The sequence below is a fragment of the Streptomyces sp. NRRL F-2580 genome (assembly GCF_000720115.1).
In the GTDB taxonomy this organism is placed as follows: Bacteria; Actinomycetota; Actinomycetes; order Streptomycetales; family Streptomycetaceae; genus Streptomyces.
This window is the reverse complement of record NZ_JOIR01000018.1, coordinates 57,672-111,676: the sequence shown is the minus strand read 5'-3', so window position 1 is coordinate 111,676 and position 54,005 is coordinate 57,672. Positions and strand designations below refer to the sequence as shown.

The window sequence follows — 54,005 nt, the reverse complement described above, 5'->3', positions numbered from 1 at the left end:
CCACGGCAAGCCCTCGCTGGCCTACCGCTCCCGGCACGCACTCGACCACCGGCACCCGGTCCGTGCCGTCCGCCGCCCCGTCGAAGCGGCCGCGGCGCGTACGGCGAACCACGCCAAGTCGGTCGCGGCCTCGCTCACGGGCTCCCGCTGACGCGGCCACGACCCTCTTCCTTCGAGGTGTTCTGTCTTCGCCCGCTCTGGCCCCTCTACGCTGAGCGGCATGGCACATGACCGGGAAGAAGCCCGCGTACCGCTCGTACGGGTGGAACGCGGGGAACGGGGCGTCGTCGTACGCGTGAGCGGTGAGATCGACCTCGACCGGGCGCCCCAGCTGCGGGACGCTCTGCACACGGTGATCACCCGGCCGGACGGTCCGGACGGTCCGGACGGTCCGGACGAGATCGTCGTCGACCTGGCCGAGCTCACCTTCTGCGACTCCTCCGGCCTCAACGCCCTCCTCCAGGCCCGCCTCACCGCCCAGGAGCACGGCCGACGGATCCGCCTGCACGCCCCGGCCTCGCAGGTCATGCACCTGCTGGAACTGACCGGCGCGCAGCGTACGGATGTCGGTGATCAGGTCGCGCCAGGGTTCGAAGGCGGTGTCCACGTCCTGGCCCGAGGCCCGGATGTAGGCCACCGCCACGCCGTACCCGAAGTACTCGTTCCTGGCCGGCAGCGGGCGCACACCAGACCGGAGTAGTCCAGCACGCCCAGCTCGTTGCCGAGGAGCTCCTCCTGCCGGTCCAGGAGCCAGCGGATGTCGATGTGCAGCTGCAAGGTCAGCCCGCCCGGTGTCCGCTCGCGGCCGCCCGGCGCCTGACTACGGAGTCGATCTCCACATCACTGTCTGCCACACCTCCGAGTATGCAGCCATGAATACCTCGGTGAATACGTTTCGGGGGCGCGCACATCGGGGCGTATCGCGGGGGTAGGGGCTCGGTATGAAAAAAGACGAGTTCCAGCGGTCGGACGGTGAGGACCTGCTGACGGGGCTGAGCGTGGATGACCGCCGTCCGGAGCAGCCCGTGCTGCTGGACTCGACCGGCGCTCCGATTCGCACGTGGCAGGAGAACTACCCGTACGACCGCAAGATCAGGCGGGGGGAGTACGAGCGCACCAAGCGGATCCTGCAGATCGAGCTCCTGAAGCTGCAGCACTGGGTGAAGGACACCCGGGCCCGGCTGGTGGTGATCTGCGAGGGCAGGGACGCGGCCGGCAAGGGCGGCACGATCCAGCGGTTCACCGAGCGCCTCAACCCCCGTGGGGCACGGATCGTCGCCCTGGACAAGCCGACCGAGCGAGAGGAGGGGCAGTGGTACTTCCAGCGGTACGTCGCCCATCTGCCGGCGGCCGGTGAGATCGTCTTCTTCGACCGTTCCTGGTACAACCGTGCCGGCGTCGAGAAGGTCATGGGGTTCTGCACCCAGGAGCAGTACGAGCTGTTCCTGCGCCAGTGTCCGACCTTCGAGACCATGCTCGTGGAGGACGGGATCCTGCTGGTGAAGCTCTGGTTCTCGGTCTCCCGCGCCGAGCAGCGCACCCGCTTCGCGATCCGCCAGGTCGATCCGGTGCGGCAGTGGAAGCTGTCACCCACGGACCTGGCCTCCTTGGACCTGTGGGACGCGTACACCGCCGCGAAGGTCGCGATGCTCCGTGCGACCGACACCGAGCACGCCCCGTGGACAGTGGTCAAGAGCAACGACAAGCGGCGAGGCCGGCTGGAGGCGATCCGCAGCCTCTTGTCGCGCATCGACTACGACCGGAAGGACGAAGCGGCGGTGGGCCACCCCGACCCCCTCATCGTCGGCGCCGCCGACACCCTTTTGGAGGCGGGCGAGGAACCCACCGACCTCTCCCCCACCCCCCTGGCCGGCCCACCCCTCGGCCCCGGCCTCCATCCGCAACCGCAACCGCACCCGCCGCTCCCGGCCGACCCCGACCCCGGCCCCGGCTCCCCGGAGACGGGACCGGAACCGATCCGGCCCTGACTCACCGGTTCGAGGTGGTGCGAGGAGGCCGGACCGGTTGCTCCCAGAGGGCGGACAGGTGTGCGTGCAGGACGTCGTGTGCCTCCTGCGAGGTGAGGTGGCCGATGAGGACGTGCGTGGTGAGGCCGTCCGCGAGGGCCAGCAGGGTGCGGGCCTCGCGTTGCGCATCGAGTTGCGCATCGCGTTGCGCATCGAGGGGAACGGCGCGGCCGGCGCCCTCGCCGACTTCCTCGATGAGGCGGGTGAACGCCTCCTGCAGGGTGGCGTAGTTCGCCTGGAGCGTCCTTGCGAGGACCTCGCTGACGGCCGCCTGCGCCACGAAGGCGAGCCAGACCCTGGCCTCGGCGCGGTGCTCTTCCCTCAGCAGTGAGATCTCGGTGGCCGCGTGCCCCAGGGCGGTGCCGGCCGACTGGGCCGGGCTCCTGACGAGGCGGGCTCGTACGCGCTCCATGATCCGCTCACTGATGTAGCCGAGAGCGAACACGAGCATCTCTTCCTTGGTGCGGAAACACCGCTGAACGGCGCCCATCGACACCTGCGCGCGGGCGGCGACGTCGCGAAGGGTCACGCCCTCCAGCCCCCGTTCGTCGGCGAGGCGGCAGACGGCCTCGGCGATGAGGCGGCGTCGGCCCGCGTGGTCCACCTGCCTGGGCATGCCCGGTCCCCTCCTTGTTGCACGGCTCTCTGCGTTCTCCGTTCTCGGCACTTTATTCGATGCGATCGCATCGATTCCAGGGGTAGGGTTCGTTTCGGTTCCGATGCGAGCGCATCGGTACGGGAGAGGGAGGAAAGAGCCATGCAGGACGACGCCCTGTGGAAGATGCCGGCCGCCGCGCAGGCGGAGGCGGTGCGCGGCGCGGAAATCTCGGCTGTCGAACTGGTCGACAGCCACCTGGATCGGATCGCCGAGGTCAACCCGCAGGTGAACGCGGTCACGCAGCTCCTGGCGGAGCGCGCACGTGAGGCCGCGGCACAGGTGGACCGTCGGCGGGCCGCAGGTGAAGCGCTGGGACCACTCGCGGGCGTGCCCTTCACGGTGAAGGAGAGCACCCCGATCGAGGGCGTGCCGACCACGTTCGGCGCGGAGCGTTTCCGCGATCTGGTGGCGCCGGCCGACGCACCTCCGGTGGCGCGGCTGCGCGCGGCAGGCGCCATCCCCATCGGGCACAGCAACCTCCCCACCCTGATCCTGGCGGGGATGCACACGCGCAGCGAGCTGTTCGGCGACACGGTCAATCCGTGGGACCGCAGCCGGACCCCGGGCGGCACCAGCGGGGGCGACGCGGTGGCCGTGGCCACGGGCATGGCGGCCCTCGGGCTCGGCAACGACTCCGGCGGGTCGGTGCGCATCCCGGCCCAGTTCTGCGGAGTGGCCGGGTTGAAGCCGTCCACGGGCCGGTTCCCCGCCGACCACCGCGTTCTCGGCCCGGACGACCCCGGCCCGGCGTCCCAGATGCTGGTCACCGACGGCCCGCTGGCCCGGAGCGTCGGCGATCTCCGGCTCGCGTACGAAGTACTGGCCGGGACCGATCCGCGAGACCCACGCGCCGTGCCGGTGCCCGCCTACGGCGAACCGCTCCCCGGACGCGTCAAGGTCGCGGTCGTGGCGGATCCTGGCGGGCACGGAGTCCACCCCACGATTCGCGGAGCCGTCGCGACCGCGGCCGACGCGCTCCGCGACGCCGGGTACGACGTGCGGGAGGTGCGGGACGTACCGCGGATGGACGAGGCCCTCGAGGCGTACGGCCGGATCACGGTGACCGAGTTCGCGCCGAGCTGGCCGGTGGTGCGCACGCTGCTCGGCAAGGGCGGGGACCGCTATGTCGAGATGATGATGGAGCGGACCCCGCCCGTGAGTGCGGACGAGTTCATGAAGTTGATGGGCACCTGGCTGAACATCCGCCGCTCATGGGCCGAATTCCTGGACGAATACCCGCTGTTGCTCGGCCCGGTCTTCACCGAGCCGCCGGTGGAGCCGGGGCTGGAGTCGCGAGACAGGTCGGGCAGGGACCGGGTCGGGTCGGGCATGCGTCTGTGCACCGTGACCAGCTTCGTGGGCGTACCCGGCGTGGCCGTACCGACCGGGCTGGCCGACGGGCTCCCCTGCGGAGTGCAGATCGTCGGGCGCGCGTTCCGGGAAGACCTGTGCCTGGACGCGGCCCAGTCGATCGAGGACCGACTCGGAGTCCTCACACCGGTCGACCCACGCGTCGGAAGCAAGGCCGCCCGCCCGCCCTACAACGTGCCCGAGTCCGGCCAGTGCGACCAGTGGGTGTTCGGGGGACGCGTCGGGCGGTAGCGGGCCGGGTCGCCCGAGTCCAGGACCTCGGCGAGCAGCCGGAACGTTTCCTGCTGGCCTGGTGGTACCTCCCGGAGGTCCTCGGACTGGTACCACTCGTCGAGCCGCAGCACCGCGGCCGCCTCCCCGCACAGCTCAGGACGGAATGGGAGCAGGCGCACCCCGATGACTGAACCGCGCGTCGTGCACGCCGTGCAGGCCGTGCACGGCGTGCGAACCGACCCCGGCGCCCCGTGTGGCGGCGGTGCGCGGCAGCCCCCTTCTCATTCGACCCTTTCCAGAAACGGGACGATCGCGTCGAGGAAGTGGTCGTTCCGATCGCCGGCCACCATGTGCCCGGCACCGAGGACGTCGATGCGCCGCGCGTCGGGAACGCTGTCGCAGAACTGCTCGGCCACGTCCTCGCGCACCACGTCGCTGATCCCACCGCGGACGAGCAGGATCGGCACGTCGGCGTGGCGCGCGGCGTCGAGGAGGCGCTCGGCCATGCCCGGCGGGTCCATCCGGCCCTCGAAGCTGTCCAGCATCCGGGGGTCCCAGTGCCACACCCAGCGGTCGCCGTGGCGCCGCAGCTTGGTCCGTATCCCCTCGGGGTCGGACGGCCTCGGGCGGTGGGGCACGTGGGCGGACACCGCCGCGGCCGCCTCCCCCACGTCGGCGAATCCGTCCGGATGGCCGCGCATGAAGGCGACGATCCGGCGAAACCCGCGGGGATCGGGTCGATGGGCGACGTCGACGAGCACCAGGGCGCGGATCGCCGCCCTCGGTGCCTCTCCGGCGGCGAGCAGCGAGGCCAGGCCTCCGAGCGAGGCACCGATGAGCACCGGCCGGCCGCCGAGCCGGGCGACGATCGCCCGGACGTCCTCGGCGAACAGGTCGAGGGCGTAGTCTCCATCGGCCGACCATGCGCTGGTGCCGTGCCCACGCAGGTCCGGGGCGATGACCCGCCACCCCAGCGCGGCCAGCCGGGGACCGGTCCGGTCCCAGGCGTGCCGCGTCTGGCCGCCGCCGTGCAGGAGGACGAGAGGGGGAGAGGAGTCCGCGCCCCACACGTCCGCCGTGATCCGGATCCCGCCGTGTCCCACGAAGTCCCGGTGCCGTGGCGGCGCGCCGGCCGTCATACCGCGCCCCGTGTGCGCAGCGGCGCCAGCAGCTGGTCGCGGTAGGGATCCGCGGCCGCCGCGGCGAGCGCGACGTCCAGTGCGAACAGGGCGTTCGCGAGGAACTTGTCGTCGTCGATCAGGGCGGCGACCCACCGGTGCAGCGCACCCACACACGCGGTACTGACCACGGCGGCCAACGCGTCGGTGTCGACGTCGGCGCGCAGGAGACCCCGTGTCCGTGCGTCCGCCATCGCCCGGCGGAGCCGGACGAGCGGACTGCGGTCGAGTACGAGGCCGCTCTCCTCCCAGCCGCGCACCAGACGGCGGGACACGACCGGGTCGCCGACGAAGAGCTGGACGGTCGATCTGACGACGTCCTGGGGGTCACCGGATCCCAGCGCGACGAGCCGGTCCTCGAGTTCGTCCATGAGCCCGTCGGCGAGGGCCTCCCAGATCTTCTCCCGCGGTCCGATGAGGTTGTACACGGTGGCCGGTGAGACCTCCGCCCGCTCGGCGATCCGCTCGGTGCTGATCACCGATTCCGGGCCCTCCCGCAGCAGTGCGCGCGTCGCGTCGAGGATCCGGACCCGCCTCCGGGCCTTGTGCTGCTCGCGCAGCCCTCCCCCGGATGTCCGCACACGCTCTGTCCGCACGGGCGCTCCCCTCCCCCAAGAACTTAGAGACTCTTCTAAACTTAGAGATGCCTCCAGATTGAGTGGGGCAAACCACCGCGCACGCGTCGGGGCGCCTACGAGCCCGCGTCGACCGGCTCGGGGTGGTCCGACTTGACCTGCTCCACGGCGACCGGCAGGAACGCCGCGACGGCGTCGGCCTCTTCGCGCGTCAGGATGAGGACGCTGCTGATGACGACGAGCGAACCCCCCACGCGCACAACGGTCGCGTCGGCGCTTTGCGAGTCGCCCGTACCGCCCGTAACCATCGCTTGGATGACGAGGCTCTCGTCTCCGAGCCGCTCCAGCACCGGCCCACCAGGTCGCGCATGTCCTGCATCGCCTGGTGCGCGCCGTCACCCGGGAACGAGTAGAGCCCGGCGTGAGGGTGGCCGCAGGGCGCCGACTCACAGGCTAAGGATGGCCCCAGCCAGGTCGGGGCCGTACGAGGCCCAGCAGACCACTGAGCCGTCCGTGTCGAGTTGGCCCATGAACCACTCGCCGTCGTCGAGCACGAGGCACAAGTCGTGGAACCCGAGGATTACCTCAGGCTGGAGGGTCGCGTATTCGCTCCGGCCCGGCTCCTCGACCACCACCAGCCTGTCGCGGGAGAGCGCGGTGGCCCTTCGGTCTTGTGAGAGCGCGCGGATCTGCTCGATCGTCCATCCGGTGGGGAGGTGTGTGGTCACCGTCCCATGATCTCAACTGGTGGCATCCCCACGGCATCGGCGGGCGGGGCTCCCGCGCGTATGGACGCGCACGGTTCGGAAGAGCGGCACTGTCAGTCGTCGATCGCCTGGCAGAGCGGCACGGCGACCGCGTTCTACTGCCCGACCGGGCCTGCGCGGTCTTGGACCGGCTCGTCGATCTCGGCTTCGATCCCGACTACGTGACCGGTCAACGGGAGGCTCTGATACTGGCCCGCGCGCTGGTTCCGGAGATCTCCGACAGCTGCCTGACCCGGCTCGAACATTCCCTTGACGATCCCGAGCACGTCGAGCTGACCAAGCGCGGTGGGGAGGCGAGGTCCTGGGATCCGGACGAACCCCGGATCGAGGAGCTGGCGTGGGCGCTGACCGACAAGCCGCTGAGCAACCGTGCGCTGCTGGCGACGCCGACCGGATTTCGGAACCGGTCCGATGCCGCCTCCCGCTACGGGCTGGTCAACCACCCCCGGGAGGACCAGGCGTCGTCCATCGTCCGGTTGAACGCACTGGTCGAGGCGAACCTGCGCGCGGCCGGCATCGCCGTCCCCCACCAGTGACGGCCACCCTCAAGCCTTCGGCCTGAACGCCCCCCGGCGCGATCTGAGCCTGTCGCGGGAAACGCCGAACTCGTTCAGGTCGCGCAGAACCGCCACGGTGCCCGCCACCGCCGGCGCGGGAACCGGGCCGCCCGACATCGCGCGGGCCATCCACGCGGAGGAGCGCAGGGTCTGCGCGACGAAGGCACCGCGGCCCACCCCCAGAGTCCGCAAGGCCGGGCCGTGATCCACCGCGACCAGCACGGCGGCGCCGGCCAGCAGTCCGCGCCATCCGCACGTCACCGCCCGGCGCACAGGCCGGGGCAGCCCGGCGAGGCCCTCCCGCAGGCGTAGGCAGTGGAACGGAACGTGCCGCTCCTCGTCCGCCAGGATCCGGCCCGCGACCTCGGAGGCCAGCGGGTCGGCGACGCCGTCGCGCAGGGCCCGGTAGTACCCCAGCGCCACCACCTCGGCGATCATCAACACCAGTAGCTCCACCCGCAGTCCGAGCAGCCGCCGTACCCGCACGAAGGTCGCGTCGCTCCAGTGTCCGTCGAGGGTGCCCGCCCCGCCGGCTGCCAACAGGAGCTTCAGCATCCGCGCGTGGTTCTGCTCCTCGGCGATGAAGAGCCGGACCGCCTCGGAGTAGACCGGATCACCCGCGAGATCGGCCTTGCCGGAGAGTGCGGAGCCGTCGCCGTCCTCGCCGACCTGGAACTTCTGGATGCTGCGGACGATTTCGGCCGGCAGCCGCGCGCCCTTTCCCCAGTCGGGGTCGCCCAGAGCCGCCCGGCGCTCCCGCTCGGCCTGGAATCCGCTCACCCATGCTCCGTACTCAATTTTGATCATGTTCAAGAATTTAGCGGCTGTTGAGCGCGTTCAAAAGTACTGGAGTGTCATGGCCAGGTAACAGAAGGGCAGCGTGCGCTGTCGGGCCACGCAACCGGCATCGCGGCGCAGCGCGTCTCCGAGTGTGGTGACGTCAGAGGCCGTTGCCCGCCACGCCCGTGTCCATACGAGGTCGAACCGGGTGGTCGAGAGGATCAGGAGCCGTTCCATGCCGGACGAGATCACAGCGCACCCCGCCGCCTGGCCCCCTGCCCCGATCAGGACCGAGCGGCTCGTGCTCCGTGAGTCCGAGGCGCGGGACCGTGCGGCGTTCATCGAGCTGTTCGCCTCGCCGGAGGTGGGCACCCACATCGGCGGCTCCCGACCGCGTGACGAGCTCGAGCGCGCGATGCCCGAGGTGCCGGGGCGGCGTCCCGGCCTTTTCGTGATCGAGCTCGACGGAGCGATGATCGGCATGACGACACTCGATCCGCGCGACGCGGAGCGTCCAGGTCACCTCCGCCCGGAAGGCGGGGAGGCCGAACTCGGCTACATGTTCCTGCCGGACGCGTGGGGGCGCGGGTACGCCGCCGAGGCGTGCGCGGCGGCACTCGACTGGTTCGCCGGCGCGCGGCCCGGCGAGCCGGTGGTACTCACCACCCAGGCCGCCAACGACCGTGCGATGCGCGTCGCGCGGAAGCTGGGGTTCGCCGAGGTGGAGCGGTTCGAGGAGTACGGCGCCGAGCAGTGGTTCGGCGTATGGTCCTCGGCCACGCCGTCCGGCTGAGCTCGCACTCGACAGCGCGGCTCGGGTCCATCGGCACCACACGAGACCCGCGTCCCGTGACGCCGACAGGACCGCGCCGATCGTGCGCTCGGTAACGGTGGCGGAACCCGTCAGGCATCGCGCCTGTCGTCGATCTGAACCTCCAGATGCGGCCAGAGCGTGGCCAGGCGCGAAAGGTCGCCGGCCGCCGGCACGTTCACCCGGCCCAATGACGCGTCCGGCCTGAAGTGGACCAGCGTCCCGGTCGTGCCGTCGGCCTCGACGGGCTCAAGACCGGTGACGGGCACGCCCTGTTCGTAGCGCTGGGTCCAGGCCCCGTTGAGGCGGCGGTTGGTGTGGGCGAGCCACTCGCTGAGGGCCGCAACCACAGACATTCCGCGCCGAGGACGGCCGTCGGGCAGCGCCTCGGCCTGCGGGAAGTCGAAGAACCGGAGATCCTTCGTGGCCATGACCGGCTTCTTCACGACCTGGCCGTGCTCGTCCACGCGGGTGTCGGTGCCCCGCCCGTCGTCCCGTACGGACAGGGAACCGTCGGGATGGAGAACGACGACGCAGCTTCCGCCGCCCCTGCTTGACGCCTCGTCGGCGGCGTAGGCAAGCACCTCGAGGACGAGGTGCCAGGGTCCGTCCGGAGCGAACTCCGCGGGACTCCGTCGGATGTGCGCCAGATGACCGGCATCGACGAGGCCGGACCAATCGTGCGTGGTGTTCTCCCAGGAAGCCCTCGATACGTCCATCAGCCAAGTATCCCGCCTGCTGATGACGGTCTGGAGGCCACCCCCGTGACCGACGCAAACGGGATTCACACGGCAGGTGCGCCTGTTACAGGAGCCTGAACCCGTTCGGCGCACAGCGCACGGCATGGCGTGAATGAACTGCTTATGTGGCTGAAAGCCCCTTGCTCCGACAACGCGGCGGCCGCACCCGGCCCTGCCCCACTCACGTCAACCAGACCTTGACGCTTGCCCCTTACAGGCGAGAGTTACGGACATGTCCGCATTGAGAAACACACCTCACGAGTTGTGGCGGTTGGCGATGGTCCGGGCCAGAGTGTGGCTCCTCGGCAGGACGCCGAGAACCGCACGGAGCCCGCCCGCTCGCACGACGCCGGGCCGGGCTGACTGTTCAAGGAGCCATCTGCATGTCTGCTTCCCCCGCCACCCGCCGTCTCCTCGCCGCGGTCCTGGCCGCCGGTGCCCTGGTCGGCGCGGCCGCCGTCCCGGCCGCAGCCCACGACGACGACCGGCGCGGCCACCACGGCCGGCACTCCTCGATCGTCATCGGCGACGTCCAGCACGACAGCCGCGACCGCGACCGCGACCGCGCCCGCGACAACCGCGCGCTGAACCGCGAATGGGTCGAGGTGAAGAACACCGGCCGGGGCGCCGTCAACCTGCGCGGCTTCACCCTCACCGACGAGGACGGCAACCGCTACCGCTTCGACCACCTCCGCCTGGACGGCCACTCCAGCGTCAAGGTCCACACCGGCAACGGGCGCGACACCCACCGCGACGTCTACCAGGACCGCCGCCACCAGATCTGGGACGAGCGCGACACCGCCACCCTCCGCGACGACCGCGGCCGCGTCATCGACACCGAGAGCTGGGGCCGCCGCGGACACCACGACAACCACCGCCGCTGACCCGGACCGGCAGCCGCTCCATCGGGGAGAGTGACCTGCCGGCCCACCCCGCAGGAGCGTGCCGCGGCAACCAGCCGCGGCACGCTCTTCCCGGTGGTCGGCAGCTGGGCGAGGGACGAGTGTGAAATCGAGAGGCCGTTGTCAGTGCCACCTGAGAGCATCGCTCGTGGCCGGATGGCCGACCACGACGGGGGGAACAGGCATGGACGGCGAGAACACGTACACGTGGCCGCGCGGGGCGGCCGCTTCGGCCATGGCACAGCTTGAGGAGTGGCTGGCCGAGCGCGGCTGGGAGGTCGACCCCACGGTCTACATGGCCGGCGCGGGCGGCGCCGCCGTCCAAGTGCGCCGCGTCGGGGCGGCCTGGGGCGACAGCGAGGCCGGCCTGCTGATCCTGCCCGCGGAAACAGTGCTGTGGGACGGGACCCGCATACGGATCGCACCCCGAACCGCAGCGCCCGCACGGTGCCCCGCCTCGTAGATGCGGCAAGGGGCAAGGATCTCCTTGGCCCCTCGGCGTAGCCGCTGGGCGCGTCCGACGCCGCTACGCGGAGGCAACGACCTCGCCCGCCGTGACCTGCGGCGGGTTGGGGAGGAGCGAAGCGAGGTTCTCCCGCACGAAGTCCGCCGCCCTCTCGATCGACGCGTCGGCGCCCGCACGGTCCTGGAACACGCTGGTCGACACCATCACCCCGTGGCCGGCATCGACCCAGTAGTAGGCCACGAATCCGGGTACCTGGCGCATGATCGGCACGAACCCCTCGTCGACGAGGCGTCCGGCTTCGGCCGGGTCGGTCACGCCTTCGTACCTTCGGACTGCTGCGTACATGGCTGGTCTCCTCAAGGTGCTCGGCGTCGTCGCCGCGACAATGCCCTACCCCGCCCACCCCGTGCCCGCCTCGCTAAACCCCCGCCCATCACCGGAAGAGCCTCCCCCGGTCATACGAACGGTCGGCTGTACGGGCCCGAGCAGACGATCTGGGTTCGTCGCCAAGCCGCTGGTCCCCGCTCGTGCCGAGGGCCTGCCCATGACCTGACGTAGGGTGATCAGCGCGGCGGTACCGCACGACGAACAGCGCCAAGGGACGGACCACCACGATGAAGCTCGGCGAAGCACTGGCGAATCGCGCCGAGGCGGCTCGTCGCGTCGAACAGCTACGGGCCCGCATCGTGGCCAACGCCCGCCACCAAGAGGGCGAGACCCCCGCCGAAGACCCGGCCGCGCTGCTCGCCGAGGTCACCGAGACCCTCGACGACCTCCAGTCCCTGATCCGGCGCATCAACCGGACCAACGCCGCCGTCGACATGGGCGCCGACGGCACCCTCACCGACGCCCTCGCCCGCCGCGACACCCTGCGCCTGCACCACTCCGTGCTCACCTCGGCTGCCGACGCCGCCGCCGGCAGCGGGGAACGAGGCCACGGCCGTCAGCTGCGCTCCGAGCTGCTGGTGCTCCCCGCGCTGCCCGTCGCCGAGCTGCGCGCTCGCGCCGACGACGCCGCCCGCGAGATCCGTGAGATCGACGTACGCATCCAGCGCACCAACTGGGAGGCCGACCTCCTGGACTGAGACCCGCGATGTGGAGCAGGTAGTCACACCGGAGGCGTGCACAACCGAGGGCCGGCGGTTACCGGCCCGGCTGGCGCGCGGAGAGCAGCGCATCGGGTTCGACTCCCGAGATGACAGTGCAGCTCAGCAGCGTGACGAGTCACAGCGCATCGCGCACATTTCATCACCACGTGCAGATCCGATCGTGACGAGGGCGGGTTCGGGGCGTCCACATCGCAGGACGGCGCCCGGTCCGGGGGCTCGCGCTCCCGGACCGGGGCTGACAGTGGGCCCCGGGGTGACCGGCGATGCGGTAGCGCGTTGTCCCGGCATGGAGATGGACGAAGAAGACTTCCTTGGCGTGCTCCTGGACGCCGTCACCGACACCCGCCTGAAGCTGCTCACCGCGGACGAGGCGCGAGCGGTCATGATGCTCCTCGGCGCCCTCGAGGAAGAGACCCGCTCCGAAGAGGTACGCCAGGCCGCCGAAGAGATGCGCTGCCGTCTCGGGTCCCGCCTCGCTCTGCCCGCAGCCCCCAAGCAGCCTCATCGTGATGCGGAGACCATGCTCACGTGAACCGCAACGGATACCGGATGCCTCACCCTTTCCGTCTTCTGCTCCAGGGCTCGGGCGGCCAGGACGAGCAGCCGCTGGAAGTCACCTGGATGAGAGAAGGGGCCCGGCATGGCCGGGCCCCTTCTCTTTGGTAGCGGGGACAGGATTTGAACCTGCGACCTCTGGGTTATGAGCCCAGCGAGCTACCGAGCTGCTCCACCCCGCGTCGGTAGTGCCACTTTACACAGTGATCCTGGCGGGGCAGCACGCGTTTACATCCGTCAGCCGCGGATGATGTTCTCGGCCTGGGGGCCCTTCTGGCCCTGGGCGACCTCGAAGGTGACCGGCTCGCCTTCGGTCAGCTCGCGGTATCCGTTGCCGGAGATGTTGGAATAGTGGGCGAAGACGTCCGGGCCGCCGCCGTCCTGGGCGATGAATCCGAAGCCCTTCTCGGCGTTGAACCACTTCACGGTGCCGCTGGCCATGCTGCTTGTCCTTCGATAGCGCCGGGGGTCCCGGCTGGTCTGTGGTCGGGCCCCGTCCGTCACCGGAAGGCACCCGGCGTCCGTTCTACCCGTCGACGGGGCAACCATCCGACTTTTGCGCCCAGCGTGCCGTGACACTTTCTCCTTTTTTGCCCTTCCCGCAGCAGCCGTGGACAGCGCTGCGGGCGCACTCATTTGAAAGCAAAACGACATTTGCTGCATATTTTTGCAACCTGGGAGTCGCGAAGCGCATCCAAAGAGAAGGACCCACCCGTTCTGCCCGCCCGAGGGCAGCCGCCCCGTTCGGAGCAAAGTTCGTGCACGAATACCCGCAGCCGCATTCGCAGCCGCAGCGACCCAGGCGATCCCGCAAGAAGGTGTGGATCGGCTCCGGGGTGGCCGTGGCCCTGCTCGCCGGCGCCGGCGCCGGGTTGATCTGCTGGACGACGGACTGGTTCGACGGGAACGGAGAGTCCGTCAGCTACGGGAAGCCTCCTGCCGGACCGGACAAGAACGGGGACAAGGGCAAGGAGACCGGCGGCGGGAAGCCGGCCTCGGCCCCGAGCGTGGACCCGGACATATCCCTCCCCACCGGTCCGTTCACCGACTTCAAGCAGACGGTCAAGCTGGACGACGGCACCCGAATATCCAAGGCCCGGGTGAAGGGCGCCAAGTCCGGCTTCGACGGCAGCGTCTGGGTGTGGACGCCCAAGGAGTACGACCGCCCGGAGTACGCGAAGAGCGCCTTCCCCGTCATGATCGCGCTGCCCGGAGGCAACGGGAACGCCGACAACTACTGGGCGACCATGCCGAAGCTGGGCCTCCAGAAGGCCATCGCCGAGGGCGCCGCCACCGGCAAGAGCCTCCCGTACATCCTGGTCATGCCGATCCTCAACCCGGACAGCAAGTACTACTACGACGGCTCCGACATCCCCGGCCAGGCCAAGATGGGCACCTGGATCGGCGAGGACGTACCCGACCTCGCCCGCGCCAACTTCCGTACCTACAAGTCCCGCGACGGCTGGGCCTTCATGGGCAACTCCTCCGGCGCCTTCGTCGGCCTCAAGCAGCTCCTGCAGAGGCCGGACCGCTTCCGGGCCGTCATCGCCAACGGCGGCGAGATCGTCCCGGACTCCCCGCTCTGGAAGGGACACCAGGCGGAAATGGACGCGAACAACCCCGAGAAGCTCGCCCCCAAGCTGATCAACGGCAAGGGCCCCGAGGTGAACGTCCTCTTCCAGTACGGCACCAAGGAGGGCGGCCGCGACCGGATGGAGAAGTTCCAACAGCAGTTCGGGAAGGGCCCGATCAAGGTGACGATCCACGAGATCCAGGGCGGCGACCACAACGGCTGGGACTACGTCCGAGGCATGCAGGAAGGCCCCCTGGAAGAGCTCAGCAAGCTGATGAAGGGCCCGAAGCCGCAATAGGGGGCGCACCAGGCTTCGGCGGGCCCGTCCTCCGACGAGAGGACGGGCCCCGGGGCCACCCCCGGTGCCCACGAGACCTGCGGTCTCGACCGACAGCCGGGTCTTGCCGACGCCTCCGGGCCCGTCAGGGTGACCAGCCGCGCCACCCATAGCATCTCGGCGACCTCGACGACCTCGTCTGCGCGGCCCACGAAGCTCACCAGCCGGGCGGGCGGGGCCGGTCCGCAGCGGGTCCGACGTGACCCGACAGTCGCGGCGGGCGCTCACCGACGCTCACCACGGGCTCGCCGGGCACCTCGGCACCTCGGCACCGGTGAACAGCCTGACGGCCGCATGGCCGAGCGTGTGCCGTGCCCGGCTCGGGGTACCCGGAGCCCTCGACGCCGCCGTTCAACCGTGCCGGCGCGGGACCTGTGAGGGACTCCGCGGCGGGGGCCCCGGGTGCGGGCGGGCGGGTCGGCGACCGCTACCGTCGTGGTCCGAGGAGGGAGCCACATGCCCCGCACGTTCAGCGTTTGCGACACCATCATCGTCGCGGCCGACCCGTCGACGGTCTACCAGCACGTTTCCGACCCCGCTCTCATGGGCCGCTGGAGCCCGGAGAACCTGGGCGCGACCCCCGCCGAGGGACCCGGCACCGCGACGAGGGCCGGGATGGTCTTCGACGGTCACAACAAGCGCGGTCCGTTCCGTTGGACGACCCGCTGCACGGTGACGGCCGCCGACCCGGAAGAGGTCTTCCGGTTCAAGGTGCACGCCATCGGCCTGCGCCGCCCGTGGCTGCGCGGCCCGATCGCCACCTGGGAGTACCGTTTCACCGCCGTACCCGGGGGCACCGAGGTGACGGAGACATGGACCGACGACCGGCGCGGCTGGCCCGACCCGGCGGCCAACGCGTTCGACAGGATCGCGACGCGCGGACACACCTTCGCCGAGTTCCAGCGCAAGAACATCCGAGCCACCCTGCGCAACCTGAAGTCGGAGTTGGAGGCACACCCCGCCGCCCCCTAGGGCTCGGCTCCTTCGGGCAGCCTGTGGCCGCCGACCGCTAATTGGTTTGCTGCCGACCAGCCTGCTCGGATAGGAACCTTGCATGCTAAGGGGCACCAAGGTCGGGCTCAGAGCCCGGCACGACGACGACATCCCGATCCTGCAGACCGAGCTCCACGACGACGTGGTCAACTACTCGCGGTCCGAACTGCGGCCGTGGCGGCCGATCACGCCCGGCTCGAAGGACTCGCGGCTCGTGGTGGACGACAACGAGCAGGGGCACGTCTCGTTCTCCGTGGTGGAGCTGGACGGCGGCACGCTCGCCGGTACCGCGACGTTGTGGGGCATCGACAACCACAACAGGTCCGCGCACATCGGGCTCGGGCTGCGGCCGTCCTGCCGCGGCAAGGGCTACGGCACCGACGTGGTCGCGGTGATGTGCCACTACGGCTTCATCGTCCGTGGCCTGCAGCGGCTGCAGATCGAGACGCTGTCGGACAACGCCGCGATGCTGCGCTCCGCCGAGCGCAACGGCTTCGTCCGCGAGGGCGTGCTGCGCTCCTCGGCCTGGGTGATGGGCGAGTTCCTGGACGACGTGGTGCTCGGACTCCTCGTCCAGGACTGGAAGCCGGACCCGACGGGGGAAGGCTGACGTCTGGCCTCGCCGACCAGCGGGAACTTGACCAGGCTCCGTGCGTGGCGGAGGGTGGGCCGGTCCGCCCCGAGTGGGTCTCGCACCCCACCACCTCGAAAGTAGAGCCCTTCCATGCCTGCACACCGCGAGTCCGTGTGCGTCCGCCCTGACCCACGTCGCCTCCTGGTGTCTGCTGTCCCCGCCGTTCTCGTGGCGCTCACGCAAGGTCTCACCAGCGACGGCAGGGTGCTGCCGAGACCGGTCTGGCTTGTCCTCGGGGCCGCGTCCGTTGTCTTCTCCTTCGCCCTGCACTGGCTTCTCGCCGTCTCGGTGGCGGACGGATACGTCGCCGTGCGCCTGGGCCTCACGCCGCGACGGCTACCGCTGGCCGACCTCGACAGCGTCGAGGTGAAGGAGATGGGGCGCCTCGGGCATGTGATCCGCTGTCGTCAGGCCGGCGAACCGGAGCTCAAGGTCCCGCTGACCATGATGCGGCCGAGTGACCAACGGCTGGTGATCGAGGCCATCCGCGCTGCGGTCCGGCCGGGTGTTCTACGGGGCGGCGCTGCCCTGGGGGCCTTCGCCGAGACGCCTTAGACCACCTACGCAGCAGGCCGCTGCCGCTGCTCGTGCAGGCGGCCTCCAGAGCCGGCCGAGGCACGAGGCATCGGCCGGCCGGGGCTACGGGTGGGCCGGGGCTACGGGTGGGCCGGTTCTCCAGTGCTGACTACGCGAGCCAGAGCGAGCTGCGCCGATGACGTGCCGGCGGTATGTCCACGGTGTCCGCGGCATCGAGTGCGAGTTCATCGGCGGTGGAACGCACCAGCCTCAGGAGCGTCCCCACTTGGGCGCGCAGCCGCTGTCGCGCCCGGCGTTCCTCCTCCGCAGACCACCGGGCGACGGAGCGGTCCTGCTGGTGTCGGGGGAACGAGTAGACGTCCACCGTGCGGCGCACCACGTGAGGTTGAGGCCTTCTGGACTCTCGTGTCGCCTCGCGGAAGGTGTGGGCGCTGTACCTGAGGTCGTAGAGAACCACGGAACGCCAAGGATCTCCTGATGTGCGCTCGTGCGCACTCTGGCTGCGTGAAGGGGGGAGATGGTGAGCGGTGCGTGTCACGGGACGGACTCCGTTCGCAGCAACCGCCAGGTACTTCCTGGCGGGCTACCTGAAGCCCGTCGGCCCTGTCGAACGTTCGTTGTCCATGCGCGCAACCCTATCGATGAGTCCCCGTGTCAGGGTGAGTCTTCGTAGCGGGCGGCCATCGCTGCGGCGCGGTTGCGCAGGGAGGTGCGCAGCGACCGCGGGGCCAGGGCTTCCGCGTCCGTGCCGAGCTGCCACAGCGCCCAGTCCGCGTGCCGGAAGTCCTGGAAGGTCACCTCCAGCCGTAGCCAGCCGTCCGCGTCGGGTTCTTCCGCGCGGACGGCCAGCGCGGTGTCCAGCAGCTCCTCCCGCCGCGCCGGGTTCATCCGTACCAGCACGGTGATGTGGTCACCGCCGGAGAGGAACTGCGCGGAGCGTTCCTGCCAGATCCGGTCCAGATCGACCCGGTTCGGTCGCTGTGCCGGTTCGGGGAGTTCCTCGGCGGCCAGCACCCGCGACAGCCGGTAGGTACGGTCTTCGCCGGATCTCGTGGCCAGCAGGTATCCCCGGTCTCGTACGGTGACCAGGCCGATCGGGTCCACCGTGCGCCACTGCGGCGCCCGGCCCGTGGCCGCGTAGTGGATGCGCAGCTTGTGTCCGGCGAGCACCGCGCGCCTGACCTCGACCATGGTGGTGCCGGGCACCTCCTCGGCGACCGGCCGGCGGCGCGAGAGCAGATCGGCCTCCGGGTCGACGAGGAAGCGCTGGGCCGCGTCGTGCGCCGAGGTCCGGTGACCTTCGGGCAGTGCGTCGACCACCTTGCGCATGGCCGAGGCGAGTGCCGAGCCGAGCCCGAAGACCTGCTCGCCGCGGCCCGCTCCGGCGGTCAGCAAGGCGAGGGCCTCGTCGTGGTTCAGTCCGGCGAGCTTGGTCTGGAAACCGGGCAACAGCGCGAACCCGCCGTGCCTGCCGCGTTCGGCGTAGACCGGGACGCCGGCCGCGGACAGCGCCTCGATGTCGCGCAGCACGGTACGGGTGGACACGTCCAGCTCGCGGGCCAGTGTGTCCGCCGTCAGCCGACCGCGCTGGCGCAGGAGCAGCACCAGGGAGACCAGCCTGTCGGCACGCATACGAGAACGTTAGAGGAATACATGACGGAGGGTGTCGTGATTTGTTGCGAGGCTCGTTGACGCGACGTCAAAGCTGGTCGTCCGGCCGGCGGATGGACGTGCGTACCGCCGATGAATCGCATCGAATCGAATGGAATGGAGCTGATGTGGCAGTGGAGCGAACAGCGGTCAACCCGGTGACGTGGTCGCAGGAGCTGGGATTCAACCAGGGTGAGCTCCTCTCCGGGCACACCCGGACCTTGTACGTCTCGGGGCAGACGGCGATGAGCGCCGACGGCAAGCCCCAGCACGACGGCGACATGGCCGCGCAGTTGGCGCTGAGCGTCGACAACCTGGAGGCCGTGCTCGGCGCGGCCGGCATGTCCCTCGCGAACCTCGTACGGCTGAACGTCTACACGACCGACGTCGATGTGCTCTTCCAGCACTACGGCGTGCTCGCGGGGCGGCTGGGTGCCGCCGGGGTGGCGCCGACCTCCACGATGCTCGGGGTGACGCGATTGGCGATCCCCGGCCAGATGGTCGAGCTTGAAGGGACCGCCGTCGCGTAATGCGACCGCGCCGCCCCTGCTCCTCGTGCCGGTTCCCGACCGGCACGAGGAGCGGGGCGGCCAGGTGGGTGATCACCTGTGCGCAGTGGGACCCCTGCCGGGGCTGCGCCCGCGTCGTGGGTCGATGCGGGTCCGTGGGGTGGGTCAGGCGTGGGGGCCCACCGTGAGTTTGTCGAGGGTGAGGTCGGCGGTTGCCTCCAGGAGGACCGGGTCAAGTCCCCTTGTGTGCTGCGACGCCTGCTCGCGCAGGGCGTGGACGAGCGCCGTGACGTGGGGTCGGTCGCTGCGCCTGATCGCGGCGACGCCGATGTGCCGGATCGGCCCCGGCGACGTGATCGGGACGGTGCGCAGGCCCGGGATCTCGGGGGCGAGCGCGATGGAGGGGATCAGGGAGATCCCCAGGCCCGCGGCGACGAGCGAGCGGGCGAAGAAGTAGTCGGTGGTGGTGCCGCGGACGTCCGGGGCGAAGCCGGCGCGCTCGGCGTAGCGGCGCAGGTAGGCCTCGGTCTTCAGGCAGCCGAGCACCCAGGGTTCGGCCGCCAGCTCGGCGAGGTCGAGCGTGTCGCGGTGGGCGAGTTGATGCCCTTGGGGCAGGACGACGTGGAGGGGGTCTTCCAGGAGCGGCGTCCACTGGAGGCCGGCACTGGGGCCCGGACCGACGGGGAGCGGGCCGTCGAAGTGGTAGGCGAGGGCGAGGTCCACGGCGCCTTGGCGGACGAGCGGCAGGGTGTCCTCGGGTTCGCCCTCCCTGATGTGGAGGACCGTGTGGGGATGGCTTGCCATGAGCCGGGGGAGGGCGGCGGGCAGCAGGAGCCGGCCGCCGCTGGTGAAGGTGGCGACGGTGAGTTGGGTACGGCCGGTGCTGAGCCGGGCGACCTGCTGTCGTGCGTGTTCGAGCTCTGCGGCGACGGATTCCGCGGCACCGACCATGATCTGGCCGGCCTGCGTCAGGGTGACGCCACGGGTGCTGCGGGCGACGACCTGGGCGCCGAGGCTGCGCTCCAGGGCGGCCACGTGCTGCGAGACTGCCGAGGGAGTGAGGCGGAGGGCCGTGGCCGCCTGGTTGAAGCTGCCGTGCTCCGCCACTGCCCGCAGGACGCGGAGCCGTTGCACATCGATCAACAGTTTTCCTTAATACGAATCCAGTAGGTCGTGACTTCTGCTGGCGACGATAGGTCTCCAGGATGGGGGCATGCAAAGGATCTGCGTCATCGGCGGAAGCCGGTACTTCGGAAAGCTCCTGGTGAAGCGCCTGCAGGATGCGGGCCACCGGGTCACGGTGATCAACCGCGGCTCCACCCCGCCACCCGCCGGTGTCGAGCACCTCGTTGTCGACAGGAACGACGAGACCGCCCTGACGGCCGCGCTCGGCTCCCGTACCTTCGACGTCGTGGTGGACCAGGTCTGCTACACCCCCGTGCAGGCCGACATCGCCGCCCGTGCCTTCGCCGGCCGCACCCGGCGCTACGTCATGACCTCCACGATCGAGGTCTACGACCCCGCGACCGCCGCGCTGCCGGCGGTGCCGCCGGGCACGCCGGTGCCGGAGGAGAACGTGGACCCGGCCGGCTGGCTGGCGGTCACGGACCTTCCCTGGCACGACGACGCGTACCTGCGGGCGCGCTACGCCGAGGGCAAGCGCCAGGCGGAGGCCGTCCTCGCCCGCGCCGGCGGCTTCGTGTTCGCCAGTGTGCGCAGCGCCCATGTACTCGGCGGCGGCGCGCGGGAGTTCACCGGCCGGCTGGCGCACTACGTCGGGCGCATCAGCAGGGGCGAAGAGGTCACGGTGCACGCGAAGGCGCTGCCCACGGTCTTCATCCACTACGAGGAGCTGGCGGAGCTGCTGCGGTGGGCGGCCACGGCCGACTTCACCGGTCCGGTCAACGCTTGTTCCGACGGTCCGCTCGACGTACGCGACCTCGGCGCCGTCATCGCCGCGCAGGCGGGCCGGGAGCCCGTCTACCGGGCGGTCGGGGCGGGCGAGGAGGCTTCGCCGTTCTCCTTCGACCGCCACTACGCCATGAGCAACGCCCGCGCGAAGGGGCTGGGATTCTCCTTCTCCCACACCGCCGACTGGCTGCCCGGCGCCGTCGCCGAGGCCCTCAGCGCCGAGCCGTCACCCACCACCTGAGGAGCTGAGAAACCATGCAGTACCGCACCATCGCCCGCACCGCCGTCAGCGCCATCGGCCTGGGTGCCATGCCGCTGTCCATCGAGCACCGTCCGGACGAGGCGCGGGCCATCGCCACCGTCCACGCCGCCCTCGACGCCGGTGTCACCCTCATCGACACCGCCGACAGCTACCACTGGCACGCCGGTGAGGCGGGCCACAACGAGCTGCTGATCGCCCGCGCCCTGGCCCGCTACGGCGGCGACACCTCCGACGTCCTGGTGGCCACCAAGGGCGGCCGCGGCCGCCCCGGCGACGGCAGCTGGACCGTCACCGCCACGCCCGCCCACCTGAAGCGGGCCGCCCAGGCCTCCGCGAAGCGCCTGGGCGTCGACGCGATCGGCCTGTACCAGCTGCACAAGCCGGACCCGGCCGTGCCGTGGGCGGAGTCCGTCGGTGCGCTGCGTGAGTTGCTCGACGCCGGCACGATCCGCGCTGCGGGGATCTCCAACGTCACGACCGCCCAGATCCGCCAGGCGCACCAGATCCTCGGCGACGGCCTCGTCTCCGTACAGAACCAGTACTCGCCCGCCGTCCGCGACAGTGAGCCCGAGCTGCGCCTGAGTACGCGGCTGGGTCTGGCCTTTCTGCCCTGGAGTCCGCTCGGTGGCATCGCCCGCAGCTCCCTCGACGGCCCGTCCGGCCCCACCTCCGTCGGCACCGCCTTCCACCGCGTCGCGGCCGAGCGCGGCGTCAGCCCGCAGCAGGTCGCGCTGGCGTGGCTGCTCGCCCGCTCCCCCGCGGTGATCCCGGTACCGGGCGCCAGCCGCCCGACCTCCATCACCGACTCGGCCGGGGCGGTGGAGCTCACGCTGAGCACGGAGGAGCTGGCGCGGCTCGAGCACACGGCACTGCCGGGCTGAGGTGGGCCAGCATCGCGCTTGATCATCATCGGGCCGGCTGCCAGGATCATCTGACGGGGCGACAGTCAGGTGGGCTGGTCCGATGAACTCGGGGGAACGGGACATGCGTTTGAGGTCCGGCATTGGTTCGAAGGCGGCAGCCCTGGTGGTACTGGCGGCCTTCGCCGCCGGCTGCGGAGGGGGCGGCTCCGATGCCACCGCGGAGAAGCCGCCGACCGCCGACAAGTCGGCAGCAGGTACGAACGGCGCGGGTACGGGTACGGGTACGGGCACGGAGAAGCCGAAGGGTGGTACGGGGGGCTTCGGCGCCCTGTTCAACACCGAGAAGAGCATCCAGGCGGCGCTCCCCGACCCGGGGTCGATGAGGGGCTGGACCCCGAAGACCGGCCGGGCACACATCGTGGACCAGCCCAAGTCCGCAGCCGATTGCGGACCGGACCCGGATTGGGAGTGCGCCGCCATCGCGAACGGCTTGGCGTCCTTCGAGGAGTTCGGGGAAACCGCCGCCTTCACCATCACCGCCTTCACCGACCAGAAGGCCGCCGAGGCCGCATGCCTCAAGGAGAAGGACTCGTCGGCCAAATACACCAAGGCGGATGTGTCTCCCGTTCCCGGCGTCGGGAGCAGCCACGCGTACTACCGCAACGCAGGTGGCTTGGACGGCCTCAACCTCACCATGTGTCTGGGCACGGTCATCGCCGAGGTAAGGCTGGAAGGCGGCGGCAGCGACCTGAGCCCGACCACCTCCCACAACCTGGCCCAGATCTTCGTTTCCCGCATCCAGAAGGCCGCCGCAGCCTCCTGAAACTCAGGTGATGTGACGATGGGACGTCTCTGAGGCCTGCGGTCCGCGGAGACGACGGTGGGTCAGGTCGCGGTTGTTGGTGAGTGGTGAGGCGACGCAGCGGCGGACGCCCGGGGCGGCGTGGCCGGCATGGACCAAGACGGCCAGGGCCTCCTCCGCCGAGCAGTAGGAGGTGAAGCCGGCGATGACGCTGCGCAGGGCGTGGGGATCCTGCTCGGTGTCCAGCAACGGCCGGAGGAACTCGGTCGCCTCACGCGTGAATGGCAGCTGCTCATCGTCCTTCCGGTGCACGTCCGGGTCGTACGGCGAGTCGAGTCCGAAGCCGATGAAGTTCAGCGCATCGAGCCCGAAACGCCTGCGGTCACGCGAGGATCCGTCGCTCGCGACGTCGCGCGCCCACGTGAACACCTCCTGGTCGGCGCGGTAACCCAGCTGGAGGAGCGGCTCGCACCAGTCGTCGTGATCCGGGCGGGCGTGTACCAGAGCCCGCGCCATCAGCTCGTCCGGGGAGCGGTGGACGCCGAGTACGGCCTCCAGGTGGCTCACGATCGCCCAGTGTGCGGGAGGTGGCCCCGGCTCCTCCGCCGCGGCCTCGGACGCGATCCCGGCTTGTGCCGCGCGCAGCGCACGACGGTGTTGGCTGTCGGCGACCAGCGGGTCACCGCTGCGGATCAACAGGGCCAGCAGGACCGGGTACGCGCCCCGGCGGGCCGCCTACGTCACCGGGTCGACGCCACCGGCCCAGGGACGGGTCACGTCGACGCCCGGCTCGACGAGTCGCCAGACGACCTCGTCACGTTCGGCATACGCGGCGGCGGCCAGGAGAGCGACGCCGTCGTCACCGGTGAGTTCCTCGTCCGGCCCATCGTCCAGGAGGTCGAACACCGTACGGTCGTCGCCGCGCGCGACGGCGGCCAGCAGCGGGGGAAGGTTCACCGGGTAGTGATTGTGCCCGCGAGGCGACGCCGGGGCGACGCCGGGGCGAAGGGAATTCGGCCGGCCCCACCGACCTCGACGTGGTGCCGGGCCCGGCGGCCCAGGAGGGGCCGGAGGAAGTCGGTCGGCTCCCGCGCGCCCCCTGAAGTAGCGTTCGGGCATGACCATGCCACCGCCCCAGCAACCCCCGGGCCCGTACGGGTCCCCGCAGCCGTACGGTGCGCAGTACCACGCCCCGCAGCCTTCGCCCCACCCGCACCAGCAGCCGTACCCGGGGCAGCAGCCGTATCCGGGGCAGGCCTACCCGCCGCAGCCGTACCCCGGTCAAGGTGCCTGGGGTCAGCCCCCGTCGGGTCCGCCGCGCAGGAACCGCACGGGCATGGTGATCGGGATCGTCGTGGGCTCGGTGGTGGTGTTCGGCTCCGTCGTGGCAGTCGTGTCCGTCGCGGCGGGCGGAGGCGGGTTCCCCGAGGCGAAGTACCGGCTCACCGTTCCCAAGACGGTGCTGGACGGCAAGTACGCGCTGGTCCAGGACCTGTCGGACACCGGGGGCGAGCAGGCGCTCAAGGGCAGCCACGACGCCCGGATACGCGATCCGAAGCCGGTCGTCGCCCAGTACTCCTCGGATTCTCCGGACCCGGGGAGCGCCCTGGTCATCTCCGGGATGTACGGCCGGTTCAAGGACCCCGAGGGCGCCCGCAAGAAGATGCTGGCCGGCGCGGAGGACGCCGAAGGGGCCTCTCTGGCCGTCCCCGCCCGGGACATCACTCCCGCCGGTTCCGGCATCACCGTGTCGTGCGAGGTGCTGACCATGAAGAAGGGCAGCGTCAAGAGCACCCTGCCGATGTGCGCCTGGGCGGATGAGAACACCGGTGCCTCGGTCGGCATCTTCACCCCGGAGATCGCACGGCAGCAGCCCGGGGCGGTCGACCTCGCCAAGATCGCCGAGATCACCCTCAAGGTGCGTGCCGAGTCCCGGCAGCCGATCGGCTGACCGCCGCCGCCGCCACTTCCGCCGCCACGGCCCCGGGCTCCTCCTCCGGCTCCTCCTCGGGCTCCTCCTCTGGCTCCTCCGAGGAGGCGTGTCCCGCCGGTCAGCCGCGCACGTGGAGCCCGAAGCCCGTGCGGCCCGTGGGCTCCAGGCCTTCCTTGAGGTGCAGCGAGGGGATCTCGTAGTCACCGAAGTTCTGCCGCCGGAAGGGGATCGGCTCGGTCGACTCCAGGGTGAGCAGGCGCTGTTCCCAGGCCTTGGCGACGTCCGCGTAGTCCTCGTCGGTCATCCGGTCGGTGCCGTACAGGACGAACGGCGGCAGCGACTCGACGCCCGGGTAGTAGAGGATGCCGTGGTGGATCGGGAACAACAGGTCGTCGATGGGGCCGTTGATCCCGCGAGCGGCGTAGTGCGCCTCCGGGCCGCCGACGGTCACCGACAGCAGGGCCCGCTTGCCCGCGAGGGTGCCTTCGCCGAAGCGCTCGCCGTACTTGGTGTCGCTGTGCTCGCCGACGCCGTACGCGAACCGGTAGGTGAACACCCGGTCCACCCAGCCCTTGAGGATCGCGGGCATCGAGTACCACCACATCGGGAACTGGAAGATGATCGTGTCGGCCCACAGCAACTTCTCCTGCTCGGCGCGGACGTCCGCGGTGAGCGTCCCGGCCTCGAAGGCCCGGCCCGAGTCCCGGGCGACCCTCAACGGGCTCGATGCCCGGGGGCCGTAGTCGGCGGCGTCCACGACCGCCTTCCAGTTCATCGCGTACAGGTCGCTCACCCGCACCTCGTGCCCGGCGGCCTCCAGCGTGGCCACCGCCAGGTCCTTCAGCGAGCTGTTGAGCGACTGCGGCTCCGGATGGGCGTGGACGATCAGCGTCTTCACGGGAACTCCTTGGGATCGGATGCCCTCGATCCTGGCCGCCGGGGCGCCCGCTGTTCAGGGGCGCCCCTTCCATCGGACCGGACTTCCTGGTACCGGCAGGGCCACCCTCGCGGGCGGCGCCGAGGTCATACTGGGGGCATGGACGATCTTGCGGGTTACCTGCGGACCCGGCGCTCCCGGGTCGACCCCGCGTCCGTCGGCATACCCGCCGACAGCCGCCGTCGGGTCGAAGGGCTGCGCCGCGAGGAGGTCGCGCACCTGTCCGGAGTCAGCGTCGACTACTACGTACGCCTGGAACAGGGCCGCGCGACCCAGCCCTCCGAGCAGGTCCTCGACGCGCTCGCCCGCGTCCTCGGCCTCGACGCGACCGAACGCGGCCACCTGTACCGGCTCGCCCGGCACCGCCGCCGCCCCGCGAAGGCGCCGGGCGGGAAGCTCCGGCCGGAGGTGCTGCGCGTCCTCCACCTGGTCGCCGACGCACCCGCGCTGATCATGGACCACCGCCTGGACGTGCTCGCCGGGAACCGTCTGGCGGGACTCCTCTTCGGCCGGCCGATGCCAGGGCTCAACACCGCCCGGCACCTCTTCCTCGAGGAGGCCGAGCGAGGCCTCTACGCGGACTGGGAGAGGTGCACCCTCGACGTGGTCGGGCACCTGCGCCTGGCCGCCGGCCAGTACCCCGACGACCCCCGCCTGGCCTCGCTCATCGGCGAACTGGCCATGGGCAGCGAACGCTTCCGCCGCCTCTGGGCCCGTGCGGACGTGCGCGCCCGCGGACACGGCCGCAAGGCGTTCCGGCACCCGCTGATCGGGGTGCTGGAGCTGCACCAGGAGAACTTCGCACTGCCGGACGCGCCGGGCATGGAGCTGGTGGTGCTGTCCGCGGCCCCCGGCAGCCCCGCCGAGGACGGGCTGCGCCTGCTCGCCGGCCTGGGAACGGACAGCGGCGACGCGCAACCCTCGGTGAACGCTCAGGTCCGCGAGTAGCTCGACCGCGGAAGGCCTCCCCGGCCCGGCGGTCAAGCAGCCGTGGATCTTCGGCACTCCGGCGCTGGTTCGCCGCTCGTGACGGTTAGTCTGGCGCCATGGGTTCGGGTGCGGGGGCGACCGAGGACTTCGGCGCGGAACGGGACGGTCAGGGCTGGGGCGCGACCCGCGCCTGGGTGGAGAAGGGGCTGCCCGAGGCGGAGCACATCGAAGGGGCCGTACGGCTGCGCGGCGGCTGGACCTCCGAGATGCGCCGTCTGGACCTCCGCGGTCCGGACGGTCGGCGCTCGCTCGTCCTGCGTTCCTTCGTGAAGCCCTTCTACCTTCGCCATGCGGAGGGTCTGCTCACCCGTGAGGCGAACGTCCTGCGCCTGCTCGACGGCACGGACGTGCCGGCGGCCACGCTGGCGGGGGTGGATGCGACGGCGCAGCACTGCGATCACCCCTCCCTGTTGATGTCCCTGCTGCCGGGGACCGTGCGCCTGGGCGATCAGGGCGCCGACGACCGCGCCGAACTGCTGGCCCGGCAGTTGGTACGCATCCACCGGCTGCCGGTGACCGCGCGGCAGCGGCCGCGCGCCTACCAGGCCTGGGCCTCTCCCGAGCGAGTGACCCTGCCCGCGCCCACCGCCCCCGGGCGTACCGAGCTCTGGCGGCGGGCTGTCGACGTCATCCGCCAGGAGCCCCCGGCCCATCAGGGGTGTTTCCTGCACCGGGACTTCCACCCCGGCAACGTCCTCTTCACGGGCACCGGCACTGACCTTCGGGTCAGTGGTGTCGTCGACTGGGTGGAGACGTCCTGGGGGCCGGCGGACCTGGACGTGGCCCATTGCTCGACCGCCCTCGCCCTGCTGCACGGGGTTCCCGCGGGCATGCGCTTCGCGGATCGCTACGTCGCCGCGGGCGGAACCCTGGCGCAGGACGGCGCCGCCCATCTCTACTGGCGCCTGCTGGACGCGTTGGGCTTCGCCCCGGACGCGGAGAAGGTCGCCGGCCCCTGGCGCGAGCTGGGCCGTGTCGATCTGACGGCCGGTGTGCTGACCCAGCGGCTGGAGGGATACATCGAGTCCCTCTTCAGCCGTTACGCCTGAACGGAGCCCCCGCCCCTCTCAGGAGGGGCGGGGGCGGAAGTGGTCACTCCCGGGGGTGGTCACCCCTGGGCGTGGTCACGCCTGAGCGGGCTCACTCCACCCAGGGCTTCCACACGTCCTCGTGGTTCTCCACCCACTTCTTCGCCGCCTGCTGCGGCGACAGCTTCTCCTCGGCGATCATCAGGGACACCTCGTTCTGCTGCTCCTTGGACCAGTGGAACTTCTTCAGGAAGGCGGCCGCCTTGCCGCCCGACTCCGCGAAGCGCGTGTTCAGGTACTTCTGGAGCGGTGTCTGCGGGTAGGCGCACGCCACCTTCTGCGGATCGTCCGCGCAGCCCTCGGTGTACTCGGGGAGCTTCACCTCGGTCATCGGGACGCGCTCGAAGAGCCACTGCGGCTCGTACCAGTACGTCAGGAAGGGCTTGTGCTCCTTCGCGAACTGCTTGATCTGGGTGATCTGGGCGGCCTCCGAGCCGGCGAAGACCACTTCGAAGTCCAGGCCCAGGTTCTTCACCAGCGCCTTGTCGTTCGTGACGTAGGACGGGGAGCCGTCCATCAGCTGGCCCTTGCCGCGGCTCTCGGGGGTGCGCAGCTGGTCGGCGTACTTGTCGAGGTTCTTCCAGTCGGTGACGTCGGGGTGGGCCTCGGCGAAGTACGTGGGGACGAACCAGCCGATGTGGCCCGTCACTCCGAGATCCCCGCCGGGGGTGATGGTCTTCTTGCCCTCGACGTACCGCTTCTCCTGTTCGGGGTGGCCCCAGTCCTCCAGGATCGCGTCGACGCGGCCCTGGCTGAGGGCGTCCCAGGCGGGGACCTCGTCGACCTGGACGGTGTCCACCCGGTAGCCCAGCTCGTGTTCGAGGAGGTAGGAGGCGACGGCGGTGTTCGCCTGGGCGCCGACCCACGACTGGACGGAGAGGGTGACGGTCTTCGCGCCCTGTGCGGCGGCGTACGGGGAGGACTGACGGGTCATGTCGGCGGCCCCGCAGCCGGTGAGGACGGCGAGTCCGGTCACGGCGGCGAGGACGGCCGCGCCGCGCCGGCGGCTCAGGGGGCGCAGGGGGTGTGCGTCGCGCATGTCAGGCCTCCTTCGCGGGCTGGGTGACGCGGTCGAGGAGCAGGCCGAGGCAGACGATCGCGGCGCCGGCCACCAGGCCGGTGGCGAGGTCGCCCTGGGCGAGGCCGAGGACGACGTCGTAGCCGAGCGCGCCGCCGCCGACCAGGCCGCCGATGATGACGACGGCGAGGACCAGGACCACCGCCTGGTTGACGGCGAGCAGCAACGCGGGCCGGGCCAGAGGCAGTTGGACCTGCCGTAGCAGCTGGGAGCGGGTCGCGCCGAGGGAGCGGGCGGATTCCACGACGGTCGGGTCCACCTCGCGCAGGCCCTGGACGGTGATCCGGACGACGGCCGGCAGCGCGTACACCACGGCGGCCGCGGCGGCCGGTGCGCGGCCGACGCCGAACAGCGCGACCACGGGGATGAGGTAGACGAACTGCGGCAGGGTCTGGCAGATGTCGAGGACGGGCCGCAGCAGCCGCTCGGCGCGGGCGCTGCGGGCGGCGCCCACGGCGATCGCGAAGCCCAGGACGAGCGTGACCGCGACGGCGGCGAGGACCTGGGAGAGCGTGTCCAGGGAGGCCTCCCACACGCCGAGCACTCCGACGGCGCCCAGGGCGAGGACGGCGGTGAGTGCGGTGCGCCAGGTGCCCGCGAGCAGGGCGAGTGCGCAGGCCACGAGCAGGAGCAGCCACCAGGGGGCGGCCTGGAGGCCGCTGCGCAGCGGGTCGAGGATCCAGCCGGTGAAGCGGGCGGCCCAGTCGGCGGTGCCGCCGACGACGGGTACGCCGGAGTAGAGGTGGTCGGTCATCCAGGCGACGGCCGAGTTCACGGGGTCGGCGAGGGAGACGGTCCAGGACTCGGGCCACAGGGAGCTGCCGGCGATGCGGCCGGCGACCGCGGCGGCCACGGCGGCGAGGAGGGTGAGCAGGCGCCCGTACCAGCCGGAGAAGACCCGGCGCAGCAGGTGCTGTTCGCGGGCGGGTACGGGGTCGGCGCCGATGCGGCGGCCGGCGGCGTCGGCGGTGCGGTCCAGCACCACGGCGAGCAGCACGATCGGGATGCCGGCGGCGAGGGCCGCGCCGACGTCCACGGAGGCGAGGGCCTGGTAGACGCGGTCGCCGAGGCCGCCCGCGCCGATCACGGAGGCGATGACGGCCATGGACAGGCCCGTCATGATGGCCTGGTTGACGCCGAGCAGGATCGGTCGGCGCGCGAGGGGAAGGCGAGCGGTCAGCAGCCGTTGGCGGCCGGTGGCGCCGAGCGAGGCGGCGGCTTCCAGGACGCCCGCGTCGGCCTCGCGCAGGCCGAGGGCGGTGAGGCGGGCCATCGGCGGGGCGGCGTAGACGACGGTGGCGAGGACGGCGGCGGGCACGCCGATGCCGAAGACCAGCACCATCGGCAGCAGGTACGCGAAGGCCGGCAGGATCTGCATGGTGTCGAGTACGGGGCGCAGGACGCGGTCGGCGCGCGGGGAGAGTCCCGCGGCGAGGCCCAGCAGGGCGCCGAGTACGACGGAGGCGGCGACGGCGACGGCCATCAGGGCGAGGGTCTGCATGGTCGGCACCCACATGCCGAGCAGTCCGCAGGCGGCGAAGGCGGCGGCGCAGGTCAGGGCGAGCCGGACGCCGGCGAGGCGCCAGGCGACCAGGGCGGCCAGGGCGGTGACCCCGGTCCATCCGGCGGCGAGGAGGACCACGTACACGGCGCGGACGGACACGACGACGCCGTTGCTGACGTGGCCGAAGAAGTAGAGGAACAGCCAGTGGTTGTCGCGGTGGTCGATGATCCAGTCGCCGGCGCGGCCGAGCGGGCCGGACAGGTCGACGGCCAGGGCCGCGGGCCAGCTGCCGGCGCCCGGGAAGACGACGGCGAGCGGGATCAGCAGTGCGGCGGCGATGCCCATGGGGAGGAGGAGTCCGCGGCGCCCGGCGAGGCCGGGCAGGGCTCTGCGGGGGCGGTCCTGTGGAGCGGACGCGGTACGGGAGGGACGCGCGCCGGCGGTCCGTTCGAAGGACAGCGGGGCTTTCGAAGGGGCGGCGGCGCGGGTGCCGGGCCGGGTGCGGGCCGGGGTGCGGCCCGGTGTGTGGGTCGGGGTCGCGGTCATGCGCACCACCTCCGGGCATCGGGGACGGGGGTCGCGGGACGGGCCGGGCCGGTCATGCCGCCCACCCCGGTCCGGTCGTGGCCGGGAGTCCGGCCACGACGGCGAGGAGCCCCGCGTCGTCGACGACGCCGAGGCAGCGGCCGCGGTCGACCACGCGGGCCGGACCGCCGCTGAGGGCGACGGCGTGGATGGCCTCGGACACGGTGGTGGCGGGGCCCAGCGCGGGTCCCTGTTCGGCCTCGCCGGAGGTGGGGGGGCGCATCGCCGTGCGGACGGTGAGCACCTGTTCGCGCGGGACGTCGCGGACGAAGTCCCGTACGTAGTCGTCGGCGGGCGAGCCGACGATCTCCTCGGGGGTGCCGAGCTGGACGATGCGGCCGTCGCGCATCAGCGCGATCCGGTCGCCCAGGCGCAGGGCCTCGGCGAGGTCGTGGGTGATGAAGACCATGGTGCGGCCCTCTTCGTGGTGGAGCCGGGCGACCTCCTCCTGCATCTCACGCCGGATGAGGGGGTCGAGTGCGCTGAACGGCTCGTCGAACAGGAGCACTTCGGGGTCGGCGGCAAGGGCGCGGGCGAGGCCGACGCGCTGCTGCTGGCCGCCCGAGAGCTGGCCGGGGCGCCGGTCCTCCAGTCCTTCGAGGCCGACCTTGGCGACGAGCTCGGCGGCCTTGTGCCGGCGGTCGCCGCGTCCGACGCCCTGAATCTCCAGTCCGTACGCGACGTTGTCGAGGACGGTGCGGTGCGGGAGCAGGCCGAAGTGCTGGAAGACCATGGCGGCGCGGTGGCGGCGCAGGGCGCGCAGCCGGGTGGCGTCCATGGCCAGGACGTCCTCGCCGTCGATGGCCAGGCTTCCGGCGGTGGGCTCGATGAGCCGGGTGAGGCAGCGCACGAGGGTGGACTTGCCGGAGCCGGACAGGCCCATCACGACGAAGACCTCGCCCCTGCGGACGTCGAAGCTGACGTCGCGGACGGCCGCTGTGCAGCCGGTGCGCTCGCGCAGTTCGCCGGCGGACAGGTCGGCGTCGGCGGAGCCGGGGACCTTCGCGGCGGCCTTGTCGGGGCCGAAGACCTTCCAGAGGCCGTCCACGGAGAAGACGGGCGAGCCGACGGGGTCGGTGGCGGGGGCGGAGACGGGCACGGTGGGGATGGTGGTCATCGGGTACCACCGTCCCGGGCGAGCAGTTCGGCAGCCTTTTCGCCGACCATGAGCACTCCGATCATCGGGTTGACCGCGGGCATCGTCGGGAAGACGGAGGCGTCCGCGATGCGGATGCCTTCGAGGCCGCGGATCTTCAGGTCCGGGCCGACGACGGCCCCGGGGTCGTCGGGGGCGCCCATCCGGCAGGTGCCGGCCGGGTGGTAGACGGTGTGCGCGACGGAGCGGGCGTAGGCGCTCAGCTCCTCGTCGCCGGTGATCTCCGGGCCGGGGCACACCTCGCGCCCCAGCCAGCCGGCGAGCGGCTCGGTCGCGGCGATCTTCCGGGCGAGCTTGATGCCGTCCACGAGGGTGCGGCCGTCGTAGTCGTCCTCGTCCGTGAAGTAGCGGAAGTCCAGGGCCGGTTTGACCTCGGGGTCCGCGCTGGTCAGGTAGAGGCGGCCGCGGCTGCGGGGCTTGGGGATGTTGGGGGTCATCGACACGCCGTGCGCGGGGCGTTCGTAGCCGATGCGCTCGGGGTTGTCGGTGAAGGGGACCTGGTAGAAGTGGAACATCAGGTCGGGCCCCGCGGATTCGGGGTCGCGCCGGACGAACAGGCCCGCGTCGCTGTCCATCGCGGAGTTCTCCGGTATCGGGCCGTCGGTCTCCCAGACGATCACCGACTCGGGGTGGTCGAGCAGGTTCTCCCCGACCCCGGGCAGGTCGTGCACCGGCGGGATGCCGAGGGCCTCCAGGTCCGCGCGCGGGCCGATGCCGGAGTGCAGCAGCAGCCGCGGGGTGTCCACGGCGCCGGCGCACACCAGGACCTCGCGGCGTGCGGTGACCAGGGACTCCGTACCGTCCGAGGAGCGTACGTGGACCCCGCGCGCACGGAGGCCGTCGAGTTCCAGGCGGTAGGCCCAGGTCTCCAGGAGGATCCGGAGGTTGGGGCGTTCGTCCATGACGGGGTGGAGGTAGGCCACCGACGCCGAAGAGCGCTTGTTGTCCTCGGGGTGGTAGGCGAGGTCGAAGAAGCCGGCGCCCTCGTGGAAGGGCTTGCGGTTGAAGCCCTCGACGCGCGGGACGCCCAGGGCGCTCTGCGCGGAGTCGACGAAGTCCCGCGCGATGGCGTTGCGGTCCTTCTCGGCCACCGGGACGATGTTGTTGAGGAGCCTGTCGAAGTACGGGTCCATGGCGGCCGCGTCCCAGCCCTCGGCCCCCGCCTGCTCCCACTCGTCCCAGTCGGACGGGAGCGGCTTGAAGGCGATCAGGGTGTTGTGCGAGGAGCAGCCGCCGAGGACGCGGGCGCGGCTGTGGCGGATGTGCGAGTTGCCGCGGGGCTGCTCGGTGGTGGGGTAGTCGTAGTCGAGCTCGCCGCCGAGCAGGCCCATCCAGCGGCGCAGGGTGAGCACGTCGGGGCGGTCGACGTCGCTGGGGCCGCCCTCGATGACGGCGACGGTGACGTCCGGGTCCTCGGTGAGGCGGGAGGCGATCACGGAGCCGGCGGTGCCGCCGCCGACGACGACGTAGTCGTACTCCTGCCGCTCCTGCTGCTCCTGCTGCTCCTGCTGCTCCTGCGCGGGGGTGTGCGTGGGGGTGGTCATGGCTGTGCTCCTCCTTCAGCCCGCGAACCAGCGCACGGGGCGCGGGGCGAGGTTCTGGTACACGTGCTTGGTCTCGCGGTACTCCGCCAGGCCCGACGGGCCGAGTTCGCGCCCGATGCCTGACTTGCCGAAGCCGCCCCACTCCGCCTGCGGGAGGTACGGGTGGAAGTCGTTGATCCAGACGGTGCCGTGGCGCAGCCGGCCCGCCACGCGGCGGCCGCGGCCCGGGTCGGAGGTCCACACCGCGCCGGCGAGGCCGTACTCGGTGTCGTTGGCGAGCTCGACGGCCTCGGCCTCGGTACGGAAGGTCTCGACGGTCAGGACCGGCCCGAAGACCTCCTCCCGCACGACGCGCATCCCGCGGTGGCAGCCGTCCAGCACGGTCGGCCGGTAGAAGTAGCCGGGCCCGTCGGGCCGTCGGCCGCCGGAGCGGAGCACGGCTCCCTCGGCGAGGGCGGAGGCCACGTACCCCTCGGTGCGTTCGCGCTGGGCGGCGGACACGAGCGGTCCGCACTCCACGTCCGGGTCGGTGCCGCGGCCGAGGCGGATCCGGTCGGCGCGGCGGGCGAGTTCGGCGACGAAGCGTTCGGCGACGCTCTCCTCGACGATGAGCCGGGAGCCGGCGGAGCAGACCTGGCCGCTGTGCATGAAGGCGGCGTTGAGTGCTTGGTCGACGGCGGTGTCGAAGCCTTCCTCGGTGGCGCAGGCGTCGGCGAAGACGACGTTGGGGTTCTTGCCGCCGAGTTCGAGGGCGACCTTCTTGACGGAGTCGGCGGCGGCGCGCATCACCTTCGTACCGCTGGTGAGACCGCCGGTGAAGGAGACGAGGTCGACGTCGGGGTGGGCGGCGAGGCGCGCGCCGACGGAGTCGCCGGGTCCGGTGACGAGGTTGGCGACACCGGCCGGCAGGCCGGCCTCCGCCAGCAGGCCGATGAGGGCCACCGTGGACAGCGGGGTGATCTCGCTGGGCTTGAGCACGAAGGTGTTGCCCGCGGCGAGGGCCGGGGCGATCTTCCAGGAGGCCTGGAGGAGCGGGTAGTTCCACGGGGTGATCAGGGCGCAGACCCCGACGGGCTCGTGGACGACGACGCTGTGGACGTCGGGGGTGCCGGCGTCGACCACGCGGCCGGCGCCCTCGCCGACGACGAGGTCGGCGAAGTAGCGGAAGGCGTCGGCGACGCAGTCCACGTCGACGCGGCCCTCTTCCAGGGTCTTGCCCGCGTCACGGCTCTCCAGCAGCCCGAGGATCTCGCGGTCGCGGTGGAGCAGGTCGGCGGTGCGGCGCAGCAGTGCGGCCCGCTCCTGGACAGGGGTCTGGGGCCACTCCCCGCCGTCGAAGGCGGCGCGGGCGGCACTGACGGCCGCGTCGGTGTCGGCGACGCCGCCCTCGGCGACGACGGCGAGGACCGTGGCGTCCGCCGGGTCGAGGACCTCTCGGGTGGCTCCTGAGACCGCGGAACGCCAGGTCCCGGCGATGTGGATGGTCATCTGCTCGGACACGACGCGCTGTACCTCCGATTCCGGCACCGCGGCCTACCCGCGGTGGTGCTGCTCGGGCGCACTTGCCCAGGCCTTCGGAGGCCATGTCCCATACGTCACTGGAAGTGACGGGAGTCACTCCCCGTCACACCGAAGGGAGATGAGGAGATATATAGACATTTCAGACATCCGGTGGGTGTCAGGCGCATCATCGGGCCGTCTCGGGCAACACGGCTGCCATGACGACACGAAGCGGCACGGACGCGAGACCCTCGCGGCCCTTTTGGCTCGTACCGGCCCAGGCCGCCGTGATGGTGGCGCTGGGTCTGTTCGTAACGGCCGTACCGGCGGGCCTCCGGCTGGTGTCGCCGGAGGACCGGGTCACGGACGCGTTCGCCGCGCACCGGACCCCGTGGGCCGACTCCCTGTCGCAGTGGCTGTCCGTCGTGGCCTCCACGGAGGGCATCGTCGGTGTGACGCTGCTCTGCGTCATCGCCCTGCTCGTGCTGCCCCGCACCCCGCACAGGGCCGACGCGGTCTTTCTGGGCGGGTCGGTCGCCGTACAGTCGGCCGTCTTCCTCTTCGTGACGATGTGTGTGGAACGCCCGCGCCCCGACGTGCCCCGGCTGGACGGCGCGCCGCCCACGTCGAGCTTCCCGTCCGGCCACGTCGGCGCCTCCGTGGCCCTGTACGGCGGGCTGGCCGCCCTGGTGTGGACCCGCGTCCGCGGCCCGTGGCGGTACGTCGCGGCGGTGGTCCTGGTGCTGGTCCCGTCGGCGGTAGGACTGTCCCGGATGTACCGGGGCATGCACCACCCCTCCGACGTGGCGGGCGGTCTGGTCAACGGCATCGCCACGCTGCTCGTCATGGGATCGGCGTTCCTCTCCGGCCGCACCCGCGACACCGAGGGCACCCGCGACACGGAAGTCGCCCACGAGCCCGCTCACCGGCCCGCCGAGCGGACCACCGCGGGGCGTTCCGGTCAGCGGGCCGTCGTGGTCCGCCACCCCCACGGTTGCGGCGACGAACTGGCCGAGCGGGTACGCCTGTTCCTCCACCGCCACGGGTACGACGACCAACGGTGGACCGCCACCTCCGTCGAACGACCCTGCGGGACCCTGCCCGAGGAGTGCGCCGACCCCTCAGTCGGCCTGGTCGTCGTCTGCGGCGGGGACGGCACGGTCCGCGCCTGCGCCGACGTGGTGGCCGGCACCGGCACACCGCTGGCACTCGTGCCCTGCGGGACGGGCAACCTCCTCGCCCGCAACCTGGACCTGCCCCTGGATCCGCTCGCCGCCCTCGAAACGGCCCTCACCGGCGACGTCTTCCCGATCGACGTGGGGCGGGTGTGGGGCGACGGCCTCCCGTCGACGCGGTTCACCGTGATGACGGGGGCCGGATTCGACGCCGCCACGGTCCGCGACACCTCGCCCGCCCTCAAGTCCCGCCTCGGCTGGGCCGCCTACGCCCTGTCCGCCGCCCGCCACCTGGGAGACCCAGGCATGCGCCTGTCCGTACGGGTGGACGGGGGCCGGGCCCGTCGTCGTCGGGCGCGGATGGTCGTCGTCGGCAACGTCGGCGCGCTCCAGGGCGGACTCGAACTCCTGCCGCGGGCCCGGCCGGACAGCGGACGGCTGGAGCTCGTGCTGTTCGACCCCCGCGGCGCGGCGGGCTGGCTGGCCGCGGCCGGTCACCTCGCCTGCCGGCTCGTCCGCACGGGCACCCGCGCGCCGGACGCGTCGACCCCTGCGTCGCCGACCGGCAGCCGGACCGTGGCCGGAGGGGCCCTGGAGTACTTCAGCGCCCGCCGCATCGAGATCCGCTTCGCCGACGCGCAGGCCCGCGAGGTCGACGGCGACACCATGGCGGAAGGCTCCCGGCTGTTCGCCGAGGTGGAACCGGGCACCCTGCGGATCTTCCTTCCCCGGGCCCCGGGAAGCACGCCGAGCGTCCCCCACCCGAGCAGCCCCGCGCACGCGTCCCCTACCCCGCGCCGCTGAACCCGTCCGGGCGCGCCGCGCACCGGGACCACACACAGTCAGGAAGCCGATGGGAACCGCGAGCCGAGTACCGCAGAGACGTGACGTGGTGGGCGAGGAACTGTCCGCCGACGAGGCCTGGTCGGCCCTGCGCCGATACGGGGGCTGGAGCCTGGTCCGCGACTCCTTCGTACGCTTTCGCTACGCGGACGGCTTCAGCCACTCCCGCGCGCTCGCCCTGCAGACCGTCCTGTCCATCGTGCCCCTGGCCATCGCCGCCATCGGCCTGTCCAGCGTCCTCCACACCGAGGGCCTCGGCCGGGTGGCCGAGCTGACGATCGGACGGATCACCAGCGGACCCAGCCGGGAGGTGGTCGACGAGGCGCTGCGCGAGAGCCGCCGCCACGCCGGCGACGGCGGCCAGGCAGCCCTGTGGCTGGGCCTGCTCTTCTCCCTCGTCAACGTCACCACGAGCCTGTGCCAGGTCGAGCGCGGCGCCAACCGCATCTACGGCAACGAACGCGACCGGCCCTTCCTGCGCAAGTACAGCCGCGGGCTCGTCATGGCGGCCCTCGCGGGTCTTCCGCTGGGGCTCAGCTTCGTCATCACCGTGCTCGGCGCCGACCTCACCCACGCCTTCGCCGAGGTCTACCACCTCGGGCCGAGCGCCGTCCGCGCCTGCGACGTGCTGCGTTGGCCGGCCGGGATCCTGCTGGCCGTGCTGGCCACCAGCGCGATCTTCCGCCTTTCACCGCGCCGCGACCAGCCGGGTTATACCTGGCTCGCCTTCGGCGCCGTCGTCTATCTCGGACTGTGGATCACGGCCACCTGGGCGCTGAGCCTGTACGTCGGCGCCAGCAGCTCCTTCACCAGCGTGTACGGGCCCCTCAGCGCCCTCGTCTCGCTGTTGCTGTGGTCCTACCTGACCTCCCTGGCCCTGTTCCTCGGCCTCTCCTTCGCCGCCCAGCTGGAGGCCGTACGAGCCGGCGTACGGCAACCCGTCTCACGGGACCCCGGAGTCTGACGCCCACCACCCACCGCCGACCGCCCACCGCCGACCGCCGACCGCCCACCGCCCGCCACGCCGCCCGAACGCCCCCGACCGAAAGCCGCGTACCCATGGCACAGCGCCCGCCCCGCTCCCGACGTCGCACGGCCCGCGCCTTCCTGGCCGGACGCTCCGGGCCCGATGCGGCCTTCGGGACGAGACTCCTGCTGACGGTAGCGGCGACGACCGCCGTGACCGTGCCGTTCGTACTCGCCGTCGTGCTCGTCGAGTCCCGGTGGCCGCCGCTCTACCGCCTCGACCGGGACACGGCCGAACGGCTCCACCGTGCCGCCCTCGAAGACCCGGGGCGGGTACGGGTGTTGGGCTTCCTCACGGACGTGGTGTGGGACCCGGTGACCATGCGGCTCCTGGTGGCCGCCTTGGTGGTGTGGCTCCTGAGGCGCCGAGCCTGGCGCCTGGCGGCCTGGGCCGCCGTCACCGCGACGGCCGGCGCCCTCCTGGGGTTCCTCACGAAGAACGCGGTGGAACGGGCGCGCCCGCACCTGCCCGATCCCGTCGCCCACGCGCCCGGGTTCTCCTTCCCCTCCGGGCACGCCATGACGGCCATGGTGTCCTGCGCGGTACTCCTCCTGGTCCTGCTCCCGCTGGTGCCGCCCGCCTGGCGGCCCCTGCCCTGGGCGCTGGCGGTGACGAGCGTGCTCGGCGTCGGCTACACCCGTGTGGCGCTGGGCGTGCACTGGGTGAGCGACGTCGTCGGGGGCTGGCTCCTCGGGCTCGTCGTGGTCACGGCCACGACGCTCGTCTTCGAAGCCTGGCGGACCGACATCGGGCGCCGCCGGACCGGCCTCGGGGAGGGGCTGGAGCCCGAGATCTCCGCGACCGAGCCCGAGCCGGCCCTCGGGACACCCGCCCGGCCCGGGTCGGACGACGGACGGACCGGATCCGGTTGACCGCGTGTCCGGAGCTCACCCCACCGTGCGGGAACGGGCTGCCGTCACGCGTCGGTCCCCGCGTGCGGGGCGGGTGTCATCCGGGGATGGAAACAGGCCGTGATCGTCTTGCCGCCGTGGAAGGAATGGGCGTCCCACTCGTCGGCGAGGGCGTCGATGATGGCGAGTCCCCGTCCGGAGGTCGCCTCGCGTGAGGGGTCGCGCGGGGCCGGCAGGCACGGGTCGCCGTCGGCGACGCTGACGTGCAGGCACCGCCCGTCCCAGGTGAGCACCAGCCCGGCGCTGCTGCGGGCGTGGACGTGCGCGTTGGTGACGAGCTCCGACACCGTCAGCAGGACGGAGTGGACCGTGTCGGGGGCGTCCGTCGTCCACTGCAAGGAGTCCAGGTGTTCCGCGGTCCACCGGCGGGCTTCGCGCACCCCTCGGTGTACGGGGAAGGACGTGGCCCACCCCTTGGCACGTATGGACACCGCGCTCACCTCGCTCGCGCTCTCGTGTGACGCCGGACCGGACGGACCGGACGGATCGGGTGGATCTGACGGATCGGATGGGTCGGGTGGATCTGACGGGTCGGATGGGTCGGGACGCGTATCAGAACCGGCTCGCCCGGTGGCGGGCCCGGTGCCCTTCCCCGCGGTGGACGAGCAGCAGGGCCAACACCACGGGCGCGATCAGCAGGACCATCGTCGTCATGGGAGTGCTCCTTCCTCGTAGTTCGTCTCTCCTTGACGTCTGGCCGCGATGGGGCGTCCGAAACCCCGACGGCCGCCGTATCACCCGCGTCATCCGCTCGATCGCGGGTACCCGCCCAGCACCCGAACACGGAGAACTTGACGGAGAGGGCACCCCGATGACGATGACATCGCAGGGCAAGAACGCTTCCACCCCGACCGAGTTCCGCCGGCAGGCCGCGCGGGCCGCCGGCCGGCTGCGGGACACCGCCGTGCAGGTCGGCCATCTCGTGGAGGCCAAGACGCCCGATCCCGTCCTGGCCCGGGCGGTCCGGGCGGCACGGCGTCTGCGCGGCACGGCTGCCCGTGCCCAACGCTTCGCCGGGGACAAGAGCTTCGCCTCCGCGCGGGCCGGGGCCGGTCGGGCCGCGGCGGTGGCGCGGACCAACCGGACCGCGTTGACCACGGGGGCCGGCGTACTGGCCGCCGCCGTGCTCGCCCGGAAGGTACGCCGGGCGCGACGGGCACGGCGGCAGAGCTAGTCGGAGGCCGTCAGGGGCGAGGCCGGCCGGGCGCGTTCGGCGTTGAACTGGGCCCCGGTGAGCAGGGCCAGGTTGGCGAACCAGAGCCAGACGACGAAGACCACGATGCCGGCCAGCGAGCCGTAGAGGCGGCCGTAGGTGTCCAGCCCCGTGTAGAGCGTGAAGAGCGCCGAGGCGGCCAGCCACAGCAGCGCCGCCAGTACGCCGCCGGCCAGACCTCGGCGCACGCCCCGGGTCTGGGCCGGGCCGGTACGGAAGAGGACCAGCACCAGGAGGGTGACGACCACCAGCAGCACCGGCCAGCGCAGGAGCGAGATCGTGTCCGGGCCTCCCCCGGCGGCTCGTGCGGCCCATCGGGCCGGCGGCCCGGACATGACCAGCCCCGCGGCGCCGACGACGAGCAGGGTCAGCAGCAGCGCGGCGTTGAGGAGCAGCATGTGGGCCGCGCGGAGCGGCCGTCGGTGATCGGGAACCTGGTACATCGTGTGCAGTGCGCGGCGGAACACCGCGAGGTAACTGCACGCCGACCACAGTGCGCTCGCGACACCGCTGACGAGCAGGGCCCACATCGACGAGTGTTCCGCCGTGAGGCCTCCGAGCGCGTCCCGGAGCACCTGCGCCGATTGCGGAGGGGCGTACGCGGTGAGGTCGGTGATCAGCCGGTCCCTCGTCGCCCCGCCCAGCAGCCCCACGAGGGAGACGGCGATGACGAGCGCGGGCAGCAGCGCCAGGAGGGCGTAGTAGGTGAGGGCGGCCGCGTGGTCGGCGAGATTGTCCGTCCAGACGCGAACGGCCGTACTCCGCAGCTCGGCGCGGGTGCGCGCCACGAGGGCGGTGGCGGGGGCGGGAGGGCCGCCGCCTCGACATGATGCGGTGCGGGGGATGTCGGTCACGCCCTGCACGTTCCCTGCAGGCCCGTGCCCATGCGCGCGTGGGGTCCGCGCCGTCGGCCGGGGCCTCTCAGCCACGAGGGGGCGCGGGCCGGATCGGCCAGCGCCCCCTCGGGGCGGTCTGCCTTCAGGTCATGGTGCGCCGAAGATCAGGGTCAGCTGCGGTGTGCCCTCGTTGGCCTGCGCTTGGGAGGACCACAGCCACAGGGCGTCCGTGCCGCTGCTGGTCAGTGCCAGGCCGTAGCCGTCGCCGAGTGCCGCCGCGACCGTCGCGGTGGTGAGCGCGGTCGTGTGCACCGCGCTGCCGTCCGGGATGCCCGCGAAGCCGCCGAGTGCCGGACCCCCCAGGGCGGGGCGGTTGTTGTACGTGGTCCCGCCCTCGCTCCACGAGCCGGTGACCGGGACGACCGAGACGGTGTCCGTCGTACCGGCGCCGCTCATGGTGCTGGTCTTCACGCTGAGGGTGGCCGACTTGAGGACCGTGCCCGCGGGCGCGGCCGGCAGGTCGAAGCGCAGGTAGCTCGCGTAGAAGGAGGTGCCGCGCACCGCGAGTGAGGACGAGGTGCCGTAGTTGGTCGCGGGCGCGCCCGCGTTGGCGTAGGTGTCCTCCGCGGCGGTGACCTGGACGACCGAGTCGGCCGGAGCGGTGGCGAGGGCGTAGTGGTTCTGGACCTGCGCGGCGCTGAGGACGGTCGGGTAGACGGCGGTCTCGTCGAGCCGGCCCGCCCAGTACTCGCTCGTCGGGCGGTCGGGCCAGCCGCCGAGGCTGTCGCCGCCGGCGTGCCAGTACCCCGAGAAGTTCTCGTGAGTGGTGACGTTCAGGGTGCCCTTCTGGGCGCCGTCCACGTAGAGGGTCATGCCGCCGGGGCCCTGGCTCGCGACGACGTGGTGCCATTGGTCGTCGTTGTACGCGCCGTTGGTGGTGACGGTGCGGGTGGCTCCGGTGTAGACGCCGTAGACCAGCCGGCCGTCGTTGGTCATGTAGATGTGCTTGTCGTACTGATTGCTGCCGCGTGCCTGGTTGTTGCCGAAGCCGAGGAGTTTGCCGCCCCGGGTGGTGTTCGTCTTGAACCAGGTCTCGATGGTGTAGGTGCTGCCCACGGTCTGCCGCTTGTCCCCGTACACCTGGGTGTCGGTGCCGTTGAAGCCGATCGCCGTGCTCGCGCCGGAGACCGCGCCGGGGCTCTGGCGCAGGGCGGGGGCGTTCAGGTGCACGCCGCTCTGGTTGCCCGGGACGGACGAGTCGGCGGCGAAGGGCGGGGCCGACTCGTCGTAGCGCCAGTACTGCTGGGCTCCGTCGGCGCGGACCTGGTTCGGGTAGCCGTCCACCTGGGCCGGGACGGTCACGCTCGCCGTCGCCGACAGGGCGCTGGTGTTGCCGGCCGCGTCGGTGGCCGTCACCCGGTACGTGTACGACTGGCCCGCTGCCGCGGTGGTGTCGGTCCAGGAGGCCTGCGGGCGCTTGAAGAACAGCGAGTCGGCCGTGACCGTGGCGATCGGCGTGGCCGCGCCGTTGCGGTAGATTTTGTAGGTCAGCGCGCTGTCGTCGAGGTCGAGGCTGGTGCGCCAGCGCACCTGGACCTCGCCGGGCTTGAAGCTGACCGCGCTCGCGACGGGCACGGTGGGCGCGCCGGTGTCCCCGGTGGAGGCGAAGCGCGTCAGGCTCTGCTGCGCCGCGCCGTTGACGGTGGTGAACTCCCCGCCGACCCACAGGTACTGGACGCCGCCCTTGGAGCCGACCGTCATCACGCGCGGGCCGATGCCCTCGCCGATGCCGTCGTTGGTGTCGGGGGCCCAGCCCAGCTTGCCGGTGCCGCTGGTGGGCTGGGCGAGCAGGTGGTGGCGCTGGCCGTCGGGGAACTCGCCGACGCTGGAGCAGTCGTGCGCGTGCGAGGCGCTGTAGAGCACGCTCTGGTACGGCAGCACGGCCTGGGTGGCGCCGAGGCAGGTGTCGCGCCAGCGCTGGCCGAAGTCGCCGAGGTTGAGGGCGATCCGGCCGTCGAAGACCCCGCCGCCGGTCCCCTCGTTGGCGGTGTAGAAGCCGGTGGCGTCGGTGGCGATGTCCTTGACGACGGAGTTGGTCTCGATGAAGCCGGCGTACGACTTGGTGAGCGCGCCGCTCGTCGCGTCGACGACGGCCAACGCGTGCGTGTTCGTACCGTTGACGGTGAAGAAGTCACCGCCGAGGACCACGTTCCTGCCGTCCGGGGTCACCTCGACGGCGCGTCCGGGCTCGTCGGCGTCGGCGGTGAAGGGCTTGAGGGCGCCGTCGGCCGCGCCGACGGCGGCGAAGCGCTCGCGCGGCTGGCCGGCGACGCTGAGGAAGTCGCCGCCCGCGTAGACGGTGTCGTCGGTGACGGCGAGGGCGCGGACGGTGGCCGCGAAGGCCGGGCGGAAGCCGGTCTTCACCGTGCAGGTCGCCACGTCGATGGCGGCGAGGCTGGACACGGCCGTTCCGTTGACGGCGCCGAAGTAGCCGCCCGCGTACAGGGTCGTCTTGTCCGGGGAGAGGGCGAGGGCGCGGACCGTGGCGCTGCCGGAGGCGATGGTGAAGGACAGTGTGCAGGAGGTCGGGGCGCCGGTCGCGGCGTCGAGCGCCACGAAGTTCACGGCCGACTGCTCGCTGCCGGCGCTGCCCACGGGCGGGCGGACGGTGGAGAAGGTGCCGCCGGCGAAGACCTGGCCGCCCGCCTCGGCGAGGGCCCAGACGACGCCGTTGGGCTGCCAGGTCGACAGCGGGTCGGCGGTGAAGGCGACGGGCGGGGTGACGGCCGCCGCCTGGGGGACGAGGCCGATGCCCAGCCCTGCGCCGGTTCCGGCCAGGGACAGGGCGAGAGCGGCCGCCAGCTTTCTGGATCTACGCATGAACCCCCCAGTTCGGTGTGGCGTGCGGCCCTGTGGCGCGGCCGGGTGAGTCATGGCCGAAAACAGCCGAACAGCCGTGCGCGACCATGCGTACGGACGCACCTTAGGGCGATTTTGCGCTCGGTTCACCCCACTTGACGCACCGGATGCCACATCGCGCCGGCGGCTGCGCGTGCGTCCGCGTCACGTGCGCGGTTTGGCGCGGAGGTGCATCCGCTCCCCCTGGCGCCCGAAGAGGCTCAGGATCTCCACGGGCCGTCCGTCCGCGCTGGTGAACCAGTGGGGCAGCCGGGTGTCGAACTCGGCGGCCTCGCCGGGGCCGAGGACCAGGTCGTGGTCCGCGAGGACGAGCCGGAGCCGGCCGTCGAGCACGTACAGCCACTCGTACCCCTCGTGCGTACGGAGGTCCGGCTCGGTGCCCCGGTCGGTGATGAGCATCTTGAAGGCCTGGAGGGGGCCCATGCTGCGGGTGAGGGGGACGGCCGTGCCGCCGTTGGGCATGGTGCGGGGCGTCAGCCGCACCCGCGGGTCCCCCACTTCGGGGGCGCCGACGAGGTCGTCCAGGGGCACGCGGTAGGCACTGGCGAGCGGCAGCAGCAGTTCCAGGCTGGGGCGGCGCTGTCCGGATTCGAGCCGGGAGAGGGTGCTCTTCGAGATGCCCGTCGTCTCGGAGAGCGCGGCCAGCGTGAGGCCCCGCTGGGCGCGCAGCCGTCGCAGCCGGGGGGCCACCTGGTCGAGTACCGCCTGGTGGGGCGCCGGCTTGTCCGCGCGGTCGTTCTCCATGCGGCCATTCCATCGCGCCGTCCCGGAAACGGCAACAAGGTTTGCCGCTTGAGCGCCGAGGCGCACACGCTCCGGGCATGAGCCCACACCGTGATTCCAGCCCCGCACAGGGCCAGCAGTACACCGGCACCACCGCGACGGCGGGACGGCAGACACCGGCGGTGCGTGGGGTGCTGGCCGGCCTGTCGCTCTCGATGCTGCTGTCCTCGCTCGGCACCAGCATCGCGAACGTCGGCCTGCCGACCCTGGCGCAGGCGTTCTCCGCGTCCTTCCAGCAGGTCCAGTGGATCGTCCTCGCCTATCTGCTCGCCATCACCACCCTGATCGTGAGCGTCGGCCGGCTCGGTGACCTGATCGGCCGCCGCCGGCTGCTCCTCGGCGGGATCCTGCTGTTCACCGTGGCCTCGGTGGGGTGCGGCGCCGCGCCCTCGCTCTGGCTGCTGATCACCGCCCGGGCCGCGCAGGGACTCGGCGCGGCCGTCATGATGGCCCTCACCATGGCGTTCGTCGGGGAGACGGTCCCGAAGGCGCGGACCGGCAGCGCCATGGGACTGCTCGGCACGATGTCCGCGGTCGGCACCGCTCTGGGCCCTTCGCTGGGCGGCGCCCTCATCGCCGGGCTCGGCTGGCGGGCGATCTTCTTCGTCAACGTGCCGCTCGGCCTCCTGACGTTCCTCCTGGCCCAGCGCCATCTGCCCGCCGACCGGCAGAGGGCGGCGGGGGCGGGCCTGCCCCGCTTCGACCACCTGGGGACCCTGCTGCTGGCGCTCACGCTCGCGGCCTACGCGCTGGCCATGACCCTCGGCCGCGGCCGTTTCGGCCCCCTCAACCTCGCCCTGCTGGCGGCCGCCGCCCTGGGAGCCGCCCTCTTCGTACGCACCGAGGCGCGAGCGGCGGCACCGCTGATCCGGGGAACGGTGTTCCGCGATCCCGGGCTGCGCGCGGGCCTCGCCACGAGCGCGCTCGTCTCGACGGTGATGATGGCGACGCTGGTGGTCGGACCCTTCTACCTCTCCCGGACGCTCGGGCTCGACGAGGTCCTCGTAGGACTCGTGCTGTCGGCCGGTCCGCTGGTCGCCGCGCTCACCGGGGTACCGGCCGGCCGCATCGTGGACCGCCTCGGCGCCCCCCGCACGACCGTCGCCGGGCTCTGCGCGACGGCGCTCGGCGCCCTCGCCCTGTCCTTGGCGCCGGAGACGTCCGGCGTCCTCGGCTACGTCGTGCCGCTCGCGGCCGTCACCGCCGGCTACGCGGTGTTCCAGACAGCCAACAACACCGCCGTCATGGCGGACGTCCGCCCCGATCAGCGGGGTGTCGTCTCCGGCATGCTCAACCTCTCGCGCAACCTCGGGCTCGTCACCGGTGCGTCCGCCATGGGCGCCGTGTTCGCGTTCGCCTCGGAGACGACCGACATCACCACGGCGGGGGCGCACGCCGTCGCCGGCGGCATGCGGGTCACGTTCGCGGTCGCGGCGGTACTGGTCCTCCTCGCCCTCGCCGTCACCCTGACGGGGCGCCCCGGGAAGGACGGGCCGCGGGGCGAGCGCTGAGCGTCCGCCCGGCGGGGGGTCACGCAGGGTCACCCCTGCGGAAACGGTCCCGCGCGGGCCCGCGCGCCTCTACCGTGCCCTGAGGTGATGGGCACGGCACCGGAGGTGGGGCGGATGGACGAAGAAGAAGACATGCGGCTGGCGGGGCTGACCCCGGAGATCTCCCGTCGCACCCTCACCATGCTCCGCGGCCTCGCGGGCCTGGAGCCGCCCGAGCAGGTCCCCGAGGACGCCATGGTCGTCGCCGACGCCGTCCTGGCCGAGCACGGGACGGACGGGCTCCGGGTGCTGGTGATGACGCTGGCGGCCTGGGCGACGGCCCAGATCGAGAACGTCGCCGAGCTCAGCGGGCGCAGCCACGAGGCGGTGCTGGACGCGATGGAGCTGGCCTGCCTGGAGGCGAACGCCGAGGAATAGGACCTGACCGGAGGCGAACGTCGGGGAACGGGTGCCCGCCGGGTGCCGGTGGCCGCGCGAGTGGGTTCCGCGGCGGGTCCGGAAGAAAGACGGTCCGGGCCGGCCGTGATCCGGCGGGTGTCGGCGACACTGGGAGGGCAGGAGCGTCGCCGGGGGGTCGTGATCGGAGGCCGTCGTGAGCACACCTTCCCCCATCCGCATCGCTGCCGTCCTGTCCACGGAGCATCGTGGACGTCTGATGTCCCAGGCCCGCGAGGTCAATTTCCCGGAGAACGCGCGGATCTTCGACGAAGGAAACCGGGCGGAGTCCTTCTGGATCGTGCGCTCCGGCACGGTGACCCTGGAGGTCCCCGTGGCCGGCCGCCGGCCCGCGGCCGTGGAGAACCTCGGCCCCGGTGAGCTGGTGGGCTGGTCCTGGTTGTTCCCGCCGTACGTGTGGCAGCTCGGCGCGCAGGCGATGACGCCGGTGCGCGCGTACGAGTTCGACGCGGCGGCCGTACGGATGCTGATGGACGCCGATCCCGCCTTCGGGTCCGCGCTCGGGCACTGGGTCGGGCGCGTGCTCGCGATGCGGCTCCAGCAGACCCGCACCCGGCTGCTGGATCTGTACGCTCCGCGCCTGAGCGCGGCGGGTTAGGCCGTCTCCTTCGGACCCTGCCGCCGGGCCGTTGAAGCCGGCCGTACGGGTCCCGGATCGGCGGTCCGGTCCCCGAATGGCCGGTCGACCGGCGGCCGCGCACGATGGAAGGGTGCGAACCGAGGCTTACGACAAGCGCCGCGGACCGGTGTCCCGATTCCTGGACAACCCGGTCGTCGGGATGGCGCCCTGGATCCTCTTCTCCCTGCTGGTAGGACCGGGACGCTTCGAAATCTCGGTCGTGGTCGCCCTGGCGGCGGCCGTCGCCCTGATCGTCCTGAGCCGCGTGGTCAACCGCGGCAGCACCTGGAAGCTCCTGGAAGTGGCCGACGTGGTGTTCTTCGCCGCGCTGGCCGTCGTCGGCGCCCTGGCGAGCGAGGGCACGCTGCGCTGGCTGGAGACGTACGCGGGCGAGGTCGCGAACATCAGCCTCGCCGTCATCGCCTTCGGCTCCATGGCCGTGGGCATGCCCTTCACCCTCCAGTACGCCCGCGAGCAGGTCGATCCCTCCCTGTGGCACACGCCCGCCTTCGTCCGCACCAACTACGTCATCACGGCGGCCTGGGGGCTCGCCTTCCTGGTGGCGGCCATCGCCGGCGCGTATGGGGACCTGGTCCTGCACAACCCGAACAACATCTGGACCGGCTGGATCATCCAGATCCTGGCGATCGTCGCCGCGCTCCGCTTCACCGTCTGGTACCCGGACGTGGTCCGGGCCCGCGCCGCCCGCGAGACGGCCGGCCAGGCCCCCGAACCGCTTCGCCCGGCAGGGCTGCTGCTGCCCCTGGCCGGGCTGTTGGTGCCGATCGGGATCGCCGTCCTCGTCTTCGAGAGCAACGTGTGGTGGCTCGGTGTGGCGCTGATCGTCGGCGGCGGACTCCTGACGAAGGCGCTCCAGTCGCAGAACTGAGCCCCGCCGCCCGCCACTGCGGGCTTCTTCATCCCGACCCCACGGCAACTCCCGCCGTCTCAGAGGGGTAGCGTAGGCGCGACATAAAACCATGAGCAGGTATGTGCCGGTGTGGTCCGATCCGTGCCGCCCGTCGCCGGACGCGGTGTCACCGCCTGGCTGTTGGTTGCGTCTCACCCTCTGAGCAAGGAGCTCCACACGCATGTCCATACCACCGCAGCCACCGTCGTCCCCTCAGCCGTACCCGCAGTCCGGACCGTACGGGCAGCCGGGGCAACCGGGGCCGTACGGCGCGCCGCAGGGCTGGCAGGGGCAGCCGCCGGTGTCGCAGAAGACCAACGCGCTGGCCATCGTCGCGTTCGTCATGTCGCTCGTCTGCGCGCTGCCGCTGGTTCCGCTGATCCTCGGCATCATCGCCCTCTCCCAGATCCGCACCCGGGGTGAGAAGGGCAAGGGCCTGGCCATCGCGGCCATCGTCATCCACTGCGTGAGCATCGTGTTCGCCGTTCTGGTGCTGGTCTTCGGGCTGACCGAGGCGCTGGACGCCGGCCCCGCGCCGAAGCGCGACACGGGTGGCCAGGTCACCGGGTCGGGCTCCAGCAAGGTGCAGGACATCCGCAAGGGGGACTGCTTCAACACCGGCGGCGATCTGGCGGAGTACGAGGACGAGGACGGCGGCCAGGCCGGCTACTCGGTGAAGATCGTGCCCTGCGACCAGCCGCACGAGGGTGAGGCGTACGCCGTCTTCAACCTGGACGACGGTGCGTACCCGGGCAAGGACAAGGTCGTCTCGATCGCCGAGGAGAAGTGCTCCGGTACGGCGCTGACCGACTACGTGGGCAAGGACGCCAACGTCTCGGACAAGCTGAGCGTGTTCTACTACTATCCCCAGCCGAGCACCTGGGCGTTCGGCGACCGCGAGGTCACCTGCTTCGTGGGCGACTCCAGCGGCACGAGCACCGGCTCGGTCCACTCCGCTTCCTGAACCGGCGCCTTCCGTCCGGACGACTCCTCGTCGAGGGGTGTTGAGGGGTGCCCTGCCGACCGGCAGGGCACCCCTCAGTCCTGTACGCCGGCCCGTTCGGCCGGACTGCGTCGCAGGGCCGACGCGGCCGGGGTGACGGCCGCGGCCACCGCGAGGGCCGCGCAGGCCCCGACCGTCGCGCCGAGGACGTCCCACGGGACCACGATGCCGCTCCGGACGTGCAGCAGGCCCAGGGCCCAGCGGATTCCGGCCAGGTTGAGCAGGGCGACCACGGAGCCGGCCACCGCGCCGACGAGGACGACCAGCAGGGACTCCCCCGCCACCAGCCGGAGCACCTGCCACCGGGTGGCGCCGGCCAGGCGCAGCAGCGCGAGCTCCCGGGACCGGTCCGTGGTGGCCATGACGAGGGTGTCGGCGAGCGCGATGCCGGTGTACAGCAGGGCGATGCCCAGGACCAGCAGGAAGCCCAGCCGGGTGGTGCGCTTGGTGCCGGGGTGACGGTCCGCCAGCCACTGCTCCCTGGTCAGGAACCGGCCCCCGGCCTGTCGGGCGGCCTCGGCCAGGGCGGAGGCCACCGCCGTGGGGTCCGCGCCCGGGGCGAGCCGTACGTCGATCCGGTCCACCGGCGCTCCGGGTGCGTTGGCCGGGGTGACGTAGGCCCCGTTGTCGCCGGTGCCGGTGCTCATCACGGCGGCGATCCGCAGGGTCTTGCGGGTGCCGTCGCCCAGCCACACGTCGACGCCCGCTCCGACGGTGTGCCGCTGCCACTCCTGCGTGACGATGACGGAATCGTCGTCGAGGTCGCCGAGCCTGCCCGCGACGAGGGGCGGTTCGGCGGTCCGGGCGAGGGCCTTCGGATCGGCGGCGCGGGCGTCGGAGCGGATCAGTGCCACGCCTTCCTCCAGGACGTGGAGTTCGGTCGCGGCGCCGGCGCAGACCTCGGTGCCGGGCACGGACCGGATCCGGTCGACGGCCGCCCGGTCGAAGCCGCCCGCCCCTCCCGCGATGACGAAGTCGGCGGTGGTCCGCTGCCGCATCTCGGTGGCCTTGGCCTCGCCCAGGGTGGCGGTGGTGCCGAGCAGGGATCCGGCGAGGGCCACGGTGACGAGGACGGGGGCGGCGACGGCCGCCGTGCGGCGGATGTCCGCGGCCGCGTTCTCCCGGACCAGCATCCCGCCGGCGCCCGGCAGTCGGGCCGGGAGCCAGGCGATCAGCCGGACCAGTGGCCGGACGAGCACCGGGGCCAGCAGCGCGAAGGCGACGATGAACAGCATCGGGCGGCTGGTGTACGTCTTGCGGTGGAGCAGGTCCGACGGGTCGGTGAGCAGGGTGTGCGCGAGGGTGCCGATGCCGGCCAGCAGCAGGGCGGAGCCTAAGATCCAGCGGCGGGGTCATGGTCCTCGTCTCGACGGCGGCTTCGCGCAGGGCCGCGGCGGGTTCGACCCGGCCCGCCCGCCAGGAGGCGGCGACGGCTCCGGCGAGGGCGACGAGCAGGCCGGTCCAGAAGGCCGCGTGGAGGGGCCAGTCGGCGTCTTTGATGGCGAACCAGTGCGGTGCGATGCCTTCGTCCGCCAGACACCGGGCGAGTACGGGCGCCCCGTACGCCCCCAGCAGGCAGCCGGCGGCGGAGGCCGGTACGCCGAGGACCAGCGCCGCGGCGAAAACCATGCGGCGGACCTGGCCCGGGGTGGCACCGGCGGTGCGCAGCAGGGCGAACTCCTTGCGGCGCTGGGCGACCGCGAAGGCGAAGGTGGAGGCGACGACGAAGACGGAGACGAAGCCGGTGACCCCGCCGGCGGTGCCGAGCAGGGCGTTGACGGCGAGCAGTGCCTCGCTGTCGCGCTCCGGGTCGGGGTCGGCGTGGCGGCGGTCCCGGCCCGTCAGGACCCGTACGTCGGGGTCCTGGCCCACGGCGGCCCGTACGGCGGCCGCGTCGGCGGCGACGACGAGCTGGTCGATGGCGGGTGACAGTCGGGAGGCGCGGGCGTCGGTCCAGAACACGGCGTCCTCGAAGCCGTGTCCGCCGCCGGGGGCCGCCGCCACGGTGCCGACGACGGTGGCGGGTCCGCGGTCGGTGGTCAGCCGGGTGCCGGGCCGGGCCCAGCCGGTGGTGACGACCTCCTCGTCGGACTGCGGGGCGCGGCCCGCGTCGAGGGCGTACGGGGCGAAGGCGGCGACCGGCCAGGGGTGGCCGACCAGTTGCTCCGGTGCGCCTTCGGCGCGGACGGGGAAGGACCGGTCCTCGGTGGTCCGGCCGAGGGCGGCCAGCCGTCGTGCGAGGTCGGGTGTGACGGGCTTGGTGTGGGCGAGGGTGCTGGTGCGCTCTCCGTTCGGGCCGGGGACGCGGAGGACGTCGTTGCCCTTGACCACGACGGGGGCCTGGGCGAATCGTTCGGGCCGGCGCTGCGGGGCGTCCAGGGTGGCGGCGAGCGCGAGGCCCATGGTGGCGATCAGGCCGACGCCGAGGGCCAGGGCGAGCGAGCTGCCGACGAAGGTGACCCGGCGGGTGCGCGCGGTGCGCAGGGCGATGCTCAGCACGGTGCGGCCTCCAGCGTCGTCATGCGGGCGGCGTGACGGTGCCGGAGGTGGGCCGGTCGAGTCCGGCGGCGCATTGCAGCAGGGTGGACTTGCCGGAGCCGGAGGGGCCCCATGACGGCGGTGAAGGTGCCTTGGGGGAAGTCGAGGGAGACCTGGGCGAGGGCGGTGACCGCCTGGTGGCCGGTGCCGTGGACCCGGCTGACGTCCCGGAGTTGGATCGCGTCGTTTTCCATGTCTCGACCCAACCGTCCCGGAGGGCTCGGCACAGCGGGCCTGGAGGGTGTTCCGGGGGTGGGGCCGGCCCTACCCCCGGAGGGGTTCCAGGCCCCGTCCGGCGCCGATCACAGCCGGATGTTCAAAGGTTTCGGGGGGATTTCGTGTCGGTGTTCGGCCGATTCGGCGGGTCGCTCCCGCACAGGTCAGCCCGCCCGCACCGCTGCGGTCTGCACTCATCCGTACACGATGGGTGACGAAAAATGGAGGTGCGAACGGGCGTTCGCGGCCCGCGTGGGCGAGACTCTGTCCGCTATCCGAAACGCCAACCCAAGGGAGTGTTCGAAATGCGGTCCATCGCAAGGGGTCTCGGGCTCGGTTCCGCCGCCATGGCGCTCACCGCGCTCACCGCACTGGCCTGGCCGGGTACGGCCGGAGCCGCGCCGACCGGTACGGAGAGCCTGTACGCGCCGTCCGCGCTCGTGCTCGGCGTGACGGCCGGTCAGGACGCCCGAAGCGCTACGGTGCTCCGTGCGGTGACCCTCGTCTGCTCGCCGACGCCGGGCGGAACGCACCCGAACCCGGTCGCCGCGTGCGCCGAGTTACGCGCGAACGGTTCCCGGCTGGACGCGCTCACGGCCCCGGCCGCCGACGCGGCGTGTACCAGGGAGTGGAACCCGATGACGGTGACGGCCGACGGGGTGTGGCAGGGCCGCCGGCTCAACTACACGTACACCTTCGCCAATCCGTGTGGCTTCCGGAACACCACGGGTGTGCTGTTCGACTTCTGATCGCGCACGGCACGACGGGCCGGGCGGCGCCGTGCGACCGCCGTCCGGCCCCCAAGGGCCGTGCACGACCCAGGAGGGATGCGGCCGACCGCCCTTCCTCTCAGCCCAGTTCGAGGCTGGTCACCCCGAACAGCTCGGTCAGTGCGAGGTCCGGGGCCGGACCGGTGTACATCCGGGCGGTCTCGAAGACCGGGACCAGGCCCAGGCCCGCGACGAGTTCCGAGGCCCGCGGGTTCGCGTCCGGCACGTCCACGGAGACCAGACCACCGGGCGCGTGCCGGGCGAGCCGCCGCAGCAGGACGGCCGCCACCGCCGGATCGGCCGCGTACAGCGGGCCGATCCGGTGGGCGGCGCTGCACGGGCGGATCACGCCGAGGCCCTCGATCCGGCCGTCGCGGACGGCGGCGAGCGCCGTCCGGCCGGGCAGCCCGGTCCAGGCGGACAGGAAGGCGGCGCGCGGTTCGGGGAAGAACCGCCGGTCGTAGGCGGCGAGCAGACCGAAGGGCAGCGCGGCCGCGTCCACGATCGTGATCCCGGCCCCCGCCCCCGCCCCGGTAACCCCGTCGCCGGCCCCCTCGGGGACGCCCTCGTGGCGAACGTTGTTCCAGGCGTGGCGGAAGCCGGACTTGCGGTAGTTGTCCTGCTGGGCGACGACCCCGTCCAGTCCGACGAGCCGGCCGGCGAGGCGCTCCATCCCGGCGTCCCACAGCCGGATGCCGTAGCCCTGGCCGCGGAAGGCGGGACGGGCGATGTAGAAGCCGATGAAGCCGAAACCGGCGCCGTACCGGACGGCGGAGATGCAGGCCACCGGTTCGCCGTCGAGCCGGCCGACGAGGAAGCCCTCCGGGTCGGCGACCGCGAAGGCGAACCGGTCCGAGTCCCCCGGGTTCCAGCCCTCCTCGTCGGCCCAGCCGCGCATCAGTTCCATGTCGGCGGCGCTGGCGCCGGTGATCTCGAATCCCGTCATGCCGGTGTTGTACCAGAAGCGGACGGTGGGCACAGGAGTGCCTGATCGGCCGTCAAGAGCCGTACGAACGCGGCCGGATCGGCTTCCCGGTGGAGGTCGCTGACCTGTCCGTCACCCACTTCGACGACCCGCCAGACCCCGTCCGCGCGCAGCGCGAGATCGGTGGTCACGAAGGGGCAGTCCAGCGCCCCGACGGCCGCCCGGACCGGTTCGAGGGCCGGCTCGGGGAGGTCC

The 54,005-nt window shown here is 72.1% G+C and carries 58 protein-coding genes, 1 tRNA gene and 2 pseudogenes (2 of these 61 cut by a window edge); 31 read left to right on the top strand and 30 right to left on the bottom strand.

Annotation, left to right across the window (positions count from 1 at the left end):
* The 3 genes from IF88_RS0121325 to ppk2 form a co-directional block, all read left to right on the top strand.
* Positions 1–151, top strand: the end of a protein-coding gene (locus IF88_RS0121325; RefSeq protein ID WP_030714654.1) for a DoxX family membrane protein. It extends 401 nt beyond the left edge of the window; 151 of the gene's 552 nt are visible here — the last part of the coding sequence; the start codon falls outside the window, past its left edge; the stop codon is at positions 149–151.
* A 69-nt stretch (positions 152–220) separates the two neighbouring features.
* Positions 221–700 carry an STAS domain-containing protein gene (locus IF88_RS49605; RefSeq protein ID WP_051837258.1) on the top strand — a complete coding sequence of 160 codons (480 nt, stop codon included), beginning with the start codon at positions 221–223 and terminating at the stop codon, positions 698–700.
* 241 nt (positions 701–941) lie between these two features.
* Positions 942–1,988 (top strand): polyphosphate kinase 2, encoded by a 1,047-nt coding sequence (gene ppk2 / locus IF88_RS0121315; protein WP_051837257.1) that lies wholly within the window; start codon positions 942–944, stop codon positions 1,986–1,988.
* 1 nt (position 1,989) lies between these two features.
* Here ppk2 and IF88_RS0121310 read toward each other — a convergent pair whose 3' ends face one another.
* Entirely contained in the window at positions 1,990–2,643 is a 654-nt protein-coding gene (locus IF88_RS0121310) for a TetR/AcrR family transcriptional regulator (protein ID WP_030714641.1), read from the bottom strand.
* A 141-nt stretch (positions 2,644–2,784) separates the two neighbouring features.
* Between IF88_RS0121310 and IF88_RS0121305 the strand changes: the two genes are divergently transcribed.
* Positions 2,785–4,287: an amidase gene (locus tag IF88_RS0121305; RefSeq protein WP_078893030.1), complete on the top strand. Its 1,503-nt coding sequence runs from the start codon at positions 2,785–2,787 to the stop codon at positions 4,285–4,287.
* On the opposite strand, the gene IF88_RS46615 is transcribed toward IF88_RS0121305, so the two are convergent.
* From IF88_RS46615 to IF88_RS0121280, 5 genes are all read right to left on the bottom strand, one after another.
* Complete coding sequence (locus IF88_RS46615; RefSeq protein ID WP_158754486.1) at positions 4,224–4,448, bottom strand: DUF7003 family protein; 225 nt, start codon at positions 4,446–4,448, stop codon at positions 4,224–4,226. The two genes, IF88_RS0121305 and IF88_RS46615, sit on opposite strands and share 64 nt — an antisense overlap.
* Before the next feature lie 102 nt (positions 4,449–4,550).
* Positions 4,551–5,408 (bottom strand): alpha/beta fold hydrolase, encoded by an 858-nt coding sequence (locus IF88_RS0121295; protein ID WP_051837255.1) that lies wholly within the window; start codon positions 5,406–5,408, stop codon positions 4,551–4,553.
* Positions 5,405–6,043 (bottom strand): TetR/AcrR family transcriptional regulator, encoded by a 639-nt coding sequence (locus IF88_RS0121290; protein ID WP_234323629.1) that lies wholly within the window; start codon positions 6,041–6,043, stop codon positions 5,405–5,407. Before IF88_RS0121290 ends, IF88_RS0121295 begins: the two co-directional genes overlap by 4 nt.
* A gap of 95 nt (positions 6,044–6,138) precedes the next feature.
* Positions 6,139–6,276, bottom strand: coding sequence for a hypothetical protein (locus tag IF88_RS46610; protein WP_158754484.1), 138 nt, complete (start codon positions 6,274–6,276; stop codon positions 6,139–6,141).
* 192 nt (positions 6,277–6,468) lie between these two features.
* Positions 6,469–6,750 carry a hypothetical protein gene (locus IF88_RS0121280; RefSeq protein ID WP_051837253.1) on the bottom strand — a complete coding sequence of 94 codons (282 nt, stop codon included), beginning with the start codon at positions 6,748–6,750 and terminating at the stop codon, positions 6,469–6,471.
* Positions 6,751–6,911: 161 nt separating this feature from the next.
* On the opposite strand from IF88_RS0121280, the gene IF88_RS0121275 reads away from it, so the two are divergent.
* A complete protein-coding gene (locus IF88_RS0121275) occupies positions 6,912–7,325 on the top strand; it encodes a hypothetical protein (protein WP_199808108.1) in 414 nt (137 codons plus the stop codon).
* Positions 7,326–7,334: 9 nt separating this feature from the next.
* Here the strand turns inward: IF88_RS0121275 and IF88_RS0121270 are convergent, their stop codons facing one another.
* Entirely contained in the window at positions 7,335–8,153 is an 819-nt protein-coding gene (locus IF88_RS0121270) for a ferritin-like domain-containing protein (protein WP_234323628.1), read from the bottom strand.
* Positions 8,154–8,361: 208 nt separating this feature from the next.
* On the opposite strand from IF88_RS0121270, the gene IF88_RS0121265 reads away from it, so the two are divergent.
* Entirely contained in the window at positions 8,362–8,919 is a 558-nt protein-coding gene (locus IF88_RS0121265; RefSeq protein WP_030714613.1) for a GNAT family N-acetyltransferase, read from the top strand.
* A 110-nt stretch (positions 8,920–9,029) separates the two neighbouring features.
* Here IF88_RS0121265 and IF88_RS0121260 read toward each other — a convergent pair whose 3' ends face one another.
* Positions 9,030–9,656, bottom strand: a complete 627-nt coding sequence (locus IF88_RS0121260) for an ATP-binding protein (protein WP_199808107.1) — start codon at positions 9,654–9,656, stop codon at positions 9,030–9,032.
* A 404-nt stretch (positions 9,657–10,060) separates the two neighbouring features.
* Between IF88_RS0121260 and IF88_RS0121255 the strand changes: the two genes are divergently transcribed.
* Together IF88_RS0121255 and IF88_RS0121250 are read left to right on the top strand one after the other, a co-directional pair.
* A complete protein-coding gene (locus IF88_RS0121255; RefSeq protein WP_030714608.1) occupies positions 10,061–10,561 on the top strand; it encodes a lamin tail domain-containing protein in 501 nt (166 codons plus the stop codon).
* A 202-nt stretch (positions 10,562–10,763) separates the two neighbouring features.
* Positions 10,764–11,042 (top strand): hypothetical protein, encoded by a 279-nt coding sequence (locus IF88_RS0121250; RefSeq protein WP_030714606.1) that lies wholly within the window; start codon positions 10,764–10,766, stop codon positions 11,040–11,042.
* 63 nt (positions 11,043–11,105) lie between these two features.
* Here the strand turns inward: IF88_RS0121250 and IF88_RS0121245 are convergent, their stop codons facing one another.
* Positions 11,106–11,390, bottom strand: a complete 285-nt coding sequence (locus tag IF88_RS0121245) for a hypothetical protein (protein WP_030714604.1) — start codon at positions 11,388–11,390, stop codon at positions 11,106–11,108.
* 269 nt (positions 11,391–11,659) lie between these two features.
* Between IF88_RS0121245 and IF88_RS0121240 the strand changes: the two genes are divergently transcribed.
* Together IF88_RS0121240 and IF88_RS0121235 are read left to right on the top strand one after the other, a co-directional pair.
* Positions 11,660–12,130, top strand: a complete 471-nt coding sequence (locus IF88_RS0121240) for a DIP1984 family protein (protein WP_030714601.1) — start codon at positions 11,660–11,662, stop codon at positions 12,128–12,130.
* Between the two features lie 310 nt (positions 12,131–12,440).
* The gene (locus tag IF88_RS0121235) at positions 12,441–12,686 is read left to right on the top strand and encodes a hypothetical protein (protein ID WP_030714598.1); all 246 of its coding nucleotides are present in this window, start codon (positions 12,441–12,443) and stop codon (positions 12,684–12,686) included.
* Between the two features lie 128 nt (positions 12,687–12,814).
* Here IF88_RS0121235 and IF88_RS0121230 read toward each other — a convergent pair.
* Both IF88_RS0121230 and IF88_RS0121225 read right to left on the bottom strand, forming a co-directional pair.
* Positions 12,815–12,891, bottom strand: a tRNA-Met gene (locus tag IF88_RS0121230).
* A gap of 55 nt (positions 12,892–12,946) precedes the next feature.
* A complete protein-coding gene (locus IF88_RS0121225; RefSeq protein ID WP_030714595.1) occupies positions 12,947–13,150 on the bottom strand; it encodes a cold-shock protein in 204 nt (67 codons plus the stop codon).
* Positions 13,151–13,467: 317 nt separating this feature from the next.
* Here IF88_RS0121225 and IF88_RS0121220 point away from each other — a divergent pair, with 317 nt between their 5' ends.
* The 4 genes from IF88_RS0121220 (at position 13,468) to IF88_RS0121205 (ending at position 16,801) form a co-directional block, all read left to right on the top strand.
* The gene (locus IF88_RS0121220; protein WP_030714592.1) at positions 13,468–14,580 is read left to right on the top strand and encodes an alpha/beta hydrolase; all 1,113 of its coding nucleotides are present in this window, start codon (positions 13,468–13,470) and stop codon (positions 14,578–14,580) included.
* A gap of 495 nt (positions 14,581–15,075) precedes the next feature.
* Positions 15,076–15,591, top strand: a complete 516-nt coding sequence (locus tag IF88_RS0121215; protein WP_030714589.1) for an SRPBCC family protein — start codon at positions 15,076–15,078, stop codon at positions 15,589–15,591.
* Between the two features lie 82 nt (positions 15,592–15,673).
* A complete protein-coding gene (locus IF88_RS0121210; protein WP_030714585.1) occupies positions 15,674–16,222 on the top strand; it encodes a GNAT family N-acetyltransferase in 549 nt (182 codons plus the stop codon).
* 168 nt (positions 16,223–16,390) lie between these two features.
* On the top strand, positions 16,391–16,801 hold the full coding sequence (locus tag IF88_RS0121205) for a hypothetical protein (RefSeq protein ID WP_158754482.1): 411 nt from the start codon (positions 16,391–16,393) through the stop codon (positions 16,799–16,801).
* 130 nt (positions 16,802–16,931) lie between these two features.
* Here the strand turns inward: IF88_RS0121205 and IF88_RS0121200 are convergent, their stop codons facing one another.
* A complete protein-coding gene (locus IF88_RS0121200) occupies positions 16,932–17,159 on the bottom strand; it encodes a hypothetical protein (RefSeq protein ID WP_234323627.1) in 228 nt (75 codons plus the stop codon).
* A 278-nt stretch (positions 17,160–17,437) separates the two neighbouring features.
* Positions 17,438–18,415, bottom strand: a complete 978-nt coding sequence (locus IF88_RS0121195) for a helix-turn-helix transcriptional regulator (protein ID WP_030714575.1) — start codon at positions 18,413–18,415, stop codon at positions 17,438–17,440.
* Between the two features lie 152 nt (positions 18,416–18,567).
* Here IF88_RS0121195 and IF88_RS0121190 point away from each other — a divergent pair, with 152 nt between their 5' ends.
* On the top strand, positions 18,568–18,963 hold the full coding sequence (locus IF88_RS0121190) for a RidA family protein (RefSeq protein WP_030714573.1): 396 nt from the start codon (positions 18,568–18,570) through the stop codon (positions 18,961–18,963).
* A 144-nt stretch (positions 18,964–19,107) separates the two neighbouring features.
* Here IF88_RS0121190 and IF88_RS0121185 read toward each other — a convergent pair whose 3' ends face one another.
* On the bottom strand, positions 19,108–20,085 hold the full coding sequence (locus tag IF88_RS0121185) for a LysR family transcriptional regulator (RefSeq protein WP_078893029.1): 978 nt from the start codon (positions 20,083–20,085) through the stop codon (positions 19,108–19,110).
* 70 nt (positions 20,086–20,155) lie between these two features.
* On the opposite strand from IF88_RS0121185, the gene IF88_RS0121180 reads away from it, so the two are divergent.
* The 3 genes from IF88_RS0121180 (at position 20,156) to IF88_RS0121170 (ending at position 22,801) form a co-directional block, all read left to right on the top strand.
* Positions 20,156–21,094, top strand: coding sequence for an NAD-dependent epimerase/dehydratase family protein (locus IF88_RS0121180; protein WP_030714568.1), 939 nt, complete (start codon positions 20,156–20,158; stop codon positions 21,092–21,094).
* Between the two features lie 14 nt (positions 21,095–21,108).
* Entirely contained in the window at positions 21,109–21,996 is an 888-nt protein-coding gene (locus tag IF88_RS0121175) for an aldo/keto reductase (RefSeq protein ID WP_030714566.1), read from the top strand.
* A gap of 103 nt (positions 21,997–22,099) precedes the next feature.
* Entirely contained in the window at positions 22,100–22,801 is a 702-nt protein-coding gene (locus tag IF88_RS0121170) for a hypothetical protein (RefSeq protein ID WP_158754480.1), read from the top strand.
* Positions 22,802–22,804: 3 nt separating this feature from the next.
* Here the strand turns inward: IF88_RS0121170 and IF88_RS0121165 are convergent, their stop codons facing one another.
* The gene (locus IF88_RS0121165) at positions 22,805–23,347 is read right to left on the bottom strand and encodes a hypothetical protein (protein ID WP_030714554.1); all 543 of its coding nucleotides are present in this window, start codon (positions 23,345–23,347) and stop codon (positions 22,805–22,807) included.
* A gap of 168 nt (positions 23,348–23,515) precedes the next feature.
* Positions 23,516–23,737 carry a hypothetical protein gene (locus tag IF88_RS0121160; protein ID WP_030714551.1) on the bottom strand — a complete coding sequence of 74 codons (222 nt, stop codon included), beginning with the start codon at positions 23,735–23,737 and terminating at the stop codon, positions 23,516–23,518.
* A gap of 160 nt (positions 23,738–23,897) precedes the next feature.
* On the opposite strand from IF88_RS0121160, the gene IF88_RS0121155 reads away from it, so the two are divergent.
* Complete coding sequence (locus tag IF88_RS0121155; protein ID WP_030714548.1) at positions 23,898–24,731, top strand: hypothetical protein; 834 nt, start codon at positions 23,898–23,900, stop codon at positions 24,729–24,731.
* A 100-nt stretch (positions 24,732–24,831) separates the two neighbouring features.
* Here the strand turns inward: IF88_RS0121155 and IF88_RS0121150 are convergent, their stop codons facing one another.
* Entirely contained in the window at positions 24,832–25,611 is a 780-nt protein-coding gene (locus IF88_RS0121150; RefSeq protein ID WP_030714545.1) for an NAD(P)H-dependent oxidoreductase, read from the bottom strand.
* Positions 25,612–25,749: 138 nt separating this feature from the next.
* On the opposite strand from IF88_RS0121150, the gene IF88_RS0121145 reads away from it, so the two are divergent.
* Together IF88_RS0121145 and IF88_RS0121140 are read left to right on the top strand one after the other, a co-directional pair.
* The gene (locus IF88_RS0121145; RefSeq protein WP_030714542.1) at positions 25,750–26,598 is read left to right on the top strand and encodes a helix-turn-helix transcriptional regulator; all 849 of its coding nucleotides are present in this window, start codon (positions 25,750–25,752) and stop codon (positions 26,596–26,598) included.
* A 98-nt stretch (positions 26,599–26,696) separates the two neighbouring features.
* On the top strand, positions 26,697–27,689 hold the full coding sequence (locus IF88_RS0121140) for a phosphotransferase family protein (RefSeq protein WP_030714535.1): 993 nt from the start codon (positions 26,697–26,699) through the stop codon (positions 27,687–27,689).
* Between the two features lie 91 nt (positions 27,690–27,780).
* On the opposite strand, the gene IF88_RS0121135 is transcribed toward IF88_RS0121140, so the two are convergent.
* The 5 genes from IF88_RS0121135 to IF88_RS0121115 all read right to left on the bottom strand — a co-directional run bounded on the left by IF88_RS0121135 (position 27,781) and on the right by IF88_RS0121115 (position 35,083).
* Positions 27,781–28,767, bottom strand: a complete 987-nt coding sequence (locus tag IF88_RS0121135) for an ABC transporter substrate-binding protein (RefSeq protein ID WP_037806514.1) — start codon at positions 28,765–28,767, stop codon at positions 27,781–27,783.
* 1 nt (position 28,768) lies between these two features.
* A complete protein-coding gene (locus IF88_RS0121130) occupies positions 28,769–30,655 on the bottom strand; it encodes an ABC transporter permease subunit (protein ID WP_107050590.1) in 1,887 nt (628 codons plus the stop codon).
* Between the two features lie 253 nt (positions 30,656–30,908).
* Positions 30,909–32,012, bottom strand: a complete 1,104-nt coding sequence (locus IF88_RS0121125; protein WP_051837251.1) for a quaternary amine ABC transporter ATP-binding protein — start codon at positions 32,010–32,012, stop codon at positions 30,909–30,911.
* Complete coding sequence (locus IF88_RS0121120; RefSeq protein WP_030714527.1) at positions 32,009–33,595, bottom strand: GMC family oxidoreductase; 1,587 nt, start codon at positions 33,593–33,595, stop codon at positions 32,009–32,011. The genes IF88_RS0121125 and IF88_RS0121120 overlap by 4 nt, the downstream gene beginning before the upstream one ends.
* Before the next feature lie 15 nt (positions 33,596–33,610).
* Positions 33,611–35,083, bottom strand: a complete 1,473-nt coding sequence (locus IF88_RS0121115) for an aldehyde dehydrogenase family protein (protein ID WP_030714525.1) — start codon at positions 35,081–35,083, stop codon at positions 33,611–33,613.
* Positions 35,084–35,313: 230 nt separating this feature from the next.
* On the opposite strand from IF88_RS0121115, the gene IF88_RS43785 reads away from it, so the two are divergent.
* The 3 genes from IF88_RS43785 (at position 35,314) to IF88_RS0121100 (ending at position 39,012) form a co-directional block, all read left to right on the top strand.
* Complete coding sequence (locus tag IF88_RS43785; RefSeq protein WP_234323626.1) at positions 35,314–37,074, top strand: diacylglycerol kinase family protein; 1,761 nt, start codon at positions 35,314–35,316, stop codon at positions 37,072–37,074.
* Positions 37,075–37,123: 49 nt separating this feature from the next.
* The gene (locus IF88_RS0121105) at positions 37,124–38,077 is read left to right on the top strand and encodes a YihY/virulence factor BrkB family protein (RefSeq protein ID WP_030714522.1); all 954 of its coding nucleotides are present in this window, start codon (positions 37,124–37,126) and stop codon (positions 38,075–38,077) included.
* Positions 38,078–38,172: 95 nt separating this feature from the next.
* Entirely contained in the window at positions 38,173–39,012 is an 840-nt protein-coding gene (locus tag IF88_RS0121100) for a phosphatase PAP2 family protein (protein ID WP_037806507.1), read from the top strand.
* A 44-nt stretch (positions 39,013–39,056) separates the two neighbouring features.
* Here IF88_RS0121100 and IF88_RS0121095 read toward each other — a convergent pair whose 3' ends face one another.
* Positions 39,057–39,476: an ATP-binding protein gene (locus tag IF88_RS0121095; RefSeq protein WP_051837297.1), complete on the bottom strand. Its 420-nt coding sequence runs from the start codon at positions 39,474–39,476 to the stop codon at positions 39,057–39,059.
* A gap of 386 nt (positions 39,477–39,862) precedes the next feature.
* Here IF88_RS0121095 and IF88_RS40590 point away from each other — a divergent pair, with 386 nt between their 5' ends.
* Positions 39,863–40,225, top strand: coding sequence for a hypothetical protein (locus tag IF88_RS40590; RefSeq protein WP_037806505.1), 363 nt, complete (start codon positions 39,863–39,865; stop codon positions 40,223–40,225).
* Here the strand turns inward: IF88_RS40590 and IF88_RS0121080 are convergent.
* From IF88_RS0121080 to IF88_RS0121070, 3 genes are all read right to left on the bottom strand, one after another.
* Entirely contained in the window at positions 40,222–41,118 is an 897-nt protein-coding gene (locus IF88_RS0121080; RefSeq protein ID WP_234323625.1) for a YihY/virulence factor BrkB family protein, read from the bottom strand. The genes IF88_RS40590 and IF88_RS0121080 overlap by 4 nt on opposite strands.
* Positions 41,119–41,247: 129 nt before the next feature.
* Positions 41,248–43,980, bottom strand: a complete 2,733-nt coding sequence (locus IF88_RS0121075; RefSeq protein WP_030714514.1) for a DNRLRE domain-containing protein — start codon at positions 43,978–43,980, stop codon at positions 41,248–41,250.
* A gap of 183 nt (positions 43,981–44,163) precedes the next feature.
* The gene (locus tag IF88_RS0121070) at positions 44,164–44,763 is read right to left on the bottom strand and encodes a helix-turn-helix domain-containing protein (protein ID WP_030714511.1); all 600 of its coding nucleotides are present in this window, start codon (positions 44,761–44,763) and stop codon (positions 44,164–44,166) included.
* A gap of 77 nt (positions 44,764–44,840) precedes the next feature.
* On the opposite strand from IF88_RS0121070, the gene IF88_RS0121065 reads away from it, so the two are divergent.
* The 5 genes from IF88_RS0121065 (at position 44,841) to IF88_RS0121045 (ending at position 49,262) form a co-directional block, all read left to right on the top strand.
* Positions 44,841–46,313, top strand: coding sequence for an MFS transporter (locus IF88_RS0121065; RefSeq protein ID WP_078893025.1), 1,473 nt, complete (start codon positions 44,841–44,843; stop codon positions 46,311–46,313).
* A 114-nt stretch (positions 46,314–46,427) separates the two neighbouring features.
* On the top strand, positions 46,428–46,730 hold the full coding sequence (locus tag IF88_RS0121060; RefSeq protein WP_030714504.1) for a hypothetical protein: 303 nt from the start codon (positions 46,428–46,430) through the stop codon (positions 46,728–46,730).
* Between the two features lie 175 nt (positions 46,731–46,905).
* Positions 46,906–47,367 (top strand): Crp/Fnr family transcriptional regulator, encoded by a 462-nt coding sequence (locus IF88_RS0121055; RefSeq protein WP_030714502.1) that lies wholly within the window; start codon positions 46,906–46,908, stop codon positions 47,365–47,367.
* A 112-nt stretch (positions 47,368–47,479) separates the two neighbouring features.
* Entirely contained in the window at positions 47,480–48,277 is a 798-nt protein-coding gene (locus IF88_RS0121050) for a hypothetical protein (RefSeq protein ID WP_037806502.1), read from the top strand.
* 202 nt (positions 48,278–48,479) lie between these two features.
* Positions 48,480–49,262, top strand: a complete 783-nt coding sequence (locus tag IF88_RS0121045; RefSeq protein ID WP_078893024.1) for a DUF4190 domain-containing protein — start codon at positions 48,480–48,482, stop codon at positions 49,260–49,262.
* A gap of 74 nt (positions 49,263–49,336) precedes the next feature.
* Here IF88_RS0121045 and IF88_RS40585 read toward each other — a convergent pair.
* Both IF88_RS40585 and IF88_RS0121035 read right to left on the bottom strand, forming a co-directional pair.
* Positions 49,337–51,800, bottom strand: a pseudogene (locus IF88_RS40585) (FtsX-like permease family protein).
* Between the two features lie 34 nt (positions 51,801–51,834).
* A pseudogene (locus tag IF88_RS0121035) lies at positions 51,835–52,033 on the bottom strand (ATP-binding cassette domain-containing protein); the annotation flags it as partial.
* Between the two features lie 327 nt (positions 52,034–52,360).
* Between IF88_RS0121035 and IF88_RS0121030 the strand changes: the two are divergent.
* Positions 52,361–52,804 carry an SSI family serine proteinase inhibitor gene (locus IF88_RS0121030; RefSeq protein WP_030714492.1) on the top strand — a complete coding sequence of 148 codons (444 nt, stop codon included), beginning with the start codon at positions 52,361–52,363 and terminating at the stop codon, positions 52,802–52,804.
* Between the two features lie 100 nt (positions 52,805–52,904).
* Here the strand turns inward: IF88_RS0121030 and IF88_RS0121025 are convergent, their stop codons facing one another.
* Complete coding sequence (locus IF88_RS0121025) at positions 52,905–53,771, bottom strand: GNAT family N-acetyltransferase (protein WP_030714489.1); 867 nt, start codon at positions 53,769–53,771, stop codon at positions 52,905–52,907.
* Positions 53,768–54,005 carry the final stretch of an ATP-grasp domain-containing protein gene (locus IF88_RS0121020; protein ID WP_051837246.1) on the bottom strand. Its footprint extends 710 nt past the window's final position, so the window shows 238 of its 948 coding nt (coding positions 711–948); its start codon lies off the right edge, out of view; the stop codon is at positions 53,768–53,770. Before IF88_RS0121020 ends, IF88_RS0121025 begins: the two co-directional genes overlap by 4 nt.

Bases quoted from the DNA above. Each gene is read 5' to 3' on its own strand.
- IF88_RS0121030 (WP_030714492.1), top strand. From the start codon at position 52,361: ATGCGGTCCATCGCAAGGGGTCTCGGGCTCGGTTCCGCCGCCATGGCG.
- IF88_RS0121270 (WP_234323628.1), bottom strand. From the start codon at position 8,153: ATGATCAAAATTGAGTACGGAGCATGGGTGAGCGGATTCCAGGCCGAG.
- IF88_RS0121100 (WP_037806507.1), top strand. From the start codon at position 38,173: ATGGCACAGCGCCCGCCCCGCTCCCGACGTCGCACGGCCCGCGCCTTC.
- IF88_RS0121215 (WP_030714589.1), top strand. From the start codon at position 15,076: ATGCCCCGCACGTTCAGCGTTTGCGACACCATCATCGTCGCGGCCGAC.
- IF88_RS0121210 (WP_030714585.1), top strand. From the start codon at position 15,674: ATGCTAAGGGGCACCAAGGTCGGGCTCAGAGCCCGGCACGACGACGAC.
- IF88_RS0121195 (WP_030714575.1), bottom strand. From the start codon at position 18,415: ATGCGTGCCGACAGGCTGGTCTCCCTGGTGCTGCTCCTGCGCCAGCGC.
- IF88_RS49605 (WP_051837258.1), top strand. From the start codon at position 221: ATGGCACATGACCGGGAAGAAGCCCGCGTACCGCTCGTACGGGTGGAA.
- IF88_RS43785 (WP_234323626.1), top strand. From the start codon at position 35,314: ATGACGACACGAAGCGGCACGGACGCGAGACCCTCGCGGCCCTTTTGG.
- IF88_RS40590 (WP_037806505.1), top strand. From the start codon at position 39,863: ATGACGATGACATCGCAGGGCAAGAACGCTTCCACCCCGACCGAGTTC.
- IF88_RS0121060 (WP_030714504.1), top strand. From the start codon at position 46,428: ATGGACGAAGAAGAAGACATGCGGCTGGCGGGGCTGACCCCGGAGATC.
- IF88_RS0121140 (WP_030714535.1), top strand. From the start codon at position 26,697: ATGGGTTCGGGTGCGGGGGCGACCGAGGACTTCGGCGCGGAACGGGAC.
- IF88_RS0121240 (WP_030714601.1), top strand. From the start codon at position 11,660: ATGAAGCTCGGCGAAGCACTGGCGAATCGCGCCGAGGCGGCTCGTCGC.
- IF88_RS0121250 (WP_030714606.1), top strand. From the start codon at position 10,764: ATGGACGGCGAGAACACGTACACGTGGCCGCGCGGGGCGGCCGCTTCG.
- IF88_RS0121175 (WP_030714566.1), top strand. From the start codon at position 21,109: ATGCAGTACCGCACCATCGCCCGCACCGCCGTCAGCGCCATCGGCCTG.
- IF88_RS0121260 (WP_199808107.1), bottom strand. From the start codon at position 9,656: ATGGACGTATCGAGGGCTTCCTGGGAGAACACCACGCACGATTGGTCC.
- IF88_RS0121170 (WP_158754480.1), top strand. From the start codon at position 22,100: ATGCGTTTGAGGTCCGGCATTGGTTCGAAGGCGGCAGCCCTGGTGGTA.
- IF88_RS0121120 (WP_030714527.1), bottom strand. From the start codon at position 33,595: ATGACCACCCCCACGCACACCCCCGCGCAGGAGCAGCAGGAGCAGCAG.
- IF88_RS0121145 (WP_030714542.1), top strand. From the start codon at position 25,750: ATGGACGATCTTGCGGGTTACCTGCGGACCCGGCGCTCCCGGGTCGAC.
- IF88_RS0121310 (WP_030714641.1), bottom strand. From the start codon at position 2,643: ATGCCCAGGCAGGTGGACCACGCGGGCCGACGCCGCCTCATCGCCGAG.
- IF88_RS0121075 (WP_030714514.1), bottom strand. From the start codon at position 43,980: ATGCGTAGATCCAGAAAGCTGGCGGCCGCTCTCGCCCTGTCCCTGGCC.
- IF88_RS0121295 (WP_051837255.1), bottom strand. From the start codon at position 5,408: ATGACGGCCGGCGCGCCGCCACGGCACCGGGACTTCGTGGGACACGGC.
- IF88_RS0121255 (WP_030714608.1), top strand. From the start codon at position 10,061: ATGTCTGCTTCCCCCGCCACCCGCCGTCTCCTCGCCGCGGTCCTGGCC.
- IF88_RS0121235 (WP_030714598.1), top strand. From the start codon at position 12,441: ATGGAGATGGACGAAGAAGACTTCCTTGGCGTGCTCCTGGACGCCGTC.
- IF88_RS0121045 (WP_078893024.1), top strand. From the start codon at position 48,480: ATGTCCATACCACCGCAGCCACCGTCGTCCCCTCAGCCGTACCCGCAG.
- IF88_RS0121070 (WP_030714511.1), bottom strand. From the start codon at position 44,763: ATGGAGAACGACCGCGCGGACAAGCCGGCGCCCCACCAGGCGGTACTC.
- IF88_RS0121115 (WP_030714525.1), bottom strand. From the start codon at position 35,083: ATGACCATCCACATCGCCGGGACCTGGCGTTCCGCGGTCTCAGGAGCC.
- ppk2 (WP_051837257.1), top strand. From the start codon at position 942: ATGAAAAAAGACGAGTTCCAGCGGTCGGACGGTGAGGACCTGCTGACG.
- IF88_RS0121105 (WP_030714522.1), top strand. From the start codon at position 37,124: ATGGGAACCGCGAGCCGAGTACCGCAGAGACGTGACGTGGTGGGCGAG.
- IF88_RS0121305 (WP_078893030.1), top strand. From the start codon at position 2,785: ATGCAGGACGACGCCCTGTGGAAGATGCCGGCCGCCGCGCAGGCGGAG.
- IF88_RS0121025 (WP_030714489.1), bottom strand. From the start codon at position 53,771: ATGACGGGATTCGAGATCACCGGCGCCAGCGCCGCCGACATGGAACTG.
- IF88_RS0121180 (WP_030714568.1), top strand. From the start codon at position 20,156: ATGCAAAGGATCTGCGTCATCGGCGGAAGCCGGTACTTCGGAAAGCTC.
- IF88_RS0121225 (WP_030714595.1), bottom strand. From the start codon at position 13,150: ATGGCCAGCGGCACCGTGAAGTGGTTCAACGCCGAGAAGGGCTTCGGA.
- IF88_RS0121130 (WP_107050590.1), bottom strand. From the start codon at position 30,655: ATGGGCATCGCCGCCGCACTGCTGATCCCGCTCGCCGTCGTCTTCCCG.
- IF88_RS0121155 (WP_030714548.1), top strand. From the start codon at position 23,898: ATGACCATGCCACCGCCCCAGCAACCCCCGGGCCCGTACGGGTCCCCG.
- IF88_RS0121245 (WP_030714604.1), bottom strand. From the start codon at position 11,390: ATGTACGCAGCAGTCCGAAGGTACGAAGGCGTGACCGACCCGGCCGAA.
- IF88_RS0121135 (WP_037806514.1), bottom strand. From the start codon at position 28,767: ATGCGCGACGCACACCCCCTGCGCCCCCTGAGCCGCCGGCGCGGCGCG.
- IF88_RS0121125 (WP_051837251.1), bottom strand. From the start codon at position 32,012: ATGACCACCATCCCCACCGTGCCCGTCTCCGCCCCCGCCACCGACCCC.
- IF88_RS0121065 (WP_078893025.1), top strand. From the start codon at position 44,841: ATGAGCCCACACCGTGATTCCAGCCCCGCACAGGGCCAGCAGTACACC.
- IF88_RS0121265 (WP_030714613.1), top strand. From the start codon at position 8,362: ATGCCGGACGAGATCACAGCGCACCCCGCCGCCTGGCCCCCTGCCCCG.